Source organism: Streptomyces barringtoniae (assembly GCF_020819595.1).
Lineage (GTDB): Bacteria > Actinomycetota > Actinomycetes > Streptomycetales > Streptomycetaceae > Streptomyces > Streptomyces barringtoniae.
Window position 1 is genome coordinate 111,265 of record NZ_JAJHNP010000023.1, and the last position, 47,527, is coordinate 158,791.

The 47,527-nt window shown below is 72.1% G+C and carries 48 protein-coding genes and 4 pseudogenes (1 of these 52 cut by a window edge); 26 read left to right on the top strand and 26 right to left on the bottom strand.

What is annotated here, in order from left to right; translation table 11 throughout:
* Window positions 1-10: the start of an N-acetylmuramic acid 6-phosphate etherase gene (gene murQ / locus LMU33_RS33325; RefSeq protein WP_228624512.1), read on the bottom strand. The gene continues 914 nt to the left of window position 1, outside the view; 10 of the gene's 924 nt are visible here — the first part of the coding sequence; it begins with the start codon at window positions 8-10; the stop codon falls past the left edge of the window.
* Between the two features lie 74 nt (window positions 11-84).
* Entirely contained in the window at window positions 85-990 is a 906-nt protein-coding gene (locus LMU33_RS33330) for a MurR/RpiR family transcriptional regulator (RefSeq protein WP_228624513.1), read from the bottom strand.
* 56 nt (window positions 991-1,046) lie between these two features.
* On the opposite strand from LMU33_RS33330, the gene LMU33_RS33335 reads away from it, so the two are divergent.
* Window positions 1,047-1,430: a DUF8819 family protein gene (locus tag LMU33_RS33335; RefSeq protein ID WP_228624514.1), complete on the top strand. Its 384-nt coding sequence runs from the start codon at window positions 1,047-1,049 to the stop codon at window positions 1,428-1,430.
* Window positions 1,427-1,705, top strand: coding sequence for a DUF4031 domain-containing protein (locus tag LMU33_RS33340; protein ID WP_228624515.1), 279 nt, complete (start codon window positions 1,427-1,429; stop codon window positions 1,703-1,705). The genes LMU33_RS33335 and LMU33_RS33340 overlap by 4 nt, the downstream gene beginning before the upstream one ends.
* Here the strand turns inward: LMU33_RS33340 and LMU33_RS33345 are convergent.
* Together LMU33_RS33345 and LMU33_RS33350 are read right to left on the bottom strand one after the other, a co-directional pair.
* On the bottom strand, window positions 1,687-2,757 hold the full coding sequence (locus LMU33_RS33345; protein WP_228624516.1) for a GNAT family N-acetyltransferase: 1,071 nt from the start codon (window positions 2,755-2,757) through the stop codon (window positions 1,687-1,689). The two genes, LMU33_RS33340 and LMU33_RS33345, sit on opposite strands and share 19 nt — an antisense overlap.
* A gap of 28 nt (window positions 2,758-2,785) precedes the next feature.
* On the bottom strand, window positions 2,786-3,430 hold the full coding sequence (locus tag LMU33_RS33350; RefSeq protein ID WP_228624517.1) for an HD domain-containing protein: 645 nt from the start codon (window positions 3,428-3,430) through the stop codon (window positions 2,786-2,788).
* Between the two features lie 47 nt (window positions 3,431-3,477).
* Here LMU33_RS33350 and LMU33_RS33355 point away from each other — a divergent pair, with 47 nt between their 5' ends.
* Together LMU33_RS33355 and LMU33_RS33360 are read left to right on the top strand one after the other, a co-directional pair.
* The gene (locus LMU33_RS33355; protein WP_228624518.1) at window positions 3,478-4,146 is read left to right on the top strand and encodes a maleylpyruvate isomerase family mycothiol-dependent enzyme; all 669 of its coding nucleotides are present in this window, start codon (window positions 3,478-3,480) and stop codon (window positions 4,144-4,146) included.
* Window positions 4,147-4,218: 72 nt separating this feature from the next.
* Window positions 4,219-4,911, top strand: coding sequence for a copper homeostasis protein CutC (locus tag LMU33_RS33360; RefSeq protein ID WP_228624519.1), 693 nt, complete (start codon window positions 4,219-4,221; stop codon window positions 4,909-4,911).
* Window positions 4,912-4,932: 21 nt separating this feature from the next.
* On the opposite strand, the gene LMU33_RS33365 is transcribed toward LMU33_RS33360, so the two are convergent.
* The 7 genes from LMU33_RS33365 to LMU33_RS33395 all read right to left on the bottom strand — a co-directional run bounded on the left by LMU33_RS33365 (window position 4,933) and on the right by LMU33_RS33395 (window position 12,378).
* Entirely contained in the window at window positions 4,933-5,622 is a 690-nt protein-coding gene (locus tag LMU33_RS33365; protein WP_228624520.1) for a hypothetical protein, read from the bottom strand.
* 56 nt (window positions 5,623-5,678) lie between these two features.
* Entirely contained in the window at window positions 5,679-7,742 is a 2,064-nt protein-coding gene (locus LMU33_RS33370) for a HelD family protein (protein ID WP_372478098.1), read from the bottom strand.
* Between the two features lie 113 nt (window positions 7,743-7,855).
* Window positions 7,856-9,679, bottom strand: a complete 1,824-nt coding sequence (locus LMU33_RS33375) for an ABC transporter ATP-binding protein (protein ID WP_228624521.1) — start codon at window positions 9,677-9,679, stop codon at window positions 7,856-7,858.
* Window positions 9,676-10,101, bottom strand: a complete 426-nt coding sequence (locus tag LMU33_RS33380) for a lasso peptide biosynthesis B2 protein (protein ID WP_228624522.1) — start codon at window positions 10,099-10,101, stop codon at window positions 9,676-9,678. The genes LMU33_RS33375 and LMU33_RS33380 overlap by 4 nt, the downstream gene beginning before the upstream one ends.
* The gene (locus LMU33_RS33385; RefSeq protein ID WP_228624523.1) at window positions 10,098-10,352 is read right to left on the bottom strand and encodes a lasso peptide biosynthesis PqqD family chaperone; all 255 of its coding nucleotides are present in this window, start codon (window positions 10,350-10,352) and stop codon (window positions 10,098-10,100) included. The genes LMU33_RS33380 and LMU33_RS33385 overlap by 4 nt, the downstream gene beginning before the upstream one ends.
* Before the next feature lie 33 nt (window positions 10,353-10,385).
* Complete coding sequence (locus tag LMU33_RS33390; RefSeq protein WP_228624524.1) at window positions 10,386-12,233, bottom strand: lasso peptide isopeptide bond-forming cyclase; 1,848 nt, start codon at window positions 12,231-12,233, stop codon at window positions 10,386-10,388.
* 34 nt (window positions 12,234-12,267) lie between these two features.
* Window positions 12,268-12,378 carry a keywimysin-related RiPP gene (locus LMU33_RS33395; protein ID WP_228624525.1) on the bottom strand — a complete coding sequence of 37 codons (111 nt, stop codon included), beginning with the start codon at window positions 12,376-12,378 and terminating at the stop codon, window positions 12,268-12,270.
* A gap of 438 nt (window positions 12,379-12,816) precedes the next feature.
* On the opposite strand from LMU33_RS33395, the gene LMU33_RS33400 reads away from it, so the two are divergent.
* Together LMU33_RS33400 and LMU33_RS33405 are read left to right on the top strand one after the other, a co-directional pair.
* A complete protein-coding gene (locus LMU33_RS33400; RefSeq protein WP_228624526.1) occupies window positions 12,817-12,999 on the top strand; it encodes a hypothetical protein in 183 nt (60 codons plus the stop codon).
* A gap of 33 nt (window positions 13,000-13,032) precedes the next feature.
* A pseudogene (locus tag LMU33_RS33405) lies at window positions 13,033-13,404 on the top strand (glycosyltransferase 87 family protein); the annotation flags it as partial.
* 107 nt (window positions 13,405-13,511) lie between these two features.
* On the opposite strand, the gene LMU33_RS33410 reads toward LMU33_RS33405, so the two are convergent.
* Entirely contained in the window at window positions 13,512-15,161 is a 1,650-nt protein-coding gene (locus tag LMU33_RS33410; RefSeq protein WP_228624527.1) for a DNA repair helicase XPB, read from the bottom strand.
* A 109-nt stretch (window positions 15,162-15,270) separates the two neighbouring features.
* Here LMU33_RS33410 and LMU33_RS42110 point away from each other — a divergent pair, with 109 nt between their 5' ends.
* The 5 genes and pseudogenes from LMU33_RS42110 (at window position 15,271) to LMU33_RS33420 (ending at window position 17,547) form a co-directional block, all read left to right on the top strand.
* The gene (locus tag LMU33_RS42110; protein WP_372478099.1) at window positions 15,271-15,456 is read left to right on the top strand and encodes a recombinase family protein; all 186 of its coding nucleotides are present in this window, start codon (window positions 15,271-15,273) and stop codon (window positions 15,454-15,456) included.
* Window positions 15,438-15,638 (top strand): annotated as a pseudogene (locus tag LMU33_RS42115) (recombinase family protein); the annotation flags it as partial. The gene LMU33_RS42110 and the pseudogene LMU33_RS42115, both read left to right, overlap by 19 nt.
* Window positions 15,639-15,669: 31 nt before the next feature.
* A pseudogene (locus LMU33_RS42120) lies at window positions 15,670-15,918 on the top strand (recombinase family protein); the annotation flags it as partial.
* A gap of 116 nt (window positions 15,919-16,034) precedes the next feature.
* A pseudogene (locus LMU33_RS33415) lies at window positions 16,035-16,285 on the top strand (hypothetical protein); the annotation flags it as partial.
* Window positions 16,286-16,851: 566 nt separating this feature from the next.
* Window positions 16,852-17,547 carry a hypothetical protein gene (locus tag LMU33_RS33420; protein WP_228624528.1) on the top strand — a complete coding sequence of 232 codons (696 nt, stop codon included), beginning with the start codon at window positions 16,852-16,854 and terminating at the stop codon, window positions 17,545-17,547.
* A 191-nt stretch (window positions 17,548-17,738) separates the two neighbouring features.
* Here the strand turns inward: LMU33_RS33420 and LMU33_RS33425 are convergent, their stop codons facing one another.
* A complete protein-coding gene (locus LMU33_RS33425; protein ID WP_228624529.1) occupies window positions 17,739-20,399 on the bottom strand; it encodes a helicase C-terminal domain-containing protein in 2,661 nt (886 codons plus the stop codon).
* Between the two features lie 135 nt (window positions 20,400-20,534).
* Here LMU33_RS33425 and LMU33_RS33430 point away from each other — a divergent pair, with 135 nt between their 5' ends.
* Both LMU33_RS33430 and LMU33_RS33435 read left to right on the top strand, forming a co-directional pair.
* Complete coding sequence (locus LMU33_RS33430; RefSeq protein WP_228624530.1) at window positions 20,535-21,611, top strand: hypothetical protein; 1,077 nt, start codon at window positions 20,535-20,537, stop codon at window positions 21,609-21,611.
* A gap of 144 nt (window positions 21,612-21,755) precedes the next feature.
* On the top strand, window positions 21,756-22,382 hold the full coding sequence (locus LMU33_RS33435; protein ID WP_228624531.1) for an HAD family hydrolase: 627 nt from the start codon (window positions 21,756-21,758) through the stop codon (window positions 22,380-22,382).
* Here LMU33_RS33435 and LMU33_RS33440 read toward each other — a convergent pair.
* Window positions 22,358-22,609, bottom strand: coding sequence for a hypothetical protein (locus tag LMU33_RS33440; RefSeq protein ID WP_228624532.1), 252 nt, complete (start codon window positions 22,607-22,609; stop codon window positions 22,358-22,360). The genes LMU33_RS33435 and LMU33_RS33440 overlap by 25 nt on opposite strands.
* Before the next feature lie 165 nt (window positions 22,610-22,774).
* On the opposite strand from LMU33_RS33440, the gene LMU33_RS41520 reads away from it, so the two are divergent.
* Window positions 22,775-23,158 (top strand): cold-shock protein, encoded by a 384-nt coding sequence (locus LMU33_RS41520; RefSeq protein ID WP_308280829.1) that lies wholly within the window; start codon window positions 22,775-22,777, stop codon window positions 23,156-23,158.
* A gap of 7 nt (window positions 23,159-23,165) precedes the next feature.
* Here LMU33_RS41520 and LMU33_RS33450 read toward each other — a convergent pair whose 3' ends face one another.
* From LMU33_RS33450 to LMU33_RS33465, 4 genes are all read right to left on the bottom strand, one after another.
* On the bottom strand, window positions 23,166-24,026 hold the full coding sequence (locus LMU33_RS33450) for a 1,4-dihydroxy-6-naphtoate synthase (protein WP_228624533.1): 861 nt from the start codon (window positions 24,024-24,026) through the stop codon (window positions 23,166-23,168).
* Entirely contained in the window at window positions 24,013-24,732 is a 720-nt protein-coding gene (locus tag LMU33_RS33455; protein ID WP_228624534.1) for a futalosine hydrolase, read from the bottom strand. The genes LMU33_RS33450 and LMU33_RS33455 overlap by 14 nt, the downstream gene beginning before the upstream one ends.
* Window positions 24,733-24,743: 11 nt before the next feature.
* Window positions 24,744-25,220: a DUF2771 domain-containing protein gene (locus LMU33_RS33460; protein WP_228624535.1), complete on the bottom strand. Its 477-nt coding sequence runs from the start codon at window positions 25,218-25,220 to the stop codon at window positions 24,744-24,746.
* Between the two features lie 137 nt (window positions 25,221-25,357).
* The gene (locus LMU33_RS33465) at window positions 25,358-26,764 is read right to left on the bottom strand and encodes an MFS transporter (protein ID WP_372478100.1); all 1,407 of its coding nucleotides are present in this window, start codon (window positions 26,762-26,764) and stop codon (window positions 25,358-25,360) included.
* A gap of 256 nt (window positions 26,765-27,020) precedes the next feature.
* On the opposite strand from LMU33_RS33465, the gene LMU33_RS33470 reads away from it, so the two are divergent.
* The 6 genes from LMU33_RS33470 (at window position 27,021) to LMU33_RS33495 (ending at window position 34,420) form a co-directional block, all read left to right on the top strand.
* A complete protein-coding gene (locus LMU33_RS33470; protein WP_228624537.1) occupies window positions 27,021-27,947 on the top strand; it encodes a DUF3027 domain-containing protein in 927 nt (308 codons plus the stop codon).
* 132 nt (window positions 27,948-28,079) lie between these two features.
* Window positions 28,080-28,925 carry a helix-turn-helix domain-containing protein gene (locus LMU33_RS33475; protein WP_228624538.1) on the top strand — a complete coding sequence of 282 codons (846 nt, stop codon included), beginning with the start codon at window positions 28,080-28,082 and terminating at the stop codon, window positions 28,923-28,925.
* Window positions 28,922-29,119 carry a DUF397 domain-containing protein gene (locus tag LMU33_RS33480; RefSeq protein ID WP_228624539.1) on the top strand — a complete coding sequence of 66 codons (198 nt, stop codon included), beginning with the start codon at window positions 28,922-28,924 and terminating at the stop codon, window positions 29,117-29,119. The genes LMU33_RS33475 and LMU33_RS33480 overlap by 4 nt, the downstream gene beginning before the upstream one ends.
* Window positions 29,120-29,201: 82 nt before the next feature.
* The gene (locus LMU33_RS33485; protein ID WP_228624540.1) at window positions 29,202-30,200 is read left to right on the top strand and encodes an esterase/lipase family protein; all 999 of its coding nucleotides are present in this window, start codon (window positions 29,202-29,204) and stop codon (window positions 30,198-30,200) included.
* 71 nt (window positions 30,201-30,271) lie between these two features.
* A complete protein-coding gene (locus tag LMU33_RS33490; protein WP_228624541.1) occupies window positions 30,272-33,427 on the top strand; it encodes a sacsin N-terminal ATP-binding-like domain-containing protein in 3,156 nt (1,051 codons plus the stop codon).
* Window positions 33,428-33,589: 162 nt separating this feature from the next.
* Entirely contained in the window at window positions 33,590-34,420 is an 831-nt protein-coding gene (locus LMU33_RS33495; RefSeq protein WP_228624542.1) for a hypothetical protein, read from the top strand.
* A gap of 7 nt (window positions 34,421-34,427) precedes the next feature.
* Here the strand turns inward: LMU33_RS33495 and LMU33_RS33500 are convergent, their stop codons facing one another.
* Both LMU33_RS33500 and LMU33_RS33505 read right to left on the bottom strand, forming a co-directional pair.
* Window positions 34,428-36,824, bottom strand: coding sequence for an HAD-IC family P-type ATPase (locus tag LMU33_RS33500; RefSeq protein ID WP_228624543.1), 2,397 nt, complete (start codon window positions 36,822-36,824; stop codon window positions 34,428-34,430).
* A gap of 51 nt (window positions 36,825-36,875) precedes the next feature.
* A complete protein-coding gene (locus LMU33_RS33505; protein ID WP_228624544.1) occupies window positions 36,876-37,142 on the bottom strand; it encodes a DUF2530 domain-containing protein in 267 nt (88 codons plus the stop codon).
* A 171-nt stretch (window positions 37,143-37,313) separates the two neighbouring features.
* On the opposite strand from LMU33_RS33505, the gene LMU33_RS33510 reads away from it, so the two are divergent.
* On the top strand, window positions 37,314-38,765 hold the full coding sequence (locus LMU33_RS33510; RefSeq protein WP_228624545.1) for an NCS2 family permease: 1,452 nt from the start codon (window positions 37,314-37,316) through the stop codon (window positions 38,763-38,765).
* A 19-nt stretch (window positions 38,766-38,784) separates the two neighbouring features.
* Here the strand turns inward: LMU33_RS33510 and LMU33_RS33515 are convergent, their stop codons facing one another.
* Complete coding sequence (locus tag LMU33_RS33515) at window positions 38,785-38,967, bottom strand: BrnA antitoxin family protein (protein ID WP_228624546.1); 183 nt, start codon at window positions 38,965-38,967, stop codon at window positions 38,785-38,787.
* 154 nt (window positions 38,968-39,121) lie between these two features.
* On the opposite strand from LMU33_RS33515, the gene LMU33_RS33520 reads away from it, so the two are divergent.
* From LMU33_RS33520 to LMU33_RS33530, 3 genes are all read left to right on the top strand, one after another.
* Window positions 39,122-39,559, top strand: a complete 438-nt coding sequence (locus LMU33_RS33520; protein WP_153543329.1) for a MarR family winged helix-turn-helix transcriptional regulator — start codon at window positions 39,122-39,124, stop codon at window positions 39,557-39,559.
* A 26-nt stretch (window positions 39,560-39,585) separates the two neighbouring features.
* Window positions 39,586-40,932 (top strand): MFS transporter, encoded by a 1,347-nt coding sequence (locus LMU33_RS33525; RefSeq protein ID WP_228624547.1) that lies wholly within the window; start codon window positions 39,586-39,588, stop codon window positions 40,930-40,932.
* A 133-nt stretch (window positions 40,933-41,065) separates the two neighbouring features.
* Window positions 41,066-42,214: a TIGR03118 family protein gene (locus LMU33_RS33530; RefSeq protein WP_228624548.1), complete on the top strand. Its 1,149-nt coding sequence runs from the start codon at window positions 41,066-41,068 to the stop codon at window positions 42,212-42,214.
* Between the two features lie 34 nt (window positions 42,215-42,248).
* On the opposite strand, the gene LMU33_RS33535 is transcribed toward LMU33_RS33530, so the two are convergent.
* The gene (locus LMU33_RS33535; protein ID WP_228624549.1) at window positions 42,249-42,773 is read right to left on the bottom strand and encodes a GNAT family N-acetyltransferase; all 525 of its coding nucleotides are present in this window, start codon (window positions 42,771-42,773) and stop codon (window positions 42,249-42,251) included.
* A 39-nt stretch (window positions 42,774-42,812) separates the two neighbouring features.
* Between LMU33_RS33535 and thpR the strand changes: the two genes are divergently transcribed.
* Window positions 42,813-43,385, top strand: a complete 573-nt coding sequence (thpR, locus tag LMU33_RS33540; RefSeq protein WP_228624550.1) for an RNA 2',3'-cyclic phosphodiesterase — start codon at window positions 42,813-42,815, stop codon at window positions 43,383-43,385.
* A gap of 215 nt (window positions 43,386-43,600) precedes the next feature.
* On the opposite strand, the gene LMU33_RS33545 is transcribed toward thpR, so the two are convergent.
* The 4 genes from LMU33_RS33545 to LMU33_RS33560 all read right to left on the bottom strand — a co-directional run bounded on the left by LMU33_RS33545 (window position 43,601) and on the right by LMU33_RS33560 (window position 46,346).
* Window positions 43,601-44,596, bottom strand: coding sequence for an aldo/keto reductase (locus tag LMU33_RS33545; protein WP_228624551.1), 996 nt, complete (start codon window positions 44,594-44,596; stop codon window positions 43,601-43,603).
* Between the two features lie 68 nt (window positions 44,597-44,664).
* A complete protein-coding gene (locus tag LMU33_RS33550) occupies window positions 44,665-44,964 on the bottom strand; it encodes a putative quinol monooxygenase (protein WP_228624552.1) in 300 nt (99 codons plus the stop codon).
* 25 nt (window positions 44,965-44,989) lie between these two features.
* Entirely contained in the window at window positions 44,990-45,574 is a 585-nt protein-coding gene (locus tag LMU33_RS33555; protein ID WP_228624553.1) for a Uma2 family endonuclease, read from the bottom strand.
* A gap of 88 nt (window positions 45,575-45,662) precedes the next feature.
* Window positions 45,663-46,346 carry an SGNH/GDSL hydrolase family protein gene (locus LMU33_RS33560; RefSeq protein WP_228624561.1) on the bottom strand — a complete coding sequence of 228 codons (684 nt, stop codon included), beginning with the start codon at window positions 46,344-46,346 and terminating at the stop codon, window positions 45,663-45,665.
* Window positions 46,347-46,459: 113 nt separating this feature from the next.
* On the opposite strand from LMU33_RS33560, the gene LMU33_RS33565 reads away from it, so the two are divergent.
* A complete protein-coding gene (locus tag LMU33_RS33565) occupies window positions 46,460-47,467 on the top strand; it encodes a TolB-like translocation protein (RefSeq protein ID WP_228624554.1) in 1,008 nt (335 codons plus the stop codon).
* Window positions 47,468-47,527 lie beyond the last annotated feature (60 nt).

Here is a 47,527-nt window from a genome sequence, read left to right on the forward strand (position 1 = left end):
GCGAGGTCATGGGGGGTGGCTCTCTCAGGTCTGGGTGCCGTTGTGCGTGCTGTTGCTCACCCGGGACTGGTGACCTGGGCTCGGTCACCTGGGGCTGGTGCGATGCCGGTGCGCCAGCGCCTCGTACGACGCGGCCAGCGCGGGTGCCGCCGTCTCGTACGTACGCTGGGCCACTCCCACGAACAGGCAGTCCACCACGAGCAGTTGGCTCGTCCGCGAGGACATCGCGGCCGGTCGCAGCTCGCTCTCCCGTGAGGTGGACGTGGTCAGCACGTGGTCGGCGTACTGGGTGACCGGCGAGTCCGGTCGGCCGGTGATGGCCACGGTCGTGGCCCCGTGCTCGAAGGCGACCCGCAGCGGCTCGATGACGTCCCCCGTCGAGCCGGAGTGGGTGATGGCGATCGCCACGTCACCCGAACGGAGCTGCACCGCGTTGGTCACGGCGAGGTGCGGATCGCTGTGGGCGTGCGCTATGAGGCCTATGCGCAGGAGCTTCTGGGTGAGGTCCTGGGCGACGAGCCCGGACGCCCCGACGCCGTACACGTCGGTGCGGCGGGCGCCGGCCAGGGCGTTCACCGCGGCGCCGAGCTGGACCGTGTCGAGTCCGGCGGCCGTGTCGGCGAGGGTCTGCTGCTCCTCGTAGGCCAGCTTGGTGACGACGTCGGCGATGGGGTCGTCCACCGCGATGTCGGTCGTGATCGCCGGCGCCCGGCCCGACTGCTGCTGCGCGGCGAGGCCCGCGAGGGCCAGACGCAGGTCCCGGTAACCCGGATAGCCGAGCAGGCGGGCGGTGCGTACGACCGTGGCCTCGCTGGTGCCGGTGAGCTCGGCGAGGCCCGTGACCGTGAGGGCGGCGCAGCCGGCCGGGTCGCTCGCGACGGCCTCCGCGACGCGCTGCATGGAGCGGGTCATGGAGGGGGCGAGGGTGCGCACCTTGGCGGCGAGGGAACCACCCGGACCGCCGAAAATTTCCTTCACGTCCTGGGTCACAAGTGAAAGATATTTTCGGTTCGGTGTCGGGGTCAAGAGTGCGCACAATGGGTTCCATGGATCCCATCAGTCCCCTTGAGCAGGCCCTGCATGCCGCCCGAGCCCTCGTGCTCGCCGATCTGGTCGCGGGCGACGTCGCGGAGGCGGACGTGGTCTCGCTGGTCGAGGAGTCCGTGGTGGAGCGGCGCTGGTGGGTCGAGCAGTGGCCGGAGGGCGCGTCCTGCATCGCCGGGCTGATCGCACAGGACGTGCAGGACGCGCTGCTGGACCGGTACGGCCGCTGGCCGCTGTGCCCGGTGTGCGGCTCCGGTGACCCGCACGCGCTGGACGTGGAGCCCGAACTGGGTCCCGACCCGCACTGGGTGTGCCACAAGGCGGGCGTGAAGGTCGCGGCGGTGGGCTCGCTGAGCTCGGCCACGGGCGGAATGACCTCGTCGTGACGCTGTACATCGACCCGCCCGCCTGGCCTGGACACGGCCGCATGTGGTCGCACGTGGTCAGCGATGTGTCGTACGACGAACTCCACGCGTTCGCCGAGCGGCTGGGCGTACCGAGACGCGCCTTCGAGCGCGACCACTACGACCTTCCGTCGCACCGGTACGCGGACGCGGTGACCGCCGGGGCGGTGGAGGTCAGCAGCCGCGAAGTGGTGCGGCTGCTGCGGGAGTCGGGGCTGCGCAGGCCCAAGGGGCTTGTTCAGCGGCGCAGTTCGTAGGCCAGCTCGGCGTCGTCCTCACTGCTCACCGGGACGAACCCGACCCGGGTGACCACCGCCTGCGAGGCGGTGTTGTCCCGGTGGACGGTCGCGAAGAGGGAGCTGACGTCCTCGCGGGCCAGCGCCCAGTCCGCGAGCGCGCGCAGGGCCTCGGTGGCGTACCCCTGACCCCGGGCGCCCTCGACCAGGTCGTAGCCGATCTCCACCCGGCCGTCGTCGTCCGGTACGCCGTGGAAGCCGATGCCGCCGATCGCGCGGCCGTCCTCGTGCCGTACGAGCGCGAAGACCCCGAACTCCGGGCGGTGCACGCCCGCCTGGTACGCCTTCACCAGCATCCCGACGGCGTCCCGGGTGCCCTCGTACGGGCCGCCTTCGAGCCAGGTGAGGCCGCCGTCGCCGCCCAGGCGCAGATCGTGGGCGGCGGCCGGGCGGAGGCCGGTGAGGGTGAGGCGCTCGGCCGGGACGACGAGGTTGTTCCGCCAGCGCCACTCGGCGACGGGGGCGCGGCCGGGCAGCTCGCCGCGGCCGGTGGCCCACAGCAGGGTCGGCCAGGGGGCGGGGCCGGGCTGGACGTGCGGGAAGAGGCAGGCCAGGAGGGACTCGGCCAGCTCGGCCGGCGGCTCGTAGGCGATCCCGAGAGCCTCGGCCATGTCCCGTGTGTGCAGCAGCACTTCGGCGATGCCCATCGCCGCGAAGCCCTCGGCGTCGGCGCTGCCGAAGGGGTAGGGGTGGAAGCCGCGGACACCGGGCTCGGCGGTGCGGACGGCGGCGGCGAGCAGGGCGCCGGTCGTCTCGATGACGTGCAGCAGGCCCGCGTTGTCCGTGCCCTCGTCGAGGGTGAGCTCGAAGGGGACATAGGCGTCCTGTGCGCGTCCGGCCAGGTTGGCGGCGTAGGCGATCAGGTCGTCGGCGACATGGACGGCGGTGGCGTGGCAGTCCCACTCCAGCCCTTTGGCCCGTACCGCCCGCCAGTCCTGGTCCACCGCCGCGCGCAGTGCCGCCGTGCAGCCCGCCACGGCCTCGGTCACATCGTCCCCGTTTATCGGTCGCATGGGGCGAACCCTAGGCGGCCCGCATCCCTCAGGGCGACAGCATTTCCAGCTCGGAGGCGAGGTTGTAGCGGGCGGTTGACTCCCAGTGCTCCTGCCCGTAGGGAGTGCGGAACAGCCGGGGCAGGGCGAGGAGTTGGCACAAAACGGCCGAACGGCCCTCCCGGAAGGCGTCGTTCTGCACGAAGTGGTACTCCTCGCGCACCTCGGCGGTGTAGACGGCGTACGCCGACGGGGGCGCGGCCAGGATCGCGAGGTCGGCGTCGCACAGCACCTGGCCGTCGCGGTCGTCGTCGGCCGGGTCGTGCGTGAAGGTGAGCCGGACCAGCCGGGCCACCTCGGCGGTCTTCTCCTGAGAGACCCCGGCCTCGGGGAGCGCGCGTTCGGCGAGGCGGGCCGAGCGCTCCTCGTTCTCGGACCGCTCCGGCAGGTAGACGGCGTCGTGGAACCAGGCCGCCAGGCGTACGACGTCCGGGTCGGCTGCGTACTTCTCCAGGACGTCGACGTGGTCGAGGACCGCGGCGAGGTGGGCCACCGTGTGGTAGCGGCGCTGCGGTTCCTGCCAGCGGACGAGCAGGTTGTCGGCGTACGGCGCGGGGTCGGGTCCGCCGCCCGGGGCTCGGGCTGCTTCCAGCGTACGGGCGAAACGGAGGCGCAGGGCGTCGAGGTCGGCCATGCCGTCATTCTCCCGCCGGGCGGCCCGATGCACCTAGCGTGGCGCCCATGACTGACGTACAGGAAGTACGGGATCCCGAACTCCCCGGCCGGCTGCTCACTCTGGAGCGGGACGCCCTGATACCGCTGCTGCGGTCGCGGCCGGACGCGGACTTCGCGCTGCCGACCGCCGCGTGTCCGGGGTGGTCGGTGCGGGATGTGCTGGCGCACTGCTCGGCCGCGTTGCTGCGGGTGGTGGAGGGCCGGTTCGAGAAGGGCGTGTTCTCGCCCGAGTCCAACGACCGGGACATCGCCGAGCGGGCCGCGTGGCCGAACGCGCGGGTCGTGGACGAGCTGGAGCGCGGGATGACCGAGGCGGGGCCGGTGATCGCGAGGGCGGGCGGGGTGCTCGACATGATCGCGCTGGGCGAGTGGGTGCACGCCGGTGACGTGCGCGAGGTCTTCGATGCGCCGGGGGCGTACGCGGGGGCCGGGCTGCCGGACGCGCTGACGCTGCTCGTCCGGATCACCCGGGAGAAGGCGCACCTGCCCCTGCACGCCGACCTCGACGACATGGACGAGCCGCTGCGGCTCGGCGCGGCGGTGGCGGCGGGCCCGCCCGCGCGCTACATCGGCGGCGCGGCCACCCTCGTACGGCTGTACGCGGGGCGGCCGGTGAACGCAGGCGGATACGAGCTGGCCGGCGCGCGGGAGGGGGAACTCAACATCTTCGGGTGAAGGGCGCCCCCGCACAGGCGTAGTCTTGGAATTGGACTAGACCTGTAGCGACCGTCGGACGAATGGGGTGCCATGAGCAAGCGTGCAGTCCTGGAGGTGATCGCGCTCGACGTCGAGGACGCGGTCGCCGCCCAGGCCGGAGGCGCGGACCGCCTGGAGCTGGTCACCGACATGGCGGCCGACGGGCTCAGCCCGGCGCCCGCCACCGTCGCCGGGATCCGGGCCGCCGTCGACATCGACCTGCGCGTGATGCTCCGTCTCGCGGACGGGTTCGCGGCCGGAGACGTGGACCGCCTGGTCCGGGTGGCCGGTGACCTGCGCGGGGCCGGCGCCGACCAGTTCGTCCTCGGCTTCCTCGGCGTGGACGGCGCGGTCGACCTGGCCGCCGTCGAGCGGGTGGCCGGCCTGCTGGACGGCTGCGCGTGGACGTTCCACCGGGCGATCGACCGCGCCGCCGACCGCGACGCCCTGCGCAAGCAGCTCGCCGACCTGCCGGGCCTCGACACCTACCTCACCGCGGGCGCCGCCGAAGGGGTGGACGCGGGACTGCCGACGCTGGAGGCCGAGGCGGGCCGGCGGGGAGAGCCCGGGTACGGCCAGACGCTCCTGGTCGGCGGCGGCCTGCGGCTGGACCACGTGCCGCGGCTGCGGGCCGCCGGCATCGACGCCTTCCACATCGGCGGGGCGGCCCGGCCCTCCGGGTGGGAGGGGCCGGTTTCCGCGGGAGCCGTGCGGGAGTGGCGCAGGGTGCTGGACGGGGAGTAGGACGGCCCCCGTCCGGCGTCGTCACGCGGTCGCGAGCACGACGAGGACGAAGAGGAACACCAGGCAGAAGCCGGTGAGCGGGACCAGGCCGATCATTCCGGCCGGGCGCCGCAGGACCGGGCGGCCCGGGTCCAGGCCGGGGCCGAAGGCGGCCGTCGGCGCGGGGAGCTTCCGGATCCTGGCCAGGGTGAAGAGGTTGATCAGCAGCGTGATGGGCGTGATGATCATCGACATCGGACCCCACCAGCCCTGCGCCATCGTGTCCGACTGCATCTTCCGGAAGACGGCGAGCGCGCAGGTCTGGCAGAAGGTGCCCTTCCGCCACAGGTTCCGCATCACGATCAGCATGCCCTGATGGCCGCGGACCGTCACCCGCGCGGCGGGCGCGGCTCCGCACACCTCGCACCCGGGGCCCGAGGGCGAGGGGGCGGCGGACGGGTGGGCGCCGGGGGCCTGCTGGTACGGAGCGGCCTGGCCGTAGTCGGCGGGCGCCGGCTGGGGCGGGTACGGCGCCGGAGCCTGCTGGTACGGACCGGGTGCCGGCTGCTGGTACGCCCCGGGCGCCTGTGCGTACGGTCCAGGTGCCTGCTGCTGGTATGCCCCGGGCGCCTGCTGGTACGGCCCAGGTGCCTGCTGGTACGGACCCGGCTGCTGCGCGTACGGCCCTGGAGCCTGCGGGTAGCCGGGGTGCGGGGACGGCGGTGTGCTCAACGGAGGCCTTTCCACGGGGACATGCCGGGACGGCACGACACCCTAGCCGCGTGCCCTCAGGCCAACTGAGCCGGTACCGGTGCCGCGTGGGTCACGATCAGTCCGGACACCGCACGCGTGAGCGCCACGTACAGCCGCCGCAGCCCCGTGCGCTCGTCCGGCTCGCCGTCCACCACCGCCTGCGGCTCGTCCAGGACCACGTAGTCGTACTCCAGACCCTTGGCGAGGGACGCCGGGACGAGGGTGAGGCGGGTCTCCTGGGTGGTTTCCTCGCCGGGGGCCAGGCAGGTGATCCCCGCCGCCGTCAGGGCCTCGGCGAGCGCCGGGATGCGGGCGTCGGCGGCGATCAGGCCGGTCGAGCCCTCGTTGCGCAGCAACTCCTCGCAGGCGGCGACGACGTCGGACGTGTCCGCGATCGCACGGACCTCGAAGAAGCCGGGGTTCTCACGGACGGAGGCCACCGGGGTGAGGCCGGGGGCGATGTGCGGCAGGAGGCGGGAGGCGTAGGTGATGACGTCGGTGGGGACGCGGAAACCGGCCGTCAGCTCCTCGACGACCCCGTCCCGCTTGCCGAGATGGGCCAGCGCCTCGTCCCAGCCGCGGGTCGCCCAGGGAGTGGTGCCCTGCGCCAGGTCGCCCAGCACCGTCGCGCTGCCCGTGGTGCAGCGGCGGCCGACGGCCCGGTACTGCATGGGGGACAGGTCCTGGGCCTCGTCCAGGACGACGTGGCCCAGCGAGTGCGTGCGCTGGATCAGATCGGCCGCCTCGTCGATCAGTACCGCGTCCGCCGCCGACCACCTGGCCGACTTCACACTGCGCACCGGCTTGGCCCACAGGATCGTCTTCTGCTCGTCCTCGTCCAGGACCCCGGCGGCGTGCTCGGCGAGGAAGTCCGCGTCCGTCAGCAGGCGCAGGACGAGTTTCGCCGGGTCCACGGCCGGCCAGATCTCCTTCACGGCCGCCTTCACCGCGCCGTTGCGGGCGACCGCGTCCTGCACCCGGTCGTCCGGAGCCTCGCCCGAGCGCTCCATCTGGACCAGCACCGCGTGCGCGATCCGCTGCGGCAGTGCCTCGCGGGCGGCGCCGTAACGGATGTCCCGCTCCAGCAACTCCCGGGCGAGCTCCTCCAGTTCGTACGCGGGGACCCGCCAGCGCCGGGAGCCGCGCACCACCACGACCGCCTCCGTCGGCATGGTCACGTGGGAGTACAGGGCCCGCCGCAGCACCTCGGCCATCCGGGCGTCGCCCTTGATCACGGCGGCGGCCGCGTCGTCGGTGCCGCGCACCTCCACATGCGCGACCAGGTCGTCCACGGTGGCCTGCTGCACCGCCAACTCGCCCAGCGCAGGCAGGACTTGTTCGATGTAGTGCAGGAAGGACCGGTTCGGCCCGATGACCAGGGTGCCGGTGCGGGCGAGCCGTTCCCGGTGGGCGTAGAGGAGGTAGGCGACCCGGTGCAGGCCGACGGCGGTCTTTCCGGTGCCGGGGCCGCCCTGGACGCAGACCGTGCCGGACAGACCGGAGCGGACGATCTCGTCCTGCTCGGGCTGGATGGTGGCGACGATGTCCCGCATGGGGCCGACGCGCGGCCGCTCGATCTCCTGCTGGAGCAGCTTGCTGGTGGCCGCCGCCTCGGCCGGGTCGGAGAGGTGCTCGTCCTCGTACGCGGTCAGGTCGCCGCCGGTGTAGCCGAAGCGGCGGCGCAGCCCGACGTCCATCGTGTCCTTCTTGGAGGCCCGGTAGAACGGCTGCGAGACCGGGGCGCGCCAGTCGATGACCATGGGGTCGCCGTCGGCGTCGTGGACATGCCGCCGCCCGATGTAGAAACGCTCGCCCTCCGCTCCTTCTGCCCGGTCCGCGCCGGGTGCGTGCAGGTAGTCCAGCCTGCCGAAGAACAGCGGGGTGTCGCTGAGGTCGGCCAGTGCCCTGATCCGCTCGTCGATCTGGCGGGACAGCACTTCGGCGTTGACCCAGTTCGCGGTGACGTCCCGGATGTCCAGCGACTCCACGTCCTCGCGCATGGCGCGCAGCGCGGCGCGGGAGGAGGCGAGGTGGGAGCGTTCTCGGGCCAGGGGGTCGGCGTGGCGTTCGTCGAGCGGTTCGTGGGCGGGCGCGGACAAGGGGGTGCCTCCGGATCTGCTCTTGGCATGACAGGGGGCCGTCCGGTTTCCGTCCGGGCGGCGGCTCTCCGCGAGGGGGAGGCGGGCAAGAGCGGAGATTCTAAGGGAACCACTCAGGGACGGGCCAGCGAATTGTTCGCGGACGCAGGCGCCGGGCGGACCGCCTGCGCCGTCGCCAGCCGCCGGTACACCGAACTGGCGGTGAGCAGCTCCTCATGACGACCGCACGCGGTGACCCGGCCCTGCTCCAGGACGACGATCCGGTCCGCGTGCTGAACGGTGGAGAGCCGGTGCGCGATGACGAGGACCGCGCACTCCTCGGTGATGTCCTTCAGGGCCGCGGTGAGCGCGGCCTCGTTGAGGGCGTCGAGGTGGGAGGTGGGTTCGTCCAGGAGCAGCAGCGCCGGGCGGGTGAGCAGGGCACGGGCCAGGGCGACGCGCTGGCGCTCGCCGCCCGACAGAGTGGCGCCGTGTTCCCCGACGGTGCCGTGCAGGCCGCCGGGCAGCCGCTCGGCCACCTCCTCGAGGCGGGCCAGCCTCAGGGCCCGGCGCACCTCGTCCTCCGTGGCGTCCGGGCGGCCGTAGACGATGTTGTCGTGGAGCGTGCCGCGCACGACATGGCTGCTCTGGTCCACGATCGCGAGCCCGGCCCGGCCGGCGTCGCGGGAGAGCTCCGCGGCGGGGCGCCCGTGGAAGCGGAGCCGGCCCGCGTCGGGTTCGTAGAACCGGGCGGCCAGCGCGAACACGGTGCTTTTGCCCGCCCCGGACAGTCCGACGAGGGCGACCTGCCGGCGCTGCGGCACGGTGAAGGAGACCCCGCGCAGCACCGGCCGCCCCGGCCGGTAGGCGAAGTGGACGTCCTCCAGTTCGAGGGCCGGTGGTCCGAGGGCCGGTCCGTGCGCGGGTGGCAGCGGCGCGGGCGCCGCGGGGCCGGTGGGCTCGACGGGCAGCTTCAGGGTCTGCTCGATGCGCAGGTGGGCGCCCATGCCCCGCTGGATCAGGCCGGCCGCGCGGAACACCGAGGACAGCGGGACGACGAGGTAGGAGGCGTACAGCAGGAACGCGACCAGGTCGCCCAGGGAGTGACCGTGGCCGTGGGCGCGCAGGCCTCCGACGACGAGGACCAGCAGGAAGGAGCCCTGGACGGCGAGTTCGACGGCCGAGCTCATGACCGCGGCGTACTTCGCGGCGCGCACTCCGGCGGCGCAGGCCTCGTCGACGCGGGCGCCGATGCGGGCCGCCTCACGCTGCTCGGCGCGGTACACACGGACCATGGCGAGCGCACCCAGGGCGCGTTCGAGGTCGGCGGCGACGGCGCCGACGGACGACTGCAGGCGCTCCGAAGCGGTGCGGATGCCCCGCAGCAGCAGGGCGACCACGGCCGCCGCAGTCGCCACGGTCGCCGTGACGAGCACCAGCAGCAGCGGGTCGAGCCAGGCCATCAGGGCCAGCGCGCCGACGGAGACCACCGCCCCGGTGACCAGGTCGACCAGCGCCTGGGCGACCACCTCGCGCAGCAGGGTGGTGTCGGCGGTCACCCGCGCGATCAGGTCGCCGCCGCGCTGCCGGTCGTACTCCCGCATCTCCAGCCGCAGCAGTCGCCCCACCAGGGTGTGGCGCAGTTGTCGTACGACGCCTTCGCCGGTCCGCTCCAGCAGGAAACGGCCGGCGGCGCCGGTGCCGGCCTCGGCGGCGAACAGGGCCGTGAGCAGCAGCAGCGGCGGCCAGAGGGGCTGCTGCCCGCTGCTGGCGTCCACCACCCGTTTGGCCAGCAACGGCTGGGCGAGCCCCAGCGCGGACGCCACCAGGGTCAGCGTGGTGGCCAGGGCTATCGCACCGCGGTGGCGGGCGGTGAGCCGGCACACGGCGAGGATCGCGGCCCGCGTGGACCGGTCGGTGTCGTCCTCGCCGCGGGCCTCCTGCTCACCGGCCGTCATCGCCGTACCGGCCCGACGGCCATCAGACGGGCGAAGTAGCCGTCGGGCGCGCCCTCGCCGACCGGCAGGCCCTCCGCCTCGATCCAGGCGTGCGCGGTGAACGGCGGTACGACGCGGACGCCCGTGCACCAGGTCGGCCAGGTGCCGCCGAGACGGCACAGGAGGGCGGCCCCGAGGGAGCGGGGCAGGCAGCCCTTGGGCCCGGCGCAGCGCAGGCTCACCGCGCACACGGCGTCGCGGGCGCGCAGGGCCTGGGCCGCGGTCGCGGGGGCGGCGCCGCGGCGCAGCAGGCCGAGGGCGGCGCGGATGTGACGGGGTGGCAGCAGGGAGAGGACGACGGCCGGCAGGAGGACCGTGCGGGCGGCGAGGCGGCGGCCGAGGGGAACCCCGTACGGCCGCTCCAGGGCACTGGGCGTGCTCATTCGGCCAGCCCGCCGGCGCGCAGCTGCTCCACCAGGGCGTCGACGTCGGCCCGTGCGCGGCCGGGGTCGACGTCGAACGCCTCCGCGACCGCCGCCGTCGCGGCCGCCTCGTCACCGCCCGCCATGAGCGTGTCGACCACCAGGGTCGCGGTGGGGTTCAGCTCCCAGTACTCGCCGGAGCGCTGGTCGAGGAGGACGGTGCCGTAGTCGGTCTTCGCGGTGCAGATCTCGGCACCGAACCGCAATGCCATGACGGCTCTCCTTCGTGGGTTTCGTCGGTCGGGTCACTTCGGTACGTCGTGCCGCGTACGGCCGAGCGCGCGCAGCCACACCTCGACCGAGATGGTCGAGTACAGGACGGCCTCCCGCAGGTGCCGGGTGGCGGGGCGCTCCGCCAGCCGGCGCAGCACGTCGCCGTCCACCAGGCCCAGCCGTTCCAGCCGCGAGTCCTCCCACAGCGCCTTCAGGTCGCCGCGGTGCTCGCGCAGCCCGTCGGCCGCGTCCCTGGCTGCGGTGGCCTTGTCGGTCCGGCGCAGGCACTCCTCGGGCACGATGCCGCGCATGGCCGCGGTCAGGAGCGGCTTGTACTGCCAGGGCGAGACGCGTTCGTCGGGGCGCACGGCGAGGGCGGCCTCGATGACCCGGTCGTCGAGGAACGGCGAGGCCATGGGCAGCCCGCAGCGGGCCGCCATGTGGTCCCACTGCCGGATGATGCGGGTGCAGTTGCGGATCTGTTCCAGGTCGGCGTGGAGTCCCCGGTCGGGGTGCAGCGGCCGGGTCCGCCGGGCGGCCGTGCGCAGTGCCCTGCGGGTCAGGTGCTCGGCCTCCGGTGTCACCCATTCGAACAGGCGCGGGCTCATGCCCCAGCCGAGGCTGGTGGCGACCGTCGGGGCCAGCGGGTCGCGCAGCCGGTGCTCCGCGTCCGCCAGCCAGGTGCCGTAGGGGCGGGAGTCGGCCAGGGTGGCGAGCATGGGGCCGAGCGGCCACTGCCACAGCGCCTTGAAGCCGCGCAGCTGCCGCAGCGCGAACAGCGGGCGGCGCCGGGCCAGCCGGTGGTAGTACGCCTCGGAGCACCAGGCCACGTGGTCGCCCCCGATGCCCGTCAGATGCACCCGGCTGCCCCGTTCGGCCATGGCCGGCAGGTGGTGCAGGACACGCGCGCGGTCCATGACGCCGATGGTGGGCTCGTCCAGTACGTCGTCGATGTCGAGGAGTCCGGTGTAGACGAGGGGTGAGGCCTCGGCGTCCCAGATGACGTGCTCGACGTCCGGCAGGGCGGCGGCGGCCCGCTTCGCCCAGTGCAGGTCGGTGTCGGCGGGGTCGCGTCCGGGCCAGGTGGAGGCCACGACGCGGGCCGGTGAGCGGTCGGCGAGGAAGCAGACGGAGGTGGAGTCGAGGCCGCCGGACAGGTCGCAGCTGACCGTGCCGCCGTGCCTGGTGCGGGCGTGGACGGCATCGGCGAGGGCCTCGCGGACCCGGGGGGCGCCGGTGCGCAGCGGGACGACCGGTTCCGGGGGTGTCCACCAGCGGGTGTGGCGTGCGCCTTGGCCGTCGGGTGCGAGGATCAGCGCCTCGTGCGGGGCGACGGCGGTGACGCCGGGCCACAGCGGTTCGTCGAGCAGGGGGTGCGGAACGGGCCAGAGCAGCCGTACGGCCAGGCGTTCCGGCGCCGGTTCGACGCCGAGCGCGGCGGCCAGGACGTCCGCCCGGGTCGCGGCCACCCGGGTGCCGGCGACCGGTGCGTGGAAGACCAGCCGGAGACCGGAGGCCGTGCCCTGCACCCGGATCCGCCCGTCGAGGGCGGCGACCAGGTGGCAGCTGCCGGGCAGCGAACGGGCCCAGGCGTCCAGCGCGGCGAGGTCGCGCAGGGAGCGGGCGACCCGCTGCAGTTCCGTGGCGTCGACGGGGACGCAGCCGACGAGGGCGAGGGCGGCGGGGCCGACACGGGCGCTGACGATCTCCTGGTCGTGCCAGTGGCCCACGAGCCAGGGCCGGCCCGAGGCGTGATCGAGGCTGCGGGTGCCGGGGCGGGCGAAGGAGCGGGCCACGGCGGCCGCGTCCGCGCGGTCGGCGAAGACCGCGAAGTGCGCGTCGCCGTGGCCCGTCCCCGCACTTGCGTGCAGATCAGTCATGACGTCGAGGCAGAGGCCGTCGCTCGTCCGCCGTTCAGTTCTTGCTCAGGATGAGCCGGTCGTTGCCGTGGCGCTGCAGCAGCCCGGTCTCCTTGCGGAAGGAACCGAGTCGGACGAGGGTCGGTGCCTCGTAGGCCTTCTTCATGACGTGTTCTCTCCTTCGCTGGTTGTCTCTCCGCCCCCCGAGGGCGGCCTGTCACCAGCTAGCCGGGGAGCGGGGCGGCCCGACAAGATGGGGGAGAACAGTCGGATTGTCTGCAGATTCCGTCCGATGATGGTGTGTTCGAGCGCTGAACGGGCGCCTGTGCGGCAGAGGTCCGCGCTCCGCAGGTGCCGGTGGCGTGTGCCGGAGGAACGTTTTCACGTGGACCGCGGCGCGGCGGCAGGACCCCGGCCGGAACGGGCGCGGGAGGGGATTGCGAGGGCGCACTCCGGTCGGTGCCGCGAATCCGGATGAGGACCCCTAGGGGGCGAGGCCGCCCGGCGTAGGGGGAGCGCTCCGCCCTGAGAGGTAGGCGAAGAAGCAGGAGATTGGCTCTGGAGATTGATGCCGGTCACACCGGGTGAGAGCGACTATGAAGGCATGAGCGCAGCAACCATCTCTCCAGGCCCTGTACGACCGCCGGCCGGCGCCACAGCCGTGGACGGCCCGCATCACCACTGGCTCGGCAACGCCCTGCGCGCCGTCAAGGTGTTCGCGGAGGCGGCGTTCGGCGTCGTGATCCTCGGCGAGTACGGCGAGGAAGCGGGCATACGCCGCAAGTGACCGCATAGGGTCGCGTCCGTGCCACCACAGACGGTGCGGAAACGGACGGCAGCCCTCCTCCTGGCCCTCTCCCTCGCCGCCTTCGCCGCGTTGTGCGTCCTGCAGCACGCACCCATGGCCGACCTGCTCGTCTACCGCGCCGAGGGCGCGGCCGTGGCCCACGGCACCGATCTGTACGGCTTCACCGTCACCCGGTGGCGCCTCCCCGCGACCTACCCGCCCTTCGCCGCGATCCTGTTCGTCCCGGCGGCCTGGCTCCCCCTCCCGGCCCTGAAGGCGGCCTTCCTCGCGGGCAACGCGCTCCTGCTCGCCGCCCTGATCGCCCTCTCGGCCCGCCTCGCGGGAAGAACGGTCTCCCGGCCCCTGCTCGGCACGGCCACGGCCCTGTTCCTCCGGCTCGTCCCGCACGAGGGCGCCCGCGACCTCCGCCTGCCCTGGTGGCAACAGCCCCTGGCATCGCCGTACCCGCTGCTGGGGCCGGCGCTGGTCGCGGCGGCGGCGCTCCGGGCGGCTCAGCCGGTGCTGTCCTCCGCCAGGATCTCGTCGGCGTCCACGATCCGGTAGGAGTAGCCCTGTTCGGCCAGGAAGCGCTGGCGGTGGGCGGCGAAGTCCTGGTCGATGGTGTCGCGGGCGACGACCGAGTAGAAGTGGGCCTGGTGGCCGTCGGCCTTGGGGCGCAGGACGCGGCCGAGGCGCTGGGCCTCCTCCTGGCGGGAGCCGAAGGTGCCGGACACCTGGACGGCGACCGTCGCCTCCGGCAGGTCGATGGAGAAGTTCGCGACCTTCGACACCACCAGCACGCTGATCTCGCCCTCCCTGAAGGCGTCGAAGAGCTTCTCGCGCTGGGCGTTGGAGGTCTCGCCCTTGATGACGGGGGCGTTCAAGTGCTCGCCCAGTTCGTCGAGTTGGTCGATGTACTGGCCGATGACGAGGATCTGCTGCCCGGCGAAGCGGCGGACGATCGCCTCCGTCACCTTCCGCTTGGTGTCCGTCGTCGCGCAGAAGCGGTACTTCTCCTCCGTCTCGGCGGTGGCGTACGCCAGCCGCTCGGTGTCCGTCAGGTTCACCCGGACCTCGACGCAGTCGGCCGGCGCGATGTAGCCCTGCGCCTCGATCTCCTTCCAGGGCGCGTCGAACCGCTTCGGCCCGATGAGGGAGAACACGTCCGACTCGCGGCCGTCCTCGCGGACGAGGGTGGCCGTCAGGCCGAGCCGGCGCCGGGCCTGGAGATCCGCCGTGAACTTGAAGACGGGAGCGGGCAGCAGGTGCACCTCGTCGTAGACGATCAGGCCCCAGTCCCGGGAGTCGAAGAGTTCGAGGTGGGGGTAGATCCCCTTCCGCTTGGTGGTCAGCACCTGGTAGGTGGCGATGGTGACCGGGCGGATCTCCTTCTTCGTGCCGCTGTACTCGCCGATCTCGTCCTCGGTCAGCGAGGTCCGCTTCACCAGCTCGTGCTTCCACTGACGGGCCGAGACGGTGTTGGTGACCAGGATGAGCGTCGTGGACTTGGCCTGGGCCATGGATCCTGCGCCCACCAGTGTCTTACCGGCACCGCACGGCAGCACGACGACGCCGCTGCCGCCGTGCCAGAAGTTCTCCACGGCCTGCTTCTGGTACGGCCTGAGGGCCCAGCCGTCCTCCAGCAGCTCGATCGGGTGCGCCTCACCGTCGACGTACCCGGCGAGGTCCTCGGCCGGCCAGCCCAGTTTCAGCAGCACCTGCTTGATCTGCCCGCGCTCGGAGGGGTGCACGACGACGCTGTCCGGGTCGATCCGCGCACCGACCAGCGGGGCGATCCGCTTGGACTTCAGCACCTCCTCCAGCACCGGCCGGTCGGTGGTGGTCAGCACGAGTCCGTGCGCGGGGTGCTTGCTCAGCGTGAGCCGCCCGTACCGGTCCATCGTCTCGGCGATGTCCACGAGCAGCGCGTGCGGCACCGGATACCGGCTGTACTGCACCAGGGCGTCCACGACCTGCTCGGCGTCGTGCCCGGCGGCGCGCGCGTTCCACAGCCCGAGCGGGGTGACCCGGTAGGTGTGGATGTGCTCGGGCGCCCGCTCCAGCTCGGCGAACGGAGCGATGGCACGCCGGCAGTCGTCGGCCCGCTCGTGATCGACTTCCAGGAGCAGGGTCTTGTCGGACTGGACGATTAGGCAGGACACGCATACCTCCACGGATTGGATCGTCAGCGTGACAGAAACCTCACCTGCCACGGCTCGGGCCATGCCCCGTGCCCGGCGCCGGAAGGGCGTACCGGCCAGCGCGCCGGGGATGCGCGCCGCTATCTATGTTCGCCTATCGCGTGAAACGGACGAGACGACTTCTCCTGAGCGCCAGCGGGCGGCGTGCGAGGCGCTGTGTGAGGCACGTGGCCGGGACGTCGTAGTCGTCGGGGAAGACATCGATGTCTCCGGCTTCTCGCGGGCCTCGACCGGCCGGGTCTGCAACGCATCCTGACCCGGCTCGCCGAGCTGGACGTGATCGTGTTCTTCAAGATCGGCCGGCTCGCACGCTCGACGGTCGACTTCGCGGAGATCATGCGACTCGCCGAGCACCAGAGCGTTGCGCTCGCACCGGCCACGGAACCTCTTGACCTCACATCGCCCATGGGCCGGGCCATGGCAAAGGTCATCGCGGTCTTCGCCGAGCGGGCGGGTTCCGTACGGGTACATGGTCGTCCCCAACCCCAACGGGGCGGGCAAGGTCCTCGCAGTCAACGAGGACGAGGCCAAGACGATCAGGAAGATCGTGGAACGGGTCCTGGCCAAGGACTCCCTCATGCAGATCATCAACGACCTCAACAAGGAGGGCGTCCCGTCGCCCGGCCACACCTCACGCCAGACCACGGGCAAGCGCAGCGACTCCAAGCAGTGGTACACGACGACGCTGCGCAGCCTGCTGGGCAATCCCCAGTTGCTCGGCCAGGTCGTCGAGGACGGAAAGCCGATCCTGCGGACGGGCGGTCTGCCCCTGGTCAACCGCCCGCCGATCCTCGAAAGGGGACGTCGCTGTTGCGCGGCATCATGCACTGCGGATTGCGGCGAGAAGACCACACGAAACAGCGCGGCCGGGCGTTTCACACCTTCTGGCTCGCTCGTACGCAGTTGGACCAAGGGAAGCTCGATCAGGCGTGCCACACGGCCACGCAGGCCCTGGTGCCCGCGTCGGCAGTTGCCTCAGAGCGGGTTACCGGCCATCTGCGAGAGTTCTACGACCAGTTGGCCCACGCAGGCAGGAGCCCGTAGCCCTGGCCTTCGACGCGAGGCTACGGGAACTCCTCCCACCACGAGGGCCATGGGCAGCTCCCAGGCCGGACATCAACCAGACACAGATTCACCGTGTGCCCGTCGCCGAGCAATACGAGAGAGAGGGGACTCACCGAACGGCAAGCGTGTTCTGGCGCTGAACCGGCTGATGGCGGCCGAACCGGGCTCGGCACCTCATTTCCACGGTGCAAGTATGCAACAGCCTTTGATTATTGAGAATTGAATGATTGTCAACTTGTTTATACAGGTTCTGCTATGGTCGTTCATGATCGCGTTTACGTGGCGCATAGCCGGTTAGGACATGTCATGAATGACAAGCGAACACCTGGCGTTGCTGTGGGAGTTGCCGCCTTCAATGTGGTGCTGACCTTGGCGGCAACCGTGGCGACCTGGGACGGCGGCCCTAGCCCCTGGGCAGCAGCCGCCGCGAGTTCTCTGCTTGTTCTGTTCGTGCTTCTTGGCCGCCGCTAGCGCCTGACGCGCCCCTGTCCCTCGCGCTGGCTGTATCTGGCAGCCAGCTAGAAAGAACGGTCCCGTGAGACTCTCATACCGTCTTGCCACTGCGGCCCTCGCCGGCCTGGCCCTCATGGCCACTACCGCCGCTCAGAGCAACGCTTACACCCCCACTGCCGCCGTCGCTTCCGTTTCGGCCGACAGCGGTTTGTCCCCCGAGGCCGCTGCGCTTGTCGACAAGGTCCAGGAGCTGCAGAGCCAGTCCTCCGTGCTGGAGGGCGAGAAGGCGCAGACGTGGGTCAACCGCGTCAAGACCGCGGTGGACGGCAAGGAGATATCCGCTCACCTGAAGGCGGGCTCATCCCTGGCGTTCGAGCGCGCCAGCGTCTACGCCTTCAAGAACGGCAACACGCAGGTCGCCGTGCCCATCAGTGGCCAGGTCCTCGGCGCAAGCCTGAACGCCGTCTACGACGCCTCCGGCAAGCTGGTCAACACGCTGGAGATGCAGCTCACCCACGATGACAAGACCGGTCACGCGCAGGTCTGGCGCAACGGCTCCCTGACGAACGACAAGATCATCAAGGCCGCCGACCTTCCGAGCGCACCCACCAAGGAGCCGCAGATTGCTGCCAGGGGGTTCAGCTGGCACAAGCTGAACAGCTGCCTCGCCAATGCAGGCGTCTCGTCCTGGACCCTCGCGCTGATTGGGACCGCTTGTGCGGCCGCCTGCGTGGGAACGGCTGGTGCGGCGTGCGTGCCGTGCATCACCGCTGCTGGGGGCCTCGGCGCCGGAACCGTGTGGTTCTGCATAGGGAAGGCAACCTCCTGAGACCTTGACCTCAGCATAGGTTCTGCGGCCGTTCGCCCTCATTCGCACTGAGGGCGAACGGCCGCAGTCCGTAAGCAACGGTAGCGTGAGGCTCCCCGTGGACGATCAGCGGTCCGTTCACGAGCGGCTGCCTGTCTGAACGGCTGGGCGTGGCCAAACATCCGGTGTGCCGTAAACGCCGACGATCACCGTCAGCCTTCCGCGAGCTCCGCCACCCCGGTGATCCGGTGCAGCGGATAGGTGCGCACCTCGTCCGCGGTGTGGTCGTACGCCGTGACGAAACCGCCCTCCACCTTGACCGGGGCGATGACGCGCTGGCTGGCGGTGCCCTCGGCGTTGACGTAGCCGATCCACAGGGACTCGCCGGTCAGGACGGCGGCCTGCACGGTGGCCAGGGTCTCGGCGGAGGAGGTGCGCGGCAGTTCACCGCCCGGCACGGCAGCCCCGTCCCCGGCGGTCCTGCGCGGGGTGGTGGCGGCCAGGTCACCGGCCCGGATCGCGCGGATCGCCGCCGTGAGCAGTGTGGCGTCGGGTGGCGGCGGGCCGTCCGGGACCGGTTCGGGAGCGGTGCGCGGCGGGGTGCGGTGGGCGTGGGCGCGGGCGATCAGGACGTCACCCTCGGCGGACTCGGCGGCGGGCGCGTAGCCCATCGCGCGCAGGCCCTCCAGCAGCGTCGCCGGGTCGCACGGGGCGGCCAGCACGGTCGGGGCGAGGCGGCGCAGCCGCAGGGCCGCGGCGCGCTTGTCGGCGAGGATCTCGTTCAGCAGGGTGTCGTCGTCGCAGCGTACGTACGCCGAGGCCGCGCCGACCCGGAGGTGGCCGTGTTTGCGGGCCACGTCGTCGATCAGATAGGCGAGCGGCTGCGGCACCGGGGTGCGGGAGTGCTCGACGAGGAAGGCGTGCAGGTCGGCGGCGCTGCGGCCGGCGTCCAGGGCACGCCGTACCGAGGCCGGGGTGAAGCGGTACACCGTTGCGCCGCCCTTGGACTCGACGTCCGCGAGCACGTCCAGCACGTCGGCGAGGGGGCGTCGCAGCGGCCCGGGCGCCACCGCCGTCAGGTCGGCCTGCAGCAGCACGTGGTCCAGCGGTTCGGGCAGGAGCGGCGCGAGGAGCCGGGCGGCGGCGGCCGTCGCCACGGCCTGCTCGGCGGGGGAGAGCGGGGTGAGGGCGGGTCCGCCGGGACGGTGGTGATGGTGGACGGGGAGCTTGTCGCCGGGGCCGGTCCCCTCCGCCGGGCCGGCGGGGGCGAGGACGCGGGTGGAGCCGGCGGCCGCCGGGGCCGAGGTACCGGGCGGGGCGGAGGTGCCGGGAGCGGCGGAGGTGCCCGGGGTGCCCGATCCGGTGCGTGAGCCCGCCCCCGCCGCCGGGGCGCCCAGCAGGGCCCGCGCGTGCGCCGACAGCGCGCCCCGGCCGGTGATGCCCAGCTGCTCCGCCTCGGACAGGGTCCAGCGGGCCAGCCGGGAGCGCAGGTCCTCGTCGCCGTTGCGCTGCTGGGGTCCGCGCAGCGGCCGTTCCCAGCGCAGCCGGGCCAGCACCGACTCGGTGTCGGGCGCCGCGCCCACCGGCAGCCCGGCCAGCAGGGTCAGCACCCGGTGCCGTACCTCGGGCGCGGCCGAGCGGTCCAGGCCGGGCCCGAGCGCGGCGAGCGTACGGTCCTTGGCGTCCCGCCCGCCGACCAGCCCCGGCGTCCGGGTGGCCGTCAGCCAGGCCTCCGCCAGCTGGGACCAGCGCTCGGCGGCGGGCCGCTCCAGCCACTCGTCGTAGGCGGGCGTGGCCGCGTACCGCTCGTCGGCCTCGCCGTCGGAGGCGATCAGCCCGGCCGCGTACGCCAGTTCCACCCAGAACGCGGCGACGGGCTCGGAGACGTCCAGGGCGACGGCGGTCCGCTTCAGGTCGCGGACGCTCAGCCCGCCGGCCCGCAGCACGGCCGGGCCGCCCTCGTCCCAGTCCTTCATCAGCTCCTCGACCGTGGCGAGCGCGGTGTACGCCTGCCCGGCCGCCGTCGCGTCGACCACCTGCGCACCGTGCGTCGCGGCCGGCTCCACGGCGGGCGGCAGCGGCTCGGGCACGCGGTGGGCGCGGCCCTCGCGCAGATGCAGGGCGACTTCGCGCGGCAGCACGACCGTGCCGGGCGCGGTCGGCAGCAGCAGGCCGCGGTCGAGCAGCCAGCGCAGGTGCGCGGCCGGGTCCGGGGTGACCTGCCCGTACGGCGGCCCCCACACCAGCCGCGCCAGCACCTCGCGGGCGGCCTCCGGGGCCTCGGCCAGCAGGTCGCCCATCTTCTTCCGGTCTTCGAACAGCGCGGTGAGCGCGGCCACGGCGGACACCGAGTCGTGCGTCGAGGGCAGCCCGGCCGTCGCGACGATGTCCTGGATCCGGCCCGGCGACATGCCCGAGGTGGCCTCCTGCACGCTGGGCCCGAGCCCCGTCGGGGAGGGGTGCTGCGGGGACGGCGCGAGGAGTTCGCGGGCCGTGCGCACCAGTCGCAGCCGCTCGTCGTCGCCCCACACCAGCGCCTGTTCGCGAAGCGTGCCGAGGGCGTGCGGCAGCGCGGCGGCAACCGTCTCGTCCCGGGCGTCCCCGGCCATCAGGGCGAGCAGCGTGTCGTACGGCGCCGGGTCGGGGGCCACGGCCAGCGCCTCCGCCGTCTGCAGCGCGAACCGGTCCAGCCGCTCCAGCGCGCGCAGCACCGAGGCACGGGTGCCGGCGCGGGTGGCCAGCTGGGTGAGGTCGGTCGGGACCGGCGTGATGAGGTCGGGGCGGCTGCGCAGCAGCGCGGCCAGGGAGACGTCGTCCCGCGCGCGGAGCGCTTCCGCGAGGGAACGGGGGGCTGGGTGGGCCGCTGGGCTCATCTGACCCACGGTAGCGGGTGCCGTCCCCGGCAGGGGTGCCCGTGTGGGGCCCCGGCCCGGCACGGGTTCCGGGAGGCGACTCTGCGCTACCGTCCTCACGGGGTTTCATCGCCGTCGCCCCGGAGGGGTTTTCCGTTGGGGATCGAGAGCGACCAGGTCGTCTACGAGTACCTGAGCCGTGTCGGAGACATCGCTCAGCAACGGCAGTTGCCGTCGGACACGCGGATGCGGCTCGTGTCGGAGCTGCGCAACGAGATCGACCGGCACCGGGCCAAGGCGACGGTCGACAGTCCCGCCGCGGTCCGCCGCATCCTGGACCGGCTGGGCACCCCGGACGAGGTAGTCGAGGCCGCGGGCGGCACGTCGGGCGCGTCCGGCGCGTCGGGCACCGGCCGGGTGCCGCAGTCGCCGCCCGCCGCCGTGCCCGTACAGCCCGCGCCGCGCGAACGGAGGCCGGGGCCGAAGGCGGAGCCGGATCCGTCGGACGGCAAACGGCAGGACGGCCTGAGGGGCCTGAAGGGTTTGAAGGGCCTGCGCCGAGCCGTCCCCGGCCCCCGCCCTGCCGGGACCGGCCCGGCGGCCTCCGCCCCGCGCGAGGCCCCGTCCCCGCCGCACCTGGCCGCCGCGCACGAACTCGGGGACAGCGCCGTACAGCCCGACTGGTGGCGGGTGGGCGGCGACTCCTTCGGACTCGCGGCCGAGACGGACTCGGTGCCGGGGTTCGTGGGCGGTGTGGAGATCCCGGAGCTGCTCCGGCGGCCGCCGAAGGAGCGGAAGCCGGCGGACCGGGCCCCGGAGACGGCCGAGCCGGAGCCGGAGCCGGAGGCGGCCGACGCCGAGCCCGCCGCCCGTCGGCGCCGGTTCCGTCCCGCCGCCGGCTGGACCAACCCCCTCCTGCTGCTGGCCGCCGCCGCGCTGGTCGCCGGTGCGGTGCTCGGGAACTGGTTCGCGCTGATCCTCGGCTGGGTGATCGCCTACGGCTCCCGGCGGCTGACCCCCGCGGAGACCAAGACGGCCGTGATGGTCCTGCCGGGTACGGCGGTCGCGGCCGGACTGGTCTGGCTGTGGGGGAGGTTCGACGGCCGCTGGGGCCGGCCGATCGCGCAGGGTCACATGAACGACGCGATCGCCGGGACCTGGCCGTGGGTGGTACGGGGGGCGGCGGTGGCGTCGGCGCTGTACTTGGTGTGGCGCTCACAGAGGAGCCGGTGAACGCCGCGAAGGGGCGCGGGGCCGTGTCGATATGCGGCTCCGCCGCGTGCGCGCGATCAGCCACGACGGACCCGCACCCGGCGGACAACGGTGCCTCCCACGGCGCCCTCCCGCCCGGCCGAACCGCCGGCGGCACCCGGCACAATGACGCATATGACACTCACGGTCGGCTTCGACCTCGACATGACCCTGATCGACTCCCGGCCCGGTATCCACGCCTGCTACCTCGCGCTGTCCGAGCGGACCGGGACGTACATCGATGCCGATCTGGCGGTGACCCGGCTCGGACCGCCGCTCGTCGAGGAGCTGGTCAACTGGTTCCCCGAGGAGCAGGTGCCCGCGATGGCCGACCTGTACCGGCAGATGTACCCGGCGATCGCCATCGCCGCGACCCCCGCCATGGACGGCGCCCGGGAGGCGATGGCCGCGGTGCGGGCGGCCGGGGGACGGACGATGGTGGTCACGGCGAAGTACGAGCCCAACGCCAAGCTGCACCTGAGCCACCTCGGCATCGAGCCCGACGTGGTCGTGGGCGACCTGTGGGCGGAGCGGAAGGCGGAGGCGCTGCGCGAGTACCGGGCCGGCGTGTACGTCGGCGACCATGTCGGGGACGTGCGCGGCGCCCGTACGGCGGGAGCGCTGTCGGTCGCCGTGGCGACCGGCCCCTGCCCCGCCGACGAACTGCGCGCCGCGGGCGCGGACGTCGTCCTGGCGGACCTGTCCGCCTTCCCGGCGTGGCTGGCCGCCTACCGTGAGGCGCCCCGCGCCTGACGCCGGCCGGCGGCGACGGACCGCAGCACGCCCGCGCCGGCCACGAGGAAACCGACGGCCATGAGCATGCTCAAACCGAACATGTACGTCGGAAAAGGCCGGGCGCCGAGGAACAGCGGGGCCACGGTGACGAGGGTGGCCGCGGCCCCGATGAAGAAGACGATCGCGCCGGCGCGGATCAGCCGGTCACCGGGCGCGGCGGAATTCGTTTGGGTTTTGTCACGCACCGGACCAGGGTAGTTCCCTGCGCGAGAGAACAACCGGGGGACGTCTTGTCACCCGCCCCAAGACCATTAGCCTTGGTAGCGGCGGGTCACGGTCGACCCGCTCTAGTGCTATCAAGAGCCGTTTCCGAAGTAGTTTTCCCAACGAGTACGAGGACGAGGACAGACGTGCCTACCGGCAAGGTCAAGTGGTTCAACAGCGAGAAGGGCTTCGGCTTTCTCTCCCGCGACGACGGCGGTGACGTCTTCGTCCATTCCTCGGTTCTCCCCGCCGGAGTCGATTCGCTCAAGCCGGGACAGCGCGTGGAGTTCGGTGTCGTCGCCGGTCAGCGCGGCGACCAGGCGCTGTCAGTGGTCGTGCTCGACCCGACGCCGTCCGTCGCCGCCGCCCAGCGCAAGAAGCCGGACGAGCTGGCCTCGATCGTGCAGGACCTGACGACCCTTCTCGAGAACATCACGCCGATGCTGGAGAAGGGCCGCTACCCGGACAAGGTCTCCGGCAAGAAGATCGCCGGCCTGCTGCGCGCGGTCGCCGACCAGCTGGACGTGTAGGCACCCGTCAGGGAAACGAGAGCGCATCCGGGCCGAGGGGCGGTACCAGCCCCTCGGCCGCCGCGCGTGTGAGCAGGCCGCGGATCGCGGCGTAGCCGTCCTCGCCGAGGCCGGCGGTGAACTCGTTCACGTACAACCCGATGTGCTGGTCCGCCACGGCCGGGTCCATCTCCTGGGCGTGCGCCATCACGTACGGCCGGGAGGCCTCGGGGTCGTCCCAGGCGGCCCGTACGGAGGCGCGGACGGAGTCGGCGAGCCGGGTCAGCGTGTCGGCGCCCAGCGAGCGCTTGGCGATGATCGCGCCGAGCGGGATGGGCAGCCCGGTGGTCTTCTCCCAGTGCTCGCCCATGTCGGCGAGCTTGTGCAGCCCGTAGTTCTGGTAGGTGAACCGGGCCTCGTGGATGACCAGTCCGGCGTCCACCTTGCCGTCCCGGACGGCCGGCATGATCTCGTGGAACGGCAGGACGACGATCTCGCCGACCCCGCCGCCCGGCAGCGTGTCCGCCGCCCACAGGCGGAAGAGGAGATAGGCGGTCGACTTCTCGCTGGGCACCGCGACCGTACGGCCCGTCAGGTCGAGGCCCGGCTCGCGGGTGAGCACCAGCGGCCCGCAGCCCCGCCCCAGCGCACCGCCGCACGGCAGCAGCGCGTACTCGCCGAGGACGTACGGCAGGACGGCGTACGACACCTTCAGCACGTCGAACTCGCCGCGCTCGGCCATGCCGTTGGTGATGTCGATGTCGGCGAAGGTCACGTCCAGCGCGGGGGCACCGGGGATCCGGCCGTGGGCGAGGGCGTCGAAGACGAAGGTGTCGTTGGGGCAGGGGGAGTACGCGATCCGCAGGGACCGCTGCTCACTGGTCGTCATGACGGTTCCAACTCTCCAATGCGGGCGCGAGCTTCCCGAAGCCCTCGGTGAGGGCGGTGAGGGCGTCGCCGATGCGCCAGGCGGCCCGGTCGCGCGGGCCGACCGGGTTGGAGACCGCGCGGATCTCCAGCACCGGCGTCCCGTGCGCGGCGGCCGCCTCCGCCACCCCGAACCCCTCCATGCCCTCGGCGAGCGCCCGCGGGTGCCGGGTGCGCAGCTCGGCGGCGCGGGCGGCGGTGCCGGTGACGGTGGAGACGGTCAGGACGGTGCCGGCCGGGGCGCCGGTGGCCTGGCAGGCGGTCCGCACCAGTGATCCCGGCGGGTGGTGGGTGACGGTCCCGAAGCCGAGTTCGGTGACCGGGACGAAGCCGTCGGCGGTCTCGGCGCCCAGGTCGGCCACGGTGATCCGGTCGGCGACGACGAGCGAGCCGACGGGCGCCCCGGGCTGGAAGCCGCCGCCGATCCCGGCCGAGACGACCAGGTCGTACGGGGTGCCGGCGAGGCGGGCCGCGGTGAGTGCCGCGGAGACGGAGGCCGCGGCGAGGGCCGGGCCGACACCCGCGTCGAGCAGGTCCCAGCCCCCCGTCGTGCGCGTCAGACCCGCGCCGGGCAGCCGGACCTGCTCCACCGGCGCGGGGAACGCCCGTGCCACCGCGTCCCGCTCTGCCGGGACCGCGGTGGCCACGAGGACTCGTACGACCGGCACGGAGGCCGTGATCAGGCGGCCTGCTTCAGCTTGAACGACCACATGCCCTGGTTGGACTTCGAGCCCATCCGGATCGTGACCGTGTTGACGTTGCCCTGGGTGCCGTACTGCTGGTTGAAGAACGCGCTGCCCGGGATGGTGCGATAGGTCTTCTTGCTGACGTCGGTGAACTGCTGGCCGTTCACCAGGAGCACCCAGCCGGCGTCCGCGATCTTCGGGTCGACACCGACGCGGACCGTCTCGTCCTGGTCGAGCTTGATCGACTTGGTGTTGCCGATGTTCTTGACGCACTTCGTCAGCGACTTGGCGTCCAGCGCCTTGCCGTCGTTGTAGCACAGGGCCTCGGAGTTGACCGAGCTGTCGCCGACGGTGACGGTCGCGACGGGCGTCGGCTTCTCGCAGGCCGTGAGCAGGAGCAGTCCGGCGGAAACGGCGCCGGCGGCGGCGACGGCGCGGCGGCGTCGCACAGCGGATTGCAGCGTGGTCATGGCCGAAGGCTATCGGGCGCCCCGAGCCGTCCGCCCACGTGGGGTGCGGCGTGCCCGGTTCGTTACGCCAGCCGTGCCTGCGGTGCGGGAAACCGTGTCCGCTTCGTTATGCCGAGGTCAGGGTGGTGTCCGGCATGTCAGGCCACCCGGGGCCGGCCGCGGCCGCCGTGGCGGGCCGAGGCGAGCAGGCCCTTGAGCGTGCTCAGCCAGCCGACCGCCACGAACACCGCGCCGATGAGCAGGCCGACGGTGCCGTTGAGCGGCAGCACGATGCCGACGGCGCCGCCGAACACCCACGCCATCTGCAGCAGCGTCTCCGAACGGGCGAACGCCGAGGTGCGCACCAGCTCCGGCACGTCCCGCTGGATCAGCGCGTCCAGGGCCAGCTTGGCCAGCGCCTGGCCGAACCCGGCGACGGCCGCGAGGCAGGCCACCAGGAACGCCCCGAAGAACAGGGCGGCCACGATCGTCGTGCCGAGCACCACCGCGACGGCCGCCACGATGATGATCTCCGGGGCACGTGATCTCAGCCAGGCCCCGACGGCCGTACCGAGCGCGTTGCCCGCGCCCGCCGCCACGCCCACGATCCCCAGCGAGACCGCCGCGCTCTCGCCGGTCAGCGGGTGCTCGCGCAGCAGGAAGGCGAGGAAGAAGATCAGGAAGCCGGAGAGGCAGCGCAGGGCGGCGTTGGCGCCGAGCGCGTGGGTGACGGCGGGCCCCACGGTCCGCAGCCCCGGCCGCTTCACCTGCTCCTTCTTCCGGTACGGCCCGTGCAGGTGCTGCTCGTCGGCCGCGAGCAGCGCCACGTCCTCGCCCTTGGCCGAGTCCACCTTGGGCGGCAGGGAGAACGACAGGAACGTTCCCGCCATGAAGATCACGAAGGCGCCGTACAGCGGCCAGGGATCGCCGACCTTGTGCAGCCCCGCCGCGACCGGCGCGGCCACACCGGTGGCCAGCAGACCGGCCAGGGTGACCCGCGAGTTGGCCTTCACCAGCGAGAACCGCGGCGGCAGCAGCCGCGGTACGACCGCGCTGCGGACCACGCCGTACGCCTTGGACGCGACCAGTACCCCCAGCGCGGCGGGATACAGCTCCAGGCCGCCGCTCGCCACGGCACCCGAGATGACCAGCGCGAGCAGGGCACGGGCCAGCATGGCCCCGGCCATCGCGGCGCGCCGGCCGTGCGGCAGCCGGTCGAGGAGGGGGCCGATGACCGGGGCGAGGACGGTGAAGGGCGCCATCGTGATGGCGAGGTAGAGCGCGACCCGCCCGCGGGCCTCGTCGGTCGGCACCGAGAAGAACACCGTGGAGGCGAGCGCCACGGTGATCATCACATCGCCCGCGCCGTTGACGGCGTGCAGCTCGATCAGCTTGCCGAGCCCCGACTCGCCCGCCCCGTGGGCATGCGTGGCCTTCCGGATCCCGCGCGCGGTCCCGGTGACCGGGAAGTGCAGGGCACGCCCGACGGAACGGACGGCGCCACCGACCCGGCTCGCACCGCCACCCCGAACACCACGCCTGTCCGCGGTCGCCACGTGCTTCATAGTGCCCTGAGTTGCGGCCTGATAGTGCGGTACGGCACGGAAGAGGGGGGTGCGCGGTCGGGAAAGAATGCCGCATGGCGGCGACGAATCTCGTTCGGTGTAGCGTGCGTGTCTCAGCCATAACGCAGAATGGATGGCAGAGGTGCGCCCAGCGCGCGGATGCAGACGTCGATGCGGTCCTCCGGTCCGCTCCGTCGGCAGGCCCGCCGCCAGGCAGCCGCACTCGACGAGACGGCGTAGGAGAGAAGCGATACCTGTGAGCGCAGCGACAACGCGAAGCCGCACCCCCGACCGCCTGTGCGCCGAGGCGGTAGACCTCGCCCGCGCAGCCGCCGAGGAGGCCGCCGCGCCAGGTGTGGTCGGAGAGCACGTCGGCCTCGTCTCCGAGGGCGATCGCGTCGTCACGCACTTCTTCGAGTGCAAAGAACCGGGCTACCGCGGCTGGCGCTGGGCGGCGACCGTGGCCCGCGCCTCCCGCGCCAAGATCGTCACGCTCGACGAGGTGGTCCTCCTCCCCGGCCCCGACGCCCTGCTGGCCCCCGAATGGGTCCCGTGGAGCGAGCGGCTGCGCCCGGGGGACCTCGGCCCCGGCGACCTGCTCCCCACCGACCAGGACGACCTGCGCCTGGAGCCCGGCTACACGGGCGAGGAGGAGCCGCCGCCGAGCTCTCCCGTCTCCCAGGAGATGGCGGCCCTGGCGGAGGCGGAGGACGCCGACGTCACCCCCGGCGCCCCGGCCACCCAGCCCACGATCCCCAGCCGGGGCTCGATCGCGGCCGTGGCCGAGGAACTGGGCATGCGCCGGGCCCGCGTCCTCTCCCGCTACGGCCTGCACGTCGCCGCGGACCGCTGGGAGGAGTCGTACGGCCCGAAGACCGCGATGGCCCAGGCGGCCCCGGCCACCTGCATGAGCTGCGGTTTCCTGACCCCCATCGGCGGCTCCCTCGGCCAGGCCTTCGGCGTCTGCGCCAACGAGTTCTCGCCCGCCGACGGCCGCGTGGTCTCCCTGGCCTACGGCTGCGGCGGCCACTCCGAGGCCGCGGTCATGCCCAAGCCTCCCCAGCCGGCCCCGCCGGTCATCGACGAGACCCGGGTGGACCCCTTCCCCCTCCGCCCCGCCCGCGACTCGGGCTCGGTCCCGGAGACGGGCGACGAGGAGACGGCGGAACTGGGCCACTCCTAAAGCCCCGGTCGCCGGGCGCGGAATCGGTGGGTGGAGATTCTCTCGTTCACATCACTCGGCGTGGCTGCGGCTGCTACCTGTGAACAGTGACGACGCGGTTGCGTACGGTCACTGCCAGGAAGGGGGCGCGGTGTGGGCGGGGAGGACGAGCCGGGGTGGGAGGTCGACCCGGACGACGAGTGGGGCGTCGCCGTCATCGCCACGGTGGGGCGGCAGTTGAAGCTGCGGCGCGAGGCGCTGGCGCTGCGCGCGGCCGACTTCGGCAGGGCCGTCGGGTACGGCGAGGACATGGTCTACAAGGTGGAGGCCGGCAAGCGGATCCCCAGGCCGGAGTACCTCGACAAGGCGGACAAGGTGCTGAAGGCGGGCGGGCTGATCTCCGCGATGAAGGAGGACGTGGAGAAGGTCCGGTATCCGAGGAAGGTCCGGGCGCTGGCGGAGATGGAGGGGAAGGCGGTTGAGCTTCAGCTCTACGATCCCCTGAACATTCACGGACTGTTGCAGACACCGGAATACGCGCGGGCGTTGTTCGGCATGCACCGACCGGCTCTCACACAGGACCACATCGAACGGGCCACGGAGGCACGAGTGTCCCGGAAGTCGGTGTTCGAGCGGGATCCGACGCCCGAACTCAGCTTCATCCTGGAGGAGTGGGTGCTTCGGCGCCCACTGGGCGGGAGGGTGCTTCTCCGGCAGCAGCTGGAACACGCCCTGGAGTTGGGGCAGTTGCGGAATGTCGAAATCCAGGTGATGCCGATGGACCGCCCGGAGCATGCTGGAATCGAGGGCGGTATCGAAGTGCTGAAGTTCGCGGACGGCTCGGCGGTCGGGCGCTCTCCGGGCGTGGCCAACGGCCGTCCGGTTTCCGAGCCGAGGGATCTCCGCGTCCTCGAACTGAGGTATGGCATCATCCGGGCGCAGGCGCTCTCCCCCCGGGAGTCCCTGGCCTTCATCGAAGAACTGCTGGGAGAGACATGATCCGCTGGTTCAAGAGCAGCTACAGCAGTAGTAGCGACCCTGACTCCTGCGTCGAAGTGGCCCTCAACTGGGCCATCCCCGCTCCCACCTGCACCACCATCCACATCCGCGACTCCAAGCAGACCGACGGCCCCCGTCTCGCCGTCACCCCCCTCGCCTGGACGGAGTTCGTGTCGTACGCCTCCGGCCGCTGACCGGATGAAACCGGCTGCGCCATAAGGGGTGCCGCGCCCGTCGCAGAGCCCCGCAGGGACCCCGTTCCTCGACGATCGCCGAATGGATCGGTGTGACTCCGGAAGACGGTGGAACCGGCGGCGCGGCAGGTGGGCCGCCGTCTGTGCGGGGCTCGCCCTGGCGTTGGGCGTGGGGCAGGGCGCGGCGGGCGCGGTGGGCGATCCCGCGCCCCCGCCACCGAGGGGGAGGATCCTGGACTTCCCCCTGGCGGCGATCGGGGGGCTGGTCCGCCCGGACGCGCCGCCGCCGGGGGCCGACGACTGGAACTGCAGGCCCACGCGTGCGCATCCGCGCCCGGTCGTCCTGCTGCACGGGACCTGGGCGAACGCGTACGACGACTGGGGCCTGATGTCCCCGTACCTGAAGCAGCTGGGGTACTGCGTGTTCGCCGCCGAGTACGGCGGGGCACCCGGCAATCCGGTCAAGGCCACCGCGCACGTCCCGGACTCCGCCCGGCAGATCGCCGAGTACGTCGACCGCGTGCTGAAGGCCACCGGTGCCCACCAGGTCGACCTCGTCGGGCATTCCCAGGGCGGCGGTCTGACGCCCCGCTGGTACCTGCGGTTCGACGGCGGCACTGATCCCGCGCACCCGGAACGGAACAAGGTGCACAGCCTCATCGGCCTGGCGCCGTCCAACCACGGCACGACCGGCTCCGGCCTCGGCACCCTGACCACGAAGCTGGGGCTCGACCAGCCCGTGTCGCTGGTCCTCGGCGAGGCGTACGAGGACCAACTCGTCGGCTCCGAGGTCAACACGACGCTGGACCGGGACGGGGACACCCGGCCGGGAGTCGACTACACGGTCATCGCCACCAAGTACGACGAGGTCGTCACCCCCTACACACACCAGTTCCTGACCGCGGGACCGGGCGCGACCGTCAAGAACATCACGATCCAGGACATCTGCCGCGAGGACGCCTCCGAACACCTGTCGATCGCCTACGACTCCAACGCCGCCCAGCTCGTGCGCAACGCCCTCGACCCCGCCCACGCGGCGCCCGTCCGCTGCGGCGTGACCCTGCCCGTCCTCGGCGGCTGAACCCCGGTCCGTTGCCCCGGCCGCCCCGTTCGCGCTGTACCTTCGTGCTCACGACGACGAGGAGAGGGAACGTGAGCAGCAAGTACGTGCGGCCGGCGGCCGAGGGCGCCGATCCCTTCGGGACGGCCCGGCTGCGCCGTGGTGTCCTCGACGCCTGGGCCACCAGCCCCGCCCGGTTCCGCGAGGACGCCAACGCCGAGGAGGACCTGGTCCTCGGCGGCTACCGGGACCGGCTCGTCGTCGAGCTGGCCCAGAACGCCGCCGATGCCGCCGCCCGGGCGCGGGTGCCGGGGCGGCTCAGGCTCACCCTCCGGGACGGGGTCCTCGTCGCCGCCAACACCGGTGCCCCGCTGGACGTCGCCGGGGTCGAGTCGCTGTCCACGCTGCGCGCCTCGGCCAAGCGGGACGCCGAGGGCACCCAGGGCGCCGTCGGGCGGTTCGGGGTCGGGTTCGCCGCCGTACTCGCGGTGACCGACGAACCCGCGATCGTGGGGCGGCACGGGGGTGTGCGCTGGTCGCTCGGCGAGGCGCGGGAGCTGGCCGGCGAGGTCGCCCGGCACAGCCCGGGGCTCGGGGACGAGGTCCGGCGCCGGGACGGGCATGTGCCGCTGCTCCGGCTGCCGTTCGCCGCCGAGGGCACCGCCCCGGACCCGTACGACACCGCCGTCATCCTGCCGCTCAGGGACACGGCCGCCGCCGATCTCGCCGAGCGGCTGCTGAACGCCGTCGACGACGCGCTGCTCCTCGCCCTGCCGGGCCTGGAGGAGGTGGTGATCGAGGTCGACGGCGACCGGCCCCGCACGCTGCGACGTCGCAGCGAGGGCGCCGTCGTCGTCGTGGAGGACTCGCGGGAGGGCGCCACCCGGTGGCGTACCGCCTCCGCCCACGGGCCGCTCACCCCCGACCTGCTGGCCGACCGGCCGGTGGAGGAGCGGCTGCGGCCCCACTGGTCGGTGACCTGGGCCGTACCCGAGGACGAGGGCGGGCGCCCGGTGCGGCCCCGGACCACGCCCGTCGTGCACGCGCCGACCCCGAGCGACGAACCCCTCGGCGTCCCCGCTCTGCTCATCGCCTCCTTCCCCCTCGACACCACCCGCCGGCACACGGCCCCCGGTCCGCTCACGGACTTCCTGGTGCAGCGCGCCGCCGACTCCTACGCCGAACTGCTCGCCGACTGGCGGCCGGTGACGGACGGCATCATCGACCTCGTACCGGGACCGCTCGGCAAGGGTGCGCTGGACGGGGCGCTGCGGCAGGCCGTGCTGGAGCGGCTGCCGCGCACCGAGTTCCTCCCACCCGCCCAGCCGGCCTTCCTGCCGCCCGCCGTCCGGCCGGAGAGCCACGACACCGACCTGCCCGAAGCCCTCAGGCCCCGGGACGCCGAGGTCGTGGAGGGCGCCGGGGCGGAGACCGTACGGGTGCTCGCCGAGGTGCTGCCCACGCTGCTGCCCGCCGGTCTGGAGCGGCGCGTGGAGCTGCGCACGCTCGGCGTCGCCCGGCTGCGGCTCGCCGACGCCATCGACCGGCTCGCCGGTCTGGAGAAGGACCCCGACTGGTGGTGGCGGCTCTACGACAGCCTCGCCGGGGTGGATCCGGAGCGGCTGTCCGGGCTTCCGGTGCCCCTCGCGGACGGGCGGACCACCATCGGGCCCCGGCAGGTCCTCCTCCCCACCGCCGACGTCGCCCGCATCGACGCGGACGTCCTCGGCCGGCTCGGGCTGAAGGTGGCCCACGAGGACGCCGCGCACCCGCTGCTGGAGAAGCTGGGCGCGCTGCCCGCCACCCCGCGCGCGGTGCTCACCACCCCGCAGGTCCGGGCCGCCGTCGCCGCCTCGCTGGAGGACGAGGGGATCGGCTGGGAGGAGGACGCGCCGGACGCCGAGGAACTGGCCGACACCGTCCTGTCGTTGGTCCGTGACGCGGGACTGGAGCCCGGTGACGAGCCCTGGCTGGGGGCCCTCGCGCTGCCCGACGAGGACGGCGAACCGGCCCCCGCCGGTGAACTCGTCTTCCCCGGCAGCCCCTTCGCCCGCGTGATCCGCGAGGGCGAACTGGCCGCCGTGGACCGCGACCTGGCCGACAAGTGGGGCGAGCAGCCGCTGGCCGCCTGTGGGGTGCTCGCGAACTTCGCTCTGGTCCGCGCCGCCGACGTCGTCCTCGACCCGGACGAACTAGAGCCCCGGGAGGGCGACTTCGCCGAGCCCGACGACGCCGGGCTGCTGGACGCGGTCGACGTGTGGTGCGAGGACATCCTCGACCGCTTCCCGGACAGCCCGGTGCCTCCGGTCGCCACCGAGCTGGTCGCCGTACGCGATCTGGACCTGGTGGACGACGAGCACTGGCCACAGGCGCTCGCGCTGCTCGCGCAGCCGCCGCTGCGGGACGCCCTCACCCAGCCGGTCCGCATCCTGCTGCACGACGGCACCCACGAGATCGTGCGGCCGTACACCGCGTGGTGGCTGCGCGGGCATCCGGTGCTCGACGGGCGCCGGCCCGCCGGTCTCCTCGCGGCGGGCGGCGATCCGCTGCTGCGCGGCCTGTACGACGAGGCCGACGCGACCGGGTTCGAGGACGAGCAGGTGCTGCGGGCCCTGGGCGTACGGACCTCCGTCGCGGCCCTGCTGGACGAGCCCGGCGGCGCCGCCGAGCTGCTGGACCGGCTGGCCGACCCCGAGCGATCGGTCACCTCGGCACAACTGCACGGGTTGTACGGGGCGTTGGCGGAGCTGGATCCGGAGCAGGTGACCCTGCCGGACGAGCTGCGGGCCGTGGTCGACGGGCGCGTGGAGGTGGTGGACGCCGCCGAGGCGGTCGTGGTCGACTCGCCCGACCTGCTGCCGTTCACCTCCGGGGTGCCGCTGCTGCCCGTCCGTCCGGCCCGGGCCGCCGAGCTGGCGGAGCTGTTCCAGGTGCGACGGCTGAGCGAGTCCGTGACCGGCGAGGTGCACTCCGAGGGGACCGAGCACGAGGTTCCGGAGCCGGTACGGGTACTGCTGGGACCGCGGACGCCGGAGACCTACGTCGAGCACGAGGAGCTGGTCGTGGACGGCGTGGAGATCGACTGGCGGCTCACCGACGACGGGGTGCTGCACGCGGCCACACTGGAGGGCGTCGCGGCGGGCCTGGCCTGGGCGTCCGGGCAGTGGCCGCGGCGCTTCGAGGTGGCCGCCCTGCTGGAGGACCCGTCCCGCACGGAGGAGCTGGCCAGGGACCGCTGGTTCGACTGACCACCGGAATTCGCTGCCGTAAACATCCCGTCATGGAAGAGCAATCCGGCCATAAAATCTGGCCGGATTGCTCTCTCGCCGTACAACCAGCACCTGGGGTCATGGATCTGATCGCTTGAGTCAACCGACTCCACGATCACTTCTCCCTCCAGGGGAACGTACATGCGCATACGTGCCACCGTGGCCGCCGTCTCCGGCGCCCTGGCCCTCTCCGCCCTCGCAGTCCCGGCCGCGCAGGCCGTCACCGACTCGGGCACCCCGTACACGCTGAACGCGAGCTTCTCCAACGTCTCGATCGCGAAGTCGATCAAGGTGGGCACCACCAACGAGGTCAGCGTCTCGTACTCGTACACGCTGACGCACGGCACCGACGTGAACATCGCCGCGAGCGACTTCTACACGGACGCCTTCCTGTACCACGGCACCTACAGCGACACGTCGCCCGAGCTGTACGGCGACAACCCGGCGACCTGCACCGCCACCTCGTCGACGACGGCCACCTGCAAGGGCTCCGTCAACATCTACCCGACCGACGCCGACCCGAAGATCGCGGACGCCGGCACCTGGAACGTGGCCGCCGAGGCCGTCGCCTTCAACGGCCAGGACCAGCAGAACCCCGACATGAGCAAGGTCGGCTACAAGGACCAGAGCGGCCTGGGCACCACGCTGGTGCAGCGCTACTCCAAGCTGACGACCACCGTGAGCTCGACGTCCGTCTACAAGGGCAAGACCTTCACGGCGTCCGGCAAGCTCTCCCGCGCCGACTGGGACGACAACCTGTACCACGGCTACGCCAACCAGCCGGTCAAGCTCCAGTTCCGCAAGGCCGGCACCACCACGTACACCACGATCAAGACGGTGAACACCGACGCGTACGGCAACCTGAAGACCACGGCCACCGTGAACTACAGCGGCTACTGGCGCTACAGCTTCGCCGGTACCACGACCACCCCGGCGGTCAGCGCCACGGGCGTCTACGTGGCCGCGAAGTAGTCACCCCCTAGTCGGGAAAGCGGCGGTCGACCCACTTCCAGAGCCACTCCAGGGCGGCCGCCGCCACCACCGCGATGCCGACGGCGGTCCACGGCATCGTGACCCCGACCAGCTTCAGCGCGAAGAAGTCCTGCAGCGCAGGGACGGCCAGGACCAGCAGGAACGCCACTCCCATCGCGGCCACCAGGGTCAGCCGCCACCAGGTGTAGGGGCGGGCGATGATCGCCAGGATCCACAGGGAGACCAGGAAGAGCGTGAGGGTGGCCGCGCTGGTCTCGGCGTCCAGCCGGCCGGGCCCGGTGTAGTAGTCGCGGCCGATCAGATACGTCACGAAGGTCGCCACCCCCGCCACCACGCCCCCTGGGATCGAGTACCGCATGACCCTGCGCACGAAGTGCGGTTTCGCCCGCTCCTTGTTGGGCGCCAGGGCCAGGAAGAACGCCGGGACGCCGATGGTGAGGGTGGACAGCAGGGTCAGGTGCCTCGGCAGGAACGGATACTCCACCTGCCAGCACACCACCAGGACGGCCAGCAGCACCGAGTAGACGGTCTTCACCAGGAACAGCGTGGCGACCCGCGTGATGTTGCCGATCACCCGCCGGCCCTCGCCGACCACCGACGGCAGGCTCGCGAAGCTGTTGTCCAGCAGCACGATCTGCGCCACCGCGCGCGTCGCCTCCGAGCCCGAGCCCATGGCGACCCCGATGTCGGCGTCCTTCAGCGCGAGCACGTCGTTCACGCCGTCGCCGGTCATCGCGACCGTGTGCCCGTGCGACTGCAGCGCCCCGACCATGTCCCGCTTCTGCCGCGGGCCGACCCGCCCGAAGACCGTGCCCCCGTCCAGCGCGTGCGCCATCCCCGCCCGGTCGGCGGGCAGGTGCCGCGCGTCCACCGTCGTACCCGCCAGGCCCAGCTTGGCGGCGACCGCGCCGACCGACACCGCGTTGTCGCCGGAGATGACCTTGGCGCGGACGTTCTGGTCCGCGAAGTAGCGCAGGGTGTCGGCGGCGTCCGGCCGCAGCCGCTGTTCCAGGACGACGAGGGCGGTGGGGCGGGCGCCGCGGGCCGGCTCGGGGTCGTCCAGGTCACGGCTCGCCCGGGTCAGCAGCAGCACCCGCAGGCCCTGCTCGTTGAGGCGCTCGGTCTCGGCCAGGGCCGGGTCGCCGTCGGCGAGCAGGACGTCCGGGGCGCCCAGCAGCCAGGTGCTGATCTCGCCATCGGCCTCGCTGAACGCGGCCCCGCTGTACTTGCGGGCCGAGGAGAAGGGCAGCGACTCCACGCAGCGCCAGTCCTCGCTGTCCGGGTAGGCGTCGATGATCGCCTGGAGGGAGGCGTTGGGGCGCGGGTCGGACTCGCCGAGGGCGCCGAGCACCTTGCGCACGTGACCCTCGTCGGCCCCGTCGAGCGCCCGCAGCTCGGTGACGTCCATGCCGCCCTCGGTGAGCGTGCCGGTCTTGTCCAGGCAGACGGTGTCGACGCGGGCCAGGCCCTCGATCGCCGGCAGCTCCTGCACCAGGCACTGTTTCCGGCCGAGCCGGATGACCCCGATGGCGAAGGCGACCGAGGTGAGCAGCACCAGCCCCTCCGGGACCATCGGGACGATGCCGCCGACCGTGCGGGCGACGGAGTCCTTGAAGCCGTTGCTCTTGACGACGAACTGGGTGATGACGAGTCCGACGGCCGCCGGGACCATCATCCAGGTGACGTACTTGAGGATCGTGGAGATGCCGGTGCGCAGCTCGGAGTGGACCAGGGTGAAGCGGGAGGCCTCAGCGGAGAGCTGGGCGGCGTAGGCCTCGCGGCCGACCCTGGTCGCCTGGAAGGCGCCGCCGCCCGCGACGACGAAGCTGCCGGACATGACCGGGTCGCCGGGGCGTTTGACGACGGGATCGGCCTCACCGGTGAGCAGCGACTCGTCGATCTCCAACCCGTCGGCCTCGACGCAGACCCCGTCCACCACGGCCTTGTCCCCCGGCCCGATCTCCATCAGGTCGTCGAGGACGATCTCATGGGTGGCCACTTGGACGGCCGTCCCGTCCCTCCGGACGGTCGGCCGGGCCTCCCCGATCACCGCGAGCGAGTCGAGGGTCTGCTTGGCCCGCCACTCCTGGACGATGCCGATGCCGGTGTTGGCGAGGATCACGAAGCCGAAGAGGCTGTCCTGGATCGGCGCGACGAACAGCATGATCACCCACAGCACGCCGATGATCGCGTTGAACCGGGTGAAGACGTTCGCCCGGACGATCTCGCCCAGCGACCGGCTGCTGCGCACCGGTACGTCGTTGACCTCGCCGCGGGTGACGCGCTCGGCGACCTCGGCACCGGTCAGCCCTGCCGATCCGGTCATCGGTAGGGCCACCGGATGCACGGGGTCGAGCTCCGCGCCCGCGTCTATGTGGGTCATGTCATCGACGGTACGTGCGGATGTGTCCGCCCGCCCGCTTTCCGGCCGCGGCTATGGAGCCGACGTCTCCCTCACCGCCGCCGCCCGCTTGATCGCGGCGTCCCGCCTGCGGACGTACCAGATGCCGATCAGCCCCAGCCCGCCCCCGGCCAGGCAGGTCCACAGCCACCACAGATGCCCGTGGTCCTCGAACCAGCCGTAGAAGGGGAGCTGGACGAGGAAGAGGACGAACCAGAGGATCGTGCCGCCGGTGATGGTGGCGACCACGGGGCCCTCCAGGGGCTCGGGCGCCTCGTGCTTGGGGGTCCACTTGGCCATGGGGCACAGCTTACGAGGCGACCGCTTCCTACCGCGCCTCGATCGTTCTACGCGCGGAGATAGCGATCTGGCGCTCATACGTTCATACTGAAACCGTTTGTCTTTGGCCGCTTCTGTTCGTATGAAACTCCAACAGGGCTCGGGGGAACCCCGTTGGTGATGAGGTCCCGCATGTCCACCTCGGCACCCGCCAAGGTCCCCACCCCCGAAATCCCGGGCGGTGCGCCCGCTCAGGGCGCCCTCGACCGCTACTTCAGGATCTCCGAGCGCGGCAGCTCCGTCGCCCGGGAGGTCCGCGGTGGCTTCGCCACCTTCTTCGCGATGGCGTACATCATCGTGCTGAACCCGATCATTCTCGGCAGCGCGAAGGACATGTACGGGCACCACCTGGACAACGGCCAGCTGGTGACGGCGACCGCGCTGACGGCCGCGTTCACCACGCTGCTCATGGGTGTCATCGGCAACGTCCCGATCGCGCTCGCCGCCGGCCTCGGCGTGAACTCGGTCGTCGCGCTCCAGCTGGCGCCCCGGATGTCCTGGCCGGACGCGATGGGCATGGTCGTGCTCGCCGGCTTCGTGGTCATGCTGCTGGTCGCCACGGGTCTGCGCGAGCGCGTGATGAACGCCGTGCCGTTCGGGCTGCGCAAGGCCATCTCGATCGGCATCGGCCTGTTCATCATGCTGATCGGCCTGGTCGACTCCGGCTTCGTCACCCGGATGCCCGACGCCGCCCAGACCACCGTGCCGGTCCAGCTCGGCGTCGGCGGTCACCTGCACGGGTGGCCGGTGCTGGTCTTCATCCTGGGCGTGCTGCTGACCTTCGCGCTGTTCGTCCGCAAGGTGCCGGGCGCGATCCTGATCTCGATCGTCGGCATGACCGTCCTCGCGGTGATCCTCAACGCCGTCACCACCATCCCGTCCTGGGGCCTGACGGTCCCGAAGTGGCCGGGCAACCCGGTCGCCAGCCCCGACTTCGGCCTGGTCGGCCAGGTCAGCCTGTTCGGCGGCTTCTCCAAGGTCGGCGTGCTGACCGGCGTCCTCTTCGTCTTCACGGTCCTGCTGTCGTGCTTCTTCGACGCGATGGGCACGATCATGGGCGTCAGCGACGAGGCCAAGCTGACCGACGCCGAGGGCTACATGCCCGGCATCAACCGGGTGCTGTTCATCGACGGCCTCGCGGTCGCGGCGGGCGGCGCCAGCTCCTCCTCGGCCACCACCGCGTTCGTGGAGTCCACGGCCGGTGTCGGCGAGGGCGCCCGCACGGGCCTGGCGAACGTCGTCACGGGCGGCCTCTTCGCCGTCGCCCTGTTCCTCACCCCGGTCGCCACGATGGTCCCGTCCCAGGCGGCGACCCCGGCGCTGATCGCGGTCGGCTTCCTGATCCTGTCGAACTCCGTCAAGGAGATCGACTGGGCCGACTACACCATCGCGATCCCGGCGTTCGTGACGATGCTGATGATGCCGTTCACCTACTCGATCACCAACGGCATCGGCATGGGCTTCATCACCTTCACGGTGCTGCGCCTGGCCGCCGGCCGGTACCGGGAGATCCCGGCCGCGATGTACGTCGTCTCGGCGGTCTTCGCCTTCTACTACCTGATGCCGGCCCTGGGCCTGACCTGAGCCGTCGGCGGCCACGGCGTCAGGTGACGCCGTAGAACCGCTCCGTCTCCTCGACGGCGGCCTGGAACCGCTCGTCGAAGTCGTCCCGGATGAGCGTGCGGACCACATAGTCCTGCACGCTCATTCCTCTTTTCGCCGCATGGTGCCGGAGTCTTTCGAGCAGCTCTCCGTCTATGCGCAGGCTGAGCACACTGGTCCCCATGCGTACGAGGGTCGCCACATCGGACCGCCTCGTGCGTCACTTTCAGGAACCGGCTCACTCATATGGGTGATCGAATGGTTCAGTGGCGGGTATCACGGGCATTCGGGCGTGTCGCGGTGGTCTTTAGCGAGAGTAATGAGTTACTCTAAGGAACATGCCGGACCTCACCCATGGCGACGACGCTGCCGCCGTGAACTCCCTCCGCTCCGCCGTGATGCGGCTGTCCCGTCGGCTCAAGCATCAGCGTGTCGACGAGTCGCTGAGCCCCACCGAGATGTCGGTGCTCGGCACCCTCTCCCGCTGCGGCTCGGCCACCCCGGGCGAGCTCGCCCGCAAGGAGCACGTCCAGCCGCCGTCGATGACCCGCATCGTCGCGCTGCTCGAGGCCAAGGGACTGGTCCGGCTGGAGCCGCACCCCGAGGACCGGCGCCAGAAGGTCGTCACCCAGACCGAGCAGGCCGAGGCGATGCTCGAGGAGAGCCGCCGCAAGCGCAACGCGTTCCTGGCCGGCCTGGTCGAGGGCCTCGACGAGGACGAGTGGGCCAAACTGCGCGCCGCCGCCCCCGTGCTGGAGAAGCTCGCACACCTGTAAGCCGCTGCCTGAGGAGGCGAACTCGTTTGAGTACGGGATCCGGAACACCTTCCGCCCCCGCACCGACCGCCACTACTACCCCCGCCGCCCGCAAGGGCTCGATGTTCAGCTCGCTGAAGATCCGGAACTACCGCCTCTTCTTCATCGGCCAGGTCGTCTCCAACACCGGCACCTGGATGCAGCGCATCGCCCAGGACTGGCTCGTCCTCGGCCTCACCGGCTCCTCCGCCGCCGTGGGCATCACGACGGCCCTGCAGTTCCTGCCGATGCTCCTCTTCGGCCTCTACGGCGGAGTCCTGGTCGACCGCCTCCCCAAGCGCCCCACCCTGCTGGGCACCCAGGCCTCGATGGCCGTGACCGGGCTGGCGCTCGCCTTCCTCACGCTCACCGGCCACGTCCAGGTCTGGCACGTCTACGTCGCCGCCTTCGCCGTCGGCCTCGCCACGGTCCTCGACAACCCGGCCCGCCAGTCCTTCGTCTCCGAGATGGTCGGCCCCGCGCAACTGCAGAACGCCGTCAGCCTGAACTCGGCGAACTTCCAGTCCGCCCGCCTGGTCGGCCCCGCCGTCGCCGGCCTGATGATCACCGGCGTGGGCACCGGCTGGGCGTTCCTCGCCAACGGCCTGTCCTTCGTCGCACCCATCGCCGGCCTGCTGCTGATGCGCGCCCGCGAACTGCACGTCGTCGAGCGCACGCCGCGCGGCAAGGGCCAGCTGCGCGAAGGCCTGCAGTACGTGGCGGGGCGCCCGGAGCTGATCTGGCCGATCGTCCTCGTCGGCTTCATCGGCACCTTCGGCTTCAACTTCCCGGTGTGGCTGTCGGCCTACGCGGGCGGCGTCTTCCACTCCGGCGCCGGTTCCTACAGCCTCTTCAACACCCTGATGGCCGTCGGCTCCCTGTGCGGCGCCCTGCTGGCCGCCCGGCGCGGCACGGCCCGGCTGCGCGTCCTGATCGCCGCCGCGCTGGCCTTCGGCGCGCTGGAGGTGGTGGCCGCGCTGGCCCCGTCGTACTGGCTGTTCGCGCTGCTCATGGCCCCGATCGGGGTCTTCGGCCTGACGGTCAACGTCACCGCCAACACGGCGGTCCAGATGGCCACCGACCCGGCCATGCGCGGCCGGGTGATGTCCCTGTTCATGATGGTGTTCATGGGCGGTACGCCGCTGGGTGCGCCGGTCGTCGGCTGGATCACCGACACCTACGGCCCCCGGGTCGGCTTCGCCCTCGGCGGCGCCGTGTCGGCCGCGGCCGCCGCCGGCATCGGCCTGGTCCTGGCCCGCATCGGCGGTCTGCGACTGGCGGTGGGCTGGCACCACGGCCACCCGCGGGTCCGTTTCGTCCCGCGCGACAGGGAGCAACTGGCCACGGCTGCATAGGTGATGCGCGCAAGCGGGTGTGTCCCCGTACGGATGCGTGTCTGCGTGTCGATCGCGCGGGTGGCGATCGTCACATGAGATGACTTATGCCATCACGCACCCTTTGGTACCCGTATGGGACAGGAGCATCCGTATGGCATCACAGGCATCGACCCCGAGACCCCGCTCGCGCGTGCGGCAGCTGACGGCGGTCGCGCTGACCCTGACCACGGTCGGCGCGCTCGCCGCCGCCGCGCCGACCGGGGCCGCCGCCGCGCCGCGCGGGGCCGACCACGGCTTCCAGGAGCGCGACCTCGTCTCCGACCTCGCTGGCAGGGCGGAACGGCAGGACCGGAACCTGGTCAACCCCTGGGGGCTGGTGCGCACGGCGAGCGGGGCGATCAGGGTCTCCAACAACGGCACGAACACGTCCACGGTGTACTCGGGCGCCCGGGACGGTCGGCCGGTCACCTTCCTCTCTCCCGTCATCCACCTCCCCGACTCCGCCGACCCGACCGGGATCGTGCGCAACGACACCCGCGACTTCCGCTTCACCGCCTCCGGACGCTCCGGCCCGGCGCGGTACATCTTCGCCGGGGAGAACGGCGGCCTCTTCGCCTTCAACGCGAACGTGCTCCCGACGAACGCCGTCCAGGTCGCCCAGGAGGACGGCGCCGTCTTCAAGGGCCTGACCCTCGTGAACGGCGAGCGGAAGGCCACGAAGTCCGACCGGCGCCGGGCGCGCCTGCTCGTCGCGAACTTCCATGACGCGCGCATCGACGTCTTCGACGCCGGCTTCAAGCAGGTGAAGCAGCCCGCCGGCGCGTTCCGGGACCGGAGGATCCCGGTTGGCTTCGCGCCCTTCGACGTCAAGAACATCGGCGGCAGGATCTTCGTCACCTACGCCAAGCAGGACGCGGACAAGCACGACGACGTCGCAGGTCCGGGCAACGGTTTCATCGACGTGTTCAGCACCGGGGGCAGGCTGCTCCAGCGTTTCGCCCGCCGTGGGGTGCTCAACTCGCCCTGGGGCCTGGAGACGGCTCCCAAGGGCTTCGGGAAGTTCGCCGGCGACCTGCTCGTCGGCAACTTCGGCGACGGCCGCATCAACGCCTTCGACCTCAGGACCGGCCGGTTCGAGGGGACCCTGCGGTGCCCCGACGGCTCGCCGGTCGTGATCGAGGGTCTGTGGGGGCTGCAGCGGGGCACCGCCCGGTCCGGCGGCACCGACAGCGTCTGGTTCGCGGCGGGAATCGAGGACGAGCAGCACGGGCTGCTCGGCACCCTGCGCCCCGAACGCTGATCCGCCGGCCCCACCCGGGGTGCTCGCCGGGCGGTCACACCCGCCGGGCGAGCACCTGCCCCGGCCAGTCGTTCCGCTCGCCGGCGGTGTACGTCTGCGTCGGGACGAACCCGTTGGCCTCGTAGAAGGCGACCAGCTTGCGGTCGCCACCCGCGTAGCAGTCCACCCGCAGCAGGCGGACACCGGCCCGCCGGGCCACCTCGGCCGCGTGGGCGAGCAGGGCGGCTCCGGCGCCGTGGCCCTTGAAGCGGCGGTCGGAGGCGAGCCAGTGGATGTACCGCTCGGGCTCGCCGGGCGGCGGAAGATGCGCCAGGTAGTCGCCCGGCGCGTCGCTGAGCGTGAGCGTGGCGGCCGGTACACCGTCGACCTCGGCGATGTACGCGCTGCCCTGGTCCATGTACCCGGCGACCGATTCGGCCACCTTCAAGTTCTCCGACAGCGGCTTGCTTCCCCACTGGCCGGTGCGGCCCTGTGAGACCAGCCACTCCACACTGCTGTCGAGCATGGCGAGTATCACGGGGATGTCGTCGGGGCCGCCTTCGCGGATGGTGATCGTCATTGACTCATCATGCCCACCGCCGTCTGCCAAGGTGAAGGCATGAGACTCTTCGCCGCGGTGCTCCCTCCGGAGCCCGTCGTCCATGAACTCGCCCTCGAAGTCGCCAAGTTGAAGCGGCTGCCCGGCGCGGAGCGGCTGCGCTGGACCAACCGGCCGGGCTGGCACTTCACCCTCGCGTTCTACGGCGAGGTGGCCGACGACCTCGTACCGGACCTCTCGGACCGCCTGGCCCGCGCGGCCGGCCGTACCGCGCCCTTCGACCTGGCCCTGTCCGGCGGCGGCCAGTTCGGGCACGGCAAGGCCCTGTGGACCGGCGCCTACGGCGAGGTGGAGGCGATGCGGCTGCTGGCCGACCGGGCGGAGGCGGCGGCGCGGAAGGCGGGCCTGCCGATGGCGGAGCACCGGCGGTACAAGGCCCACCTCACGGTGGCGCGGAGCCGGGACTCGGTGGACGTACGGCCGTATGTCGATCTGCTCCGCGAGTTCACCAGCCGGACCTGGACGGTGAACGAGCTGGTGCTGGTGCGCAGCAACCTGCCGCGGTCCGGGGTGGTGGGGGAGCAGCCGCGGTACGAGACGGTCGCCCGCTGGGCACTGGGGGCGTCCGGTTAGGCTCGATGGCGTGGACCCGAAAACCCGGAACCGGATCATGGCCGGTGCGCTTGTTCTGATGTTGGTCGTGGTGGCCTTGGCTGCGGCCCTCAGGTAGATCCTGGCCGGGCCGGCGAACCGCGGCCGGTTCGCCGGCTGCGGGACCGGTGCGGCTGGTCGCGCCCGCGCGGCGGAGCCGCACGTCACGTGCAGCCCCGCCGCCCTTCACGGGGCGCTCACCAGGCGAAGGCCTCCGGGGACGGGCCCGGGCCCGGGAAGACCTCGTCCAGGCCCGCCAGCAGCTCCTCGCTCAGCTCCAGCTCGCAAGCCCTGAGCGCCGACTCCAGCTGTTCGGCCGTGCGCGGGCCGACGATGGGACCCGTCACACCCGGCCGGGTGAGCAGCCAGGCCAGGGCCGCCTCGCCGGGCTCCAGGCCGTGCTTGTCGACCAGGTCCTCGTACGCCTGGATCTGGGCGCGGGCGGCCGGATCCTTGAGGGTGTCGGCGGCCCGGCCGGTGGCGCGGCGCCCGCCCTGGACCTCCTTCTTGATGACCCCGCCGAGCAGACCGCCGTGCAGCGGCGACCACGGGATGACCCCGAGGCCGTACTCCTGCGCGGCCGGGATGACCTCCATCTCGGCGCGCCGCTCGGCCAGGTTGTACAGGCACTGCTCGCTGACCAGGCCGATGGTGCCGCCGCGCCGGGCGGCGATCTCGTTGGCCTGGGCGATCTTGTAGCCGGGGAAGTTGGAGGAACCGGCGTAGAGGATCTTGCCCTGCTGGACCAGGGTGTCGATCGCCTGCCAGATCTCCTCGAACGGGGTGCTGCGGTCGATGTGGTGGAACTGGTAGAGGTCGATGTAGTCGGTCTGCAGCCGCTTGAGGCTGGCATCCACGGCTCGGCGGATGTTCAGCGCGGAGAGTTTGTCGTGGTTGGGCCAGACGGTGGCGCCGTCGGGGGCCATGTTGCCGTAGACCTTGGTGGCGAGGACGACCTTGTCGCGGCGCTCGCCGCCCTTGGCGAACCAGTTGCCGATGATGGTCTCGGTGCGCCCCTTGTTCTCCCCCCAGCCGTACACATTGGCGGTGTCGAAGAAGTTGATGCCCGCGTCCAGCGCCGCGTCCATGATGGCGTGGCTGTCGGCCTCGTCGGTCTGCGGCCCGAAGTTCATCGTCCCGAGGACGAGTCGGCTGACCTTGAGGCCCGTGCGTCCAAGCTGCGTGTACTTCATGGTTCTCTAGCCAACGGCTTGAAGTGCGCTCTATGCAAGGGCTTTCGGGGCCCGGGGGGTTTCCCGTCTCAGAGCCCGAGTCCGCCCGCGACCGCCAGCTCCTGCCTGGTGAACTCGCCCGTCAGCATGGGCATGGCCTTCGCGATCGCCGCCCTGGCCGCCGGCAGTTGCAGCGAGGCGTCGTGGTGCTCCTTGCTGCGCCAGACCTCGGTCACCCGGATCGTCACGTCGTCCTCGTCGGCGAGGCCCACGATGTACGCGTGGCAGCCGGCCGCGCGGAGGCCTCCGGCGGCGCCGAGGAGGATGGCCACGACCTCGTCGCGGGAGCCGGGGACGGTCTTCATGGAGGCGATGCAGCCGTAGGTCATGGACCGCATCCTGGCATCCGGCGTGTCAGTCGCGGGGGAACTCGTCCGTCTTGAGAGTGAGCCCCAGGGCGGTGGTGGTCATGTCGACGTCCGCTCCGAAGGCGACCGTCAGTTCGCTGACGTACTCGCCGTCCTTCGGCTGGCTGTAGAGGTGGCACTTGCCCTGGTAGGGATCGGCGACGAGGTAGACGGGGACCTCGGCGGTGGCGTAGGCCGTCTTCTTGGGGCCGTAGTCGTTGTGCGCCGTGCCCTTCGAGATGACCTCCGCGACGAACTCGACGTCGGCGCAGCGCCAGAGGCCTGCGGGCGTCTTCTCGGCGCCCTCGGCCACGAGGGTGACGTCTGAGCAGAAGCCGTTGAGGTGGCCCGGGTAGTCGATGCGGACGTCCGACTTGACGCGCTTGCGCGGATACTTGGTGCGCAGTTGCTCGACGACGTCGAGAATGATCTCCCAGTGGGTGTCCCGCTGCGGCGCCATGAAGATGGCCCCCTCGACGATCTCGACCTTGTAGCCCTCGGGGGTGGTCCGCTCGAGCGACTCGAACAGGTCGTCCAGAGTCAGCTCGCCGCTCTCCTCGGCCATCTCGATCCTGTCTTCAAGGACGGTCATCGTGGCGCTCCTCCCCGGCTGCCCCACGGACGAGTGCAGCCGCGCGGTTCAACGATACGCACGGTGACCAGGAGACGCCGGAAATCGGTCAATCTGTTCCGGCCGCGTACGTCTGTCCGAGCCCCCATGCCTCCCACATCGCCCCCGCGAACGCCGCCGCGATCCGATGCTCACCGCTCGCGTTGGGATGCGTGCCGTCGTAGGTGTCGGCGTGGATGTCGTACGACTCCGGCCGCGAGGCCAGCAGGACGGGCGAGCGGGGCTCGTCCAGGTCGGCGACCGCCTTCGCCAGCAGGACGTTGAAGAGGTCCACCTGCGCGGCGAAGGGCGCGTCGACCTCGGCCCGGATGTTCGGGATCACCGGCAGCAGCACCATGCGGATGCGCGGGTTCCCCTCCCGGGCGCCCGCGACGAAGGCCCGGACGTTCTCCGCGGTCTGCTCGGCGTTGGTGTAGAAGCCCAGGTCGATCAGCCCGAGGGAGACCAGCAGCACGTCGGCCCGCTGCTTGCGTACCGCCTCGCCGATCAGCGGGGCCATGTGCAGCCAGCCCTCGCCCCAGCCCGCCAGGTGGCGGCGGGGGAAGCCGGGCTCGGCGTAGGCGTGGGACGTCGGGGCGTCGGCCGTCTTGTCGTACAGCTCCTCGCGGGGGCCGACGAAGGTGAACGGGCCGTCGTGCGTGTCGCGCAGATGCCGCCACAGCCGGTAACGCCACGTGTGTTCGCCCGCGCTCCCGATCGTCATGGAGTCACCTACGGGCATGAACCTGAGCATCCGCTCATGATGGATGATCGTGCGCACCGATGGGATGTGAGGCCCACCACGTCCGGCGAGCCCCGCCAGGCAGCCGCCCGCCGAACCCCCTGAGCGAATGGCAGTCTTGGGGCATGCGTCGATCGTCCGCCGTCCTCGCCGGGTTGCTGCTCGCCGGCGCCTGCGCACTGCCCGCCTCCGCCGCCGGGAGCGCGGGCGGGGCCGGCGACCACGGGTTCACCATCAAGGACCCGCGGATCGCCGAGTCCAGCGGGCTCGCCGCCTCCCGCCTCCACCCCGGCATCTACTGGACGCACAACGACAGCGGCGACGGGCCGTACATCTACGCCGTGGACAGCGCGACCGGCAGGACCGTCGCCCGGATCACCCTGCGCGGCATCGGCGCCCCGCGCGACGTCGAGGCCATCTCCATCGGCCCGCACGACGAGATCTACCTGGGCGACATCGGCGACAACCTCGGCGGCAAGTGGCCGTACGTGTGGATCTACCGGCTGCCCGAGCCGAAGGAGCTGAAGGACCGGACGGTCACCGCCACGCAGTACGTCGTGAAGTACGCGAACGGGCCGCGCGACGCCGAGTCGCTGATCGTCCACCCGAAGACCGGGCGGGTCTACATCATCGACAAGAAGCAGGACGGCGGGCACCTGTACGAGGGCCCGGCCACCCTGTCCACCTCCGGCGCGAACGTCTTCCGGCCGATCGCCCCGGTCGACCTCTGGGCCACGGACGCGGCCTTCTCCCCGGACGGGCGGCAACTCGCCGTACGCGGGTACCTCGGGGGGATCTCCTACGACTGGAACGGCGGTCGCATCAGGCGCGAGGGCCAGCTGGACGTGCCCCTGCAGGATCAGGGCGAGGGAGTCACCTACTCCGTCGACGGGACCAAGCTGCTGTACAGCAGCGAGGGGGCGGACAGCGAGGTCGTGGCGAAGGACGCGCCGGACTCCCCGGCGTCCAAGTCGCCTTCGGCGAGCGGCGGTTCGGCCTCGACCTCGGCCGGGGGCGGGATCGGGATCGGTGGCAGTGGTCTGGAGGTCGGTGGGGCCGTCGCCGCGATCGGGCTGGCCGCCCTGTTCGGGCTGCGGCGGCTGCGCCGGCGCAACGCGAGGGGCGCCCGGTGACGTTCCGCCGGGCGCCCCTCGTTGCCGCAGGTGATGCCGTTACAGCTTCTCGATGACGTA

Excerpts from the sequence above, each read along its gene's own strand:
- LMU33_RS33530 (WP_228624548.1), top strand. The coding sequence starts at position 41,066 with ATGGCATCACAGGCATCGACCCCGAGACCCCGCTCGCGCGTGCGGCAG.
- LMU33_RS33350 (WP_228624517.1), bottom strand. The coding sequence starts at position 3,430 with ATGGCCGACCTCGACGCCCTGCGCCTCCGTTTCGCCCGTACGCTGGAA.
- LMU33_RS42110 (WP_372478099.1), top strand. The coding sequence starts at position 15,271 with ATGCGCGCCGCTATCTATGTTCGCCTATCGCGTGAAACGGACGAGACG.
- LMU33_RS33560 (WP_228624561.1), bottom strand. The coding sequence starts at position 46,346 with ATGCTCAGGTTCATGCCCGTAGGTGACTCCATGACGATCGGGAGCGCG.
- thpR (WP_228624550.1), top strand. The coding sequence starts at position 42,813 with ATGAGACTCTTCGCCGCGGTGCTCCCTCCGGAGCCCGTCGTCCATGAA.
- LMU33_RS33555 (WP_228624553.1), bottom strand. The coding sequence starts at position 45,574 with ATGACCGTCCTTGAAGACAGGATCGAGATGGCCGAGGAGAGCGGCGAG.
- LMU33_RS33510 (WP_228624545.1), top strand. The coding sequence starts at position 37,314 with ATGTCCACCTCGGCACCCGCCAAGGTCCCCACCCCCGAAATCCCGGGC.
- LMU33_RS33400 (WP_228624526.1), top strand. The coding sequence starts at position 12,817 with ATGAGCGCAGCAACCATCTCTCCAGGCCCTGTACGACCGCCGGCCGGC.
- LMU33_RS33420 (WP_228624528.1), top strand. The coding sequence starts at position 16,852 with ATGGCCACTACCGCCGCTCAGAGCAACGCTTACACCCCCACTGCCGCC.
- LMU33_RS33435 (WP_228624531.1), top strand. The coding sequence starts at position 21,756 with ATGACGCATATGACACTCACGGTCGGCTTCGACCTCGACATGACCCTG.
- LMU33_RS33355 (WP_228624518.1), top strand. The coding sequence starts at position 3,478 with ATGACTGACGTACAGGAAGTACGGGATCCCGAACTCCCCGGCCGGCTG.
- LMU33_RS33395 (WP_228624525.1), bottom strand. The coding sequence starts at position 12,378 with ATGAAGAAGGCCTACGAGGCACCGACCCTCGTCCGACTCGGTTCCTTC.
- LMU33_RS33345 (WP_228624516.1), bottom strand. The coding sequence starts at position 2,757 with ATGCGACCGATAAACGGGGACGATGTGACCGAGGCCGTGGCGGGCTGC.
- LMU33_RS33520 (WP_153543329.1), top strand. The coding sequence starts at position 39,122 with ATGCCGGACCTCACCCATGGCGACGACGCTGCCGCCGTGAACTCCCTC.
- LMU33_RS33480 (WP_228624539.1), top strand. The coding sequence starts at position 28,922 with ATGATCCGCTGGTTCAAGAGCAGCTACAGCAGTAGTAGCGACCCTGAC.
- LMU33_RS33380 (WP_228624522.1), bottom strand. The coding sequence starts at position 10,101 with ATGAGCACGCCCAGTGCCCTGGAGCGGCCGTACGGGGTTCCCCTCGGC.
- LMU33_RS33535 (WP_228624549.1), bottom strand. The coding sequence starts at position 42,773 with ATGACGATCACCATCCGCGAAGGCGGCCCCGACGACATCCCCGTGATA.
- LMU33_RS33335 (WP_228624514.1), top strand. The coding sequence starts at position 1,047 with ATGGATCCCATCAGTCCCCTTGAGCAGGCCCTGCATGCCGCCCGAGCC.
- LMU33_RS33375 (WP_228624521.1), bottom strand. The coding sequence starts at position 9,679 with ATGACGGCCGGTGAGCAGGAGGCCCGCGGCGAGGACGACACCGACCGG.
- LMU33_RS33460 (WP_228624535.1), bottom strand. The coding sequence starts at position 25,220 with ATGACCACGCTGCAATCCGCTGTGCGACGCCGCCGCGCCGTCGCCGCC.
- LMU33_RS33550 (WP_228624552.1), bottom strand. The coding sequence starts at position 44,964 with ATGACCTACGGCTGCATCGCCTCCATGAAGACCGTCCCCGGCTCCCGC.
- LMU33_RS33465 (WP_372478100.1), bottom strand. The coding sequence starts at position 26,764 with ATGAAGCACGTGGCGACCGCGGACAGGCGTGGTGTTCGGGGTGGCGGT.
- LMU33_RS33500 (WP_228624543.1), bottom strand. The coding sequence starts at position 36,824 with ATGACCCACATAGACGCGGGCGCGGAGCTCGACCCCGTGCATCCGGTG.
- LMU33_RS33485 (WP_228624540.1), top strand. The coding sequence starts at position 29,202 with ATGGATCGGTGTGACTCCGGAAGACGGTGGAACCGGCGGCGCGGCAGG.
- LMU33_RS33450 (WP_228624533.1), bottom strand. The coding sequence starts at position 24,026 with ATGACGACCAGTGAGCAGCGGTCCCTGCGGATCGCGTACTCCCCCTGC.
- LMU33_RS33425 (WP_228624529.1), bottom strand. The coding sequence starts at position 20,399 with ATGAGCCCAGCGGCCCACCCAGCCCCCCGTTCCCTCGCGGAAGCGCTC.
- LMU33_RS33390 (WP_228624524.1), bottom strand. The coding sequence starts at position 12,233 with ATGACTGATCTGCACGCAAGTGCGGGGACGGGCCACGGCGACGCGCAC.
- LMU33_RS33495 (WP_228624542.1), top strand. The coding sequence starts at position 33,590 with ATGCGCATACGTGCCACCGTGGCCGCCGTCTCCGGCGCCCTGGCCCTC.
- LMU33_RS33505 (WP_228624544.1), bottom strand. The coding sequence starts at position 37,142 with ATGGCCAAGTGGACCCCCAAGCACGAGGCGCCCGAGCCCCTGGAGGGC.
- LMU33_RS33545 (WP_228624551.1), bottom strand. The coding sequence starts at position 44,596 with ATGAAGTACACGCAGCTTGGACGCACGGGCCTCAAGGTCAGCCGACTC.
- LMU33_RS33565 (WP_228624554.1), top strand. The coding sequence starts at position 46,460 with ATGCGTCGATCGTCCGCCGTCCTCGCCGGGTTGCTGCTCGCCGGCGCC.
- LMU33_RS33360 (WP_228624519.1), top strand. The coding sequence starts at position 4,219 with ATGAGCAAGCGTGCAGTCCTGGAGGTGATCGCGCTCGACGTCGAGGAC.
- LMU33_RS33515 (WP_228624546.1), bottom strand. The coding sequence starts at position 38,967 with ATGGGGACCAGTGTGCTCAGCCTGCGCATAGACGGAGAGCTGCTCGAA.
- LMU33_RS33385 (WP_228624523.1), bottom strand. The coding sequence starts at position 10,352 with ATGGCATTGCGGTTCGGTGCCGAGATCTGCACCGCGAAGACCGACTAC.